Source organism: Mycobacterium sp. IDUB_9 (genome assembly GCF_055419505.1).
The window spans coordinates 1-56,585 of sequence record NZ_JBVAXU010000005.1; the positions used below are offsets into that span (position 1 = coordinate 1).

The window sequence follows — 56,585 nt, forward strand, 5'->3', positions numbered from 1 at the left end:
ACAGGCCTAAACCACAACACAAGAGTGTCAAGGATCAACCGACACAGATCCATCAAGCATCAGCCGAAGCCCGACAGCCCCACTCAACACTTGTCCGCCGAGGCCGCGAACTATTGCTTGTCGTTGGAAACGGCTTGCCGCCAGGCCTGGCGGACCGCGTCAAGTGCTTCAATCGCGGAGATGGTGAGTTTCGTCTGGCCGGCCAACTGCGTGTGCCATTCCGCTGGCGATGGCGGATGTTTAAACAGGTAGCTACCGGGAGCCTTATTGGTGGGGCCATACCGCCGAAAAAGCACTGCCGCAGTGTTGTCGATAGCGCCTAGCTCACTGAGAGCCCATAGGTCCCAAAGGTCGCGCGGCGCGTGTCGATCGGCCCACGTCGCTGTCTTGGACGCGGCGAATGCCGGCAGGGTTGGCACGTTGAGAGTGGCGGGCGGAGCGTCGGCATAACGCTGAACGAGTTCTCGGCGTTCGGTCGGCCATACGACTCGGTCTCGGGGCGACAACAGCTGCAGCCGCACAGGATTTCCGTCCAGCGGGCGCAGCACCACCGGGAGAGTATCCGCGGTACTGCTCAACGCAGGCTCGATGGCGATCCTGCCGTGGGTGCGTGCGACCGCGCGCGGAAGTGCAACGTCAAGGTCGCGCGCCACTTCCTTACGGCTGCCGACAGCAATCAGATCGATGTCCTCGCTGAGCCGGCCCTCCGGAAGATGTGTGCGGGCAAGGGCGGTGCCCCCGATGAAATGGATCCGGTCACCGAACCTACGGCTGAGGAATGCCAGAAGATGTGAGATGAGGTGGTCCCGTTCGACCTGTTCTGTGGAGACGCCGAACTGTGTTGCCACCGAGTCGCGTTCGTCTCGATTCATGACAACTCGCGTACCCAGTCTTCGGCCCGGTGGAGCGAGGCCAATCTGCGTTGCTCGGTCGCCAGCTCCCGGAGACGGTCCTTGTCGCTGCGCGCGAAGAGGTCGGCGACAGCCGATTGGACGTCTGCTTGAGCGTCGCCGAGGTCGGGACGATGGGCTAGATCGAGCACCGTTTGCTCAGGCGTAGTTGTCAACGTCGGCCCCAACTCTGTACGAACGCGCTCGGCGTCGAGGCTGGTGGTGTCGCGTTTGACGAACCGGACGGTCGCTGGGCGGTCCGACAACACGATCGCTCGATGCTGTCGGGGCACCGCGACGACAGCAGTTGCCAGAGCGCGCGGAATCACTCCGTGCAGCCGTGCGGCACTCACACCCATCACGACGACGTCCTCTACTCCGTAGATCGCCGATCCGATTCCGGCTGCGGCTGATTCCAGCCCGGGTATCCACTTGTGACCCACCATGTCCTGGGGGACGACGACGTAATAGCCGTCAGCGAGTCGGTGGAGCAGCCCACGTTCGGCAAGCCGCACCAGCTGGGCACGAGGATGGGCATAGATGCTCGCCGCGTCGCTGGGGCGAACTGTTCTCAGCGGTGCCTGAGTGAGGTCCACCGGAATGGGAGTACTTCGGGTCGGTGCCATCACTGGTCCTTGGGTATGCAAATCGTATTCCTCAACAGTACGAAATGCATACTAATGACGCAAGCGTCTCGGAGGCGAAAGTCGGCGCAACCGCCCCCTGGGTCGACGCTGGTGATGTTTCGGTAACGGTTCAGAAAAGTCTTCGGACGTTATCGGCAATGTCCTGCGTCTGCTACGCCTACGCTGTTTTCCTTGATTTATCGGCTACGGGTCGACATCCCCGTGACCAAAGAGTGCCGGCGCAGAAATGGGGGAACGACGAATGCGCATTGCGACCACCGCGATCATCATTACTGCTGTTTGCGCCCTTGTCGCCGGCTGCGGTCAATCAACAGAACAGTCAGCCGAGAAGACCTCGACCACACCGATGATCACGTCGTTTCCTCCTACGCCGCTACGGCAAAAAGCCCTGCCCCGATTACTCCTCTCAACCGAACAGGTCAATGCGGCGCTGGCGGCGGGGCAAATGGTTGTCACCGGTAGCGACTCTCAAATGTCCGACGACAGTGGGACGATGGAGCCCCGCGAGTGCCTGGCGGTGGACGGTGCCGCGCAGGCACCCGTGTACGCCGACAGTGGATTCACCGACGAGCAAGAGGTGACGTTAGGGGAGCCGGACGCTCTCGCTCATTACGCCAAGCAGGCCGTGGTTCGATTCGCCGATGCCGAACAGGCCAAGGCCTTTTATGACTCCTCGGCCGGACAGTGGCCGGCGTGCAAGCATTACACCCACACGCAATCCGGGACGCAGTGGGACGCAGGGCCCATTTCGGACAAAGACGGCGTGCTGAGCACAGTCGCCACCCAGTCCAACGCCCAGGCCGGCGGATGGGCATGTGGCCGCGCGTTGACCGCGAACAACAACATCGTGGTCGACGTCAACACCTGCAGTGCCAACCCGGCGGATTCGGCTGTCAAGATCGTCAGGCAGATCTCGGCACGGATCGACGCCCCGCCCATCGTTTCCTAGGGCTTGTCCGCCGCTCGCACGTAGGACAGACAAATGCTGTGGCGAGTGTGCGGGCACACTCGCCACAGCATCTCCAGTGGCGCGTCGAACTATGAAATCAATTGGTTCCCAGCAGAATTGTCACGCAGGTAGGCCGCTAGAACCACACTTTTCGCCCGCCGACGGGGCGGCCGACGGCCCCGAGGATCCACAGGATGATCCCGATCACCAGCAAAATGCCGCCGATCGTGTACAGGATCGAGATGCCGGCGAAGTAGCCGATCAACAGAAGAATGATGCCCAGCACAATCATGGTCGGTTCGATCCTCTCGGGTGCAACTGAAGTGTTGTCGGCCAGGAGAATTGCCCGATCCGTCGATTTTCAAACATGCCGGTGGGTTTGGCACCGGATTGCCGGCCCTGAACTGCGATTACGCAGGCGGTGGGGGCGGTGGTGGTGGCGGAGCTGGGGCCGGCAGGGTTATCGGCGGCAGGCCGGGGATCTCGATGACGTTGGGCGGCGGAGGTGGCCCCAGCTCGTTGAGCATTGGTGGCGGCGGAATCTCGGGACCGGGCACAAAGACCGGCGGCGGCGGTGGCACATAGCCCGTGCTGGTGTTGATGGTGATGATCGAGCCGGGAATGGTCCTGCCACTCGGGGTGGTTCCGACCACCGAACCCTTCGAAGCATTGCTGTTGACGGCAGTGGGTTTGTCGGCTACTCGGAAACCGGCTTCCGACAGCCGTTTACGCGCCTCTTCGACCTTCATCCCGCTGACGCTAGGCACCTCGCCGCCGGGGCCGCCGTCGACATAGCGCGGATCAGTGGGAGGCAGCGCGACGGTGCCGAAGTCGTCGGCGATGGGACTCATTGCGGCATACCAGGTCAACGCCGGCTCGGTACCGCCGAACAGGGTGCCGTTGCCGCATTTGCGCAGCGGGTATGAGCACAGCCCCGATGGTGACGACGAGTCGTCGAAGACGTAGTTGGCGGCGGCGTACTGGTTGGTGAAGCCGAGGAAACCCGATGACCGGTGGGCCTCGGTGGTGCCCGTCTTGCCCGACATCGGTAGCTTCCAGCCGACCGAACTCGCTGCGCCGGCGGCGGTTCCGCTCGAGTGATCCTTGGCCAGCGCATTGGCCAAGGTATTGGCAAGGCCCTCTGGTACTGCCTGGTCGCACGGAACGGTCTCCACACCGACTTCATGCCCGTTGCGATCGAAGATCTTGTCGATCGGACTCGGTGGGCACCACGTACCGCCGGAGGCCAGGGTCGCTCCGACATTCGCCAACTCCAGCGCGTTGAGTTCGAATGGGCCGAGTGTGAAGGATCCGATGTTCTGCCGCTTGACGTAGTCGGCGATGCTCTCGTTGGAATCGGGGTCGTAATCGCGGGCACTGGCGGGTTCGGCATATGACCGCAGTCCCAGGCGGACCGCCATGTCCACCGCGCGCGGTACCCCGATCTGTGAGATGAGTTTGGCGAACGCGGTATTGGGCGATTGTGCCAGGGCATCGGTGACATTCAGCGAGCCGGGGAAGCCGTGAGCGTTACGCACGCACCAGCTTTCCTTCGGACAACCGGGAGTGTCACTGCTACCCAGGCCCTTGCCCACGAAGGTTCCGGGGACATCGAGTTGAGTTTTGATGCCCATCCCCATCTCGAGAGCAGCGGCGGTGGTGAAAATCTTGAAGATCGACCCGGCTCCGTCACCGGCCAACGAGAAGGGCTGCGGTTGCACGGTCTGCCTGGCATCGAGATCGAGTCCGTAGGTGCGGCTGTCGCCCATCGCGACCAATCGATGTGTGTCCTTGCCGGGCGTGATCACGCTCATCACGCTCGCGACCCCGGCGGCGTTGGGGTCTGCGTACTTCTCGATCGCTGACTGGACGCTGTCCTGCACCTTGGGATCGAGCGTGGTGCGGATCAGGTACCCGCTGCGCGCGACGTCCTCCATCGTGAGCCCGGCACGTGCCAGGTATTGCAGGACGTACTCGCAGAAGAAAGCGCGATTCCCGGCGGCGATGCAGCCCTGCGGAAGCGGATCGGCCTGGGGGAGTATCCCCAGCGGTGCCGCCTTGGCGGCGCGCAACTCCTCGGCACGGTCGGGCAGATAGTCGATCAACGTGTCGAGCACGAGGTTGCGCCGAGCCAGGGCACCGTCGGGGTTGGTGTAGGGGTTCAGCGCGCTGGTGGACCGCACGACACCGGCCAACAACGCGGCTTGCGACCAGGTGAGGTCGGCGGCATCGACGCCGAAGTAGGTGCGGGCCGCGTCCTGGACTCCGAAGGATCCGTTGCCGAACGACACGAGATTCAGATATCGGGCCAGGATCTCGCTCTTGGGGAGGGTCTTGTCCATCGCCAGCGCAATCCGGATCTCACGCAGTTTGCGTGCTGGGCTGATCTCGACCGCAGCCCGGCGCTCGGCGTCGGTGTTCGCTTTCACCAGAAGGTTGTAGTTCTTGACGTACTGCTGCTCGATGGTCGACCCACCGCGGACCTCGTCGATGCCCCGCATATAACCGAAGAGACCGTTCAGAGTTCCCTGGACATCGACGCCGTTGTGTTCGACGAAGCGCTTGTCTTCCACCGAGACGATCGCCAGCTTCATGGTGTCGGCGATCCGATCGGCGGGAACGGCCCATCGACGCTGCTCGTACAGCCAGGCGATCGGTTTGCCCGTGGCGTCGACCATGGTGGTGACGATCGGTGCGTCACCTTTGAGCACCTCCGCGGAATCCTGTGCCACCGTGTCGGACAGCCGTGCCGTCATGAGGCCGACGCCACCGACGACGGGGAACATCAACACCGCCGCGAGTAATCCGGCCAGCACACAGTGCATGGCCAACTTGGCAACCGTAGACCGCGACCGCGGTGGCGGGCCGGACATGTCCTCAAGCGTAAAGGGGTGAAGGGTCGGCGATGGATATATCGCACGCAACACGTTGGCTACGTTGTGATTTCAGAGGCCCGGAATGTCGAATCTGAAGGTTTTCCCGAGACCGAAGTCCGCGGCCGACGGGGCTTCGGTGACCGGATGCGCAACTGGCCCCGAGGAGCGTCGCTAACGATCGCCGCGGCTGCAGTTCGGATTCGCCGGCTTGGCGGGCCAACTGCATACGTCGATGTAGGTGGTCTCGGCATACCCGCCGCCGTCGAACACCCCGTAGGCGTCGCCGTGGGTTCCGGTGTAGGTGGCGCCGCCTCCGCCTCCGCCGCTCGAGGTGATGATCGTCGTGACCGTCCAGCCCTTGCTCTGCAGCGCGTTCTTGTATGCGGTCATCACATCATTCGGCGATCCGTTGACCTGGTAGTGCAGGTGGATTCCGCCGTCGGCGATATCGTCGGGTCCTCTGCTCTGCTGCACGTCGGCCGGTGTCGGCAACAGCGACGCCACGGATGCGCCGTCCCCGGCTTCGGTGGTGGTCGCGTCGGCGCCGGCCGGCGCAGTCGTCGTGGTGGCCTGGGCCTTCTCGGTCACCGGGCTGCACGCCGTGGCGGCCAGGCCGATCGCCATCGCCCCGATGAGGCAGGTTGTGATGTGCTTCGTCATGGCCATCCCCGTTCGTCTCGCCGCACCGTACCAACGCGGGCAAAGGCGCTTGGACGATATTGACGCCTTAAATGGCCAGGTAGTTCCGATGGCAACAATGGGCCGAACCCCTTGCCGCAACCGCCGCCGCCGATAGACCGGCTATCTGTTTGATTGTCGTTACCCGGGCGTCGACTGTCGGGAAAGCACCGGTTCACCTGCGGCTTCGACCATGTGTGGGCTTGACGGAGATGACGACGATGACGATACGGAGACGTGGATGACGCGCAGGCGGTATGCGGTGACGGCGTTGGTGTGTACGGCGGCATTGGCCGCCGCCTGCGGTGGCAGCAAGAACGACGACGCGTCGCTGCCGGTGCTGGAGCCCGCCGCGAAAGGCGCCATCTCCGAGCACGGCGGCGCCACCCGAGCCGGCGATGACCGGGCCGCGCTGATCGCAGACTCCATCAAGAACACCGGCGCCAAAAACGTCATCCTGCTCATCGGCGACGGTATGGGTGACTCCGAGATCACGGTGGCCCGCAACTACGCCCACGGCGCCGGCGGCGCCTTCCCGGGTCTCGACGCCTTCCCGCTGACCGGCCAGTACACCCACTACTCCGTGGGCAAGGACGGCAAGCCCACCTACGTGACCGATTCGGCCGCCAGCGGATCGGCCTGGGCCACCGGCACCAAGACCTACAACGGCGCCATCTCGGTCGACATCCACGGCAAGGATCAGAAGACGCTGCTGCAGCTCGCCAAGGACGCGGGCAAGGCGACGGGTGACATCTCCACCGCCGAGATCCAGGACGCCACACCGGCGGTGCAATTCGCGCACGTCACCGGACGCAAGTGCTACGGACCGGATGAGACGACCGCGAAATGCCCGACCAATGCCCTGGAGAAGGGCGGCAACGGATCGATCACCGAGCAGCTGCTCAACACCCGCGCGGACGTCGTGATGGGCGGCGGTGCCGAAACCTTCCAGCAGACCGCCAAAGCCGGGGATTACCAAGGCAAGACGCTCGAAGTTCAGGCCAAGGAACGCGGCTTCACCATCGTGCGTAACGCCGACGAACTCGGCAAGGCGGACAAGGCCGACCCGGATGCCCCGTTGCTCGGCCTGTTCGCCGAGGGCAACATGCCGACCCGGTGGAGCGGCCCCGTGGCCGGCAAGGGCGGCTACCTGGAACCGGCCGTCGAGTGCAAGGACAATCCGGACCGCAGCGCATCGGTGCCCACGCTGGCTGCCATGACCGAGAAGTCCATCGACCTTCTCAAGGGCAACGAGAGAGGATTCTTCCTTCAGGTCGAGGGCGCCTCGATCGACAAGCAGGACCATGCCGCCAACCCGTGCGGTCAGATCGGCGAGACGGTCGACCTCGACGAGGCCGCAAAGGTGGCCCTCGACTTCGCGAAGGACAACAAGGACACCCTGGTCATCGTCACCGCCGACCACGCCCACAGCAGCCAGATCGTGGAGTCCATGAGCGCCGACGACGTCCGCGACGCCGCTGCCGAAGCCAAGCTGCCGTTCGAGGTCACCCGCGACGCGATCTACCCGGGTCTGACCCGCGTGCTCCACAGCAAGGATGGCCAGGACCTGACCGTCTCCTACGGCACCTCGGACAACCTCGACGCCATGGACCAGGGCCACACCGGATCCCAGTTGCGCATAGCGGCCTACGGTCCCGGCGCTGCCAACGTCGTCGGCCTGAGCGATCAAACCGACCTGTTCTTCACCATGACGCGAGCGTTGGGCCTGAAGGACAACTGACCTTGTCGAGCGGGGCACCTTTTCACAGCGGATTGCGGGCAAAGGCAAAGCCACGCCATAGCGTGCGATTTGTGATGGTGTCGTGGCCTGAATGTGACGATTGAGTACCAGTGTTGCCCGAGTGACACAAGTGCACTTATGCACGCCACGTCAGATCGGGGAGAACGCCATGACAGCGCACACCACCTTCGGCCGACTGTTCGGGTATACGGCGCTGAGCATCGCCGGCGCGCTGGCGACCCTGACGGTGAGCAACGGTTTGGCGGCCGCCGCGCCGCGAGCACCGCTGCCTTCCGATGACCAGGCGCCCGCGGTGCCGTTCGACCCCGGTGCGTTGGTCAATGCCATCGACGACTACGCGTCCCTGTTGTCGATACTGACCGGAGGCCGGCACGCTCAGCCGGGTCTCGGTGGGCCGGTCGGCACTGTCCAGCAACCGGTCGGCACCGTCGAGCAACCCACCGGGGCTTACCCGATGATCCCAGGGGTGCCGATGCTGCCCGGGGAGCCGTGAACCCAGTGTCTCCACGCATCGTGTATCCGGTACCAAGTCGAGAACGATCAATCAGCGGAACGGAGTGAACCGCCGTGTACATCAGTCGATCAGTTGACACACGCACCGCACGGATCGCCCTTTCGCTGATCCGTTGCCCCATCAAGAGTCGGCGGTATCCGGCCAAGCAGGAACGCTTGGTCACTCCGCAGGAAGCGGCACTGCTCATCCGGTGAATCAGGCGGCCCGGTCCGTGTTCTCGGCAACCCGCTCGGCGTCATAGGTGTTGATGGCGACGCTGTCGAGGATCGCATGCAATTGTTCGGCTTGTGCCTGTGGGGTGAGTTCGGTCGAGCGGTAGATGCGCCCGGCCTGCCGCGCCTGCCGGCGCACATGGCCCGTGCGATCCATCCGTAGGTCCTCGTACCGCCGCAGACGAGCACCGAGCTGATCCGGCTGCGCGCCGCGAAGAAGCACGGCCAACGTCATCGCATCTTCGATCGCCTGATTGGCGCCCTGCCCGAGATGCGGAGTGACCGCGTGGGCGCTGTCGCCCAGCAGGGTGATCCGGTCGGTCGACCACCGGTCCAGGGGCTCACGATCGTAGATGCCCCAGCGGAACGTGGAGTCCATCGCCTCGATGATCGCCGACACCCTCGGATCCCAGCCCTGGTAGGCGGCCGCGAGTTCGGCGACTTCACCAGGGGCGGTCCATGATTCGGCGACCGTGAGATTGGTGGGGACGAATGCCACGATGTTGAGGAGATCACCCGCCGATACCGGGTAGGCCAGGAAGCTCTGGCGGGGGCCCAGCCACATGGAGCTGGCATTCATGTCGACTGTGCCGCGCAGCCGCTCGGCGGGAATCAGCCCGCGGTACGCCATGATTCCCTCGCTGACCGGTTCGGCCGCGCGCGTCACCTTGCCCTGAAGGCGCGAGTGGATACCGTCGGCGCCAACGAGCAGATCCGCATCGACCGATGAGCCATCGGCGAATTCGACGTGTACCCCGTCGCTGTCTTCTCTGACTCCGACACATGAGCGGCCCAGCTGCAGGGCCTCGGCGGGTAGCGCGTCGGCGAGGGCCTTCTGGAACTCACCGCGGTGCAGGCACCAGGTCCTGGCCGGATCCCCGAAGCCGAGGTTCGACGGCTCACCGGCGATCGGATCGGCCTGCCAGGTGCGGAACTGGTAGTGCGTGACCGGTCCGGCGATCGCGCCCACCGCATCGCCCAGCCCGAGGCGGGACAGGATGCGCGATCCGTTCGTCGCTATCGAGACCCCCGCGCCGAGCGCCTTCAGCTCGTGCGCCTGTTCATACACGGTCGCGTCGATTCCGTTGGCACGCATGGCAATCGCGGCAGTCAACCCGCCGATGCCGGCACCCACGACGGCAACTCGAAGCCCGGTCATGAGTTCCTCCTCAATCCGCAATAAATGTACCGATCGATACATCTTTGACTATAAATGTACCGATCGGTACAGTCAAGGTATGGCCAGGACAGCGGATCCCGTCAAACGTGAAGAACTGTTGAACGGTGTCGTCGGCTACCTCGAGCAGCACGGGATCGGTGAGATGTCGCTGGCGCCGATGGCCGAAGCGCTGGGAACGAGCAAGCGCATGTTGCTGTACTACTTCGGCGACCGCGCCGAGTTGCTGGCGCAGGCGCTCGAAGCAAGCCGGCCGCAGCTGGGGGAGATGTTCAGCGCCGTCACCAGTGCGGACGAGTTCACGGATGCGGCAAGGTCTTTGTGGCGGGAGCTGACCCGCGGCGGCGAACGGCGCAACGTGCGCCTGCTGTTGCAGGTTCTCAGCCTGGCGGTCACCGACCCTCAAACGTACGGCGAGGCAGCCCGAAGCGCGGTCGAGGTCATGATCGCGCCGATCGCGCAGGCGCTGTCAGCAATCGGTTACCCCGCCGACAGTGCCTGCGCGCGTGCCACATTGGTGGTCTCCGGCCTGCGTGGGCTGTGCCAGGACGGTCTGGTCACCTCCGACCGCGCCCGGGTCGACGCCGCTGCCGACCTCCTGATCGCCGCGGCCGTCAGCAGACCCGTCAACTGAGGATCTATCCGTAGGCGGGATGCGGGTAGGCATCCTGACGATGCTGAAACTGCAGGATGTCGGGGTTCAGCGCGACGCCGTCTCGAATCTCGATGGCTCGCGAGATCGTGTTGTCCGCATCCCACGCTGCCGGGCCGTCGAGCACGGTCTCGATGTGCGGCATCAGCGCCTCGCTGATCTCCCAGGTCGCCGAGTTCCACAGGTAGGACGGGCTGTGGTCCACGGCGTAGTAGTAGACGCCGTTGGCCACCATGCAGACCGGGTCGGTGAACGAGCTCGGGCGCGCCCAGCTGAACCCCATTCCGGCATCGCAGGAGACATCGACGAGCAGGCTGCCCGGGTTGAACATGGCCAGATCGTCTTCGGTGACGAAGATGAGGGGAGCGTTGGGATCTTGCAGCACGCAGTTGACGATGATGTCGTTCTCGGCCAGGAAGCGAGCCACCGGCACCACGCCGTCGTCTGGTGTGTCGGCCCACGTCCGCTCGGGAGTTTCCTTGTCGCGTCCCATCTGCACGATCTGCGTCGAGGGGATCGGCGACCCGACGGCTGCCACCTCGCGGTTGGTCAGGACACGGACATCATCGACACCGTGGGCGTTGAGAGCGGTGACCGCGCCGCGAGCCGTCGCACCGAATCCGATGACGGCAGCGCGGAGTCGACGACCGTAGCTGCCGGTGATTCCGGCCAGCTGCATGGCGTGGAGCACCGAGCAGTAGCCGGCGAGCTCGTTGTTCTTATGGAAGACGTGCAGACCGAATCCACCATCGGCCTGCCAGTGGTTCATTGCCTCGAAGGCGATCAGCGTCAGCCGGCGGTCGATGGCGATCTGAGTGAGGGCCGCGTCCTGCACGCAGTGCGGCCATCCCCAGACGACCTGTCCGACCCTGAGCTCCGCCAGATCAGCCGCCTGCACCTTGGGCAGCAGGATGACATCGCAGTTCGCGATGATCTCCTCGCGTGTCCTGATGCCGCCGACCAGTTCGGCCAGTGCGTCATCGGTGGCGCCGAACTCCTCGCCGTAGCCGCGCTCGAGGAAGACCCGCTGCCGCATCGGTGGATCGATCCTGCTGAAGTGGGCTGGGTGAATCGGCAGCCTACGCTCGTTGGGTTTCCGCGAGTGGGCCAGAACGCCTAACGAAAGCTGCTTCACCTCAGCGCTTTTGGTCATGTTGGGACACCTCGATGGGGTGAACCATGGATCTTCGAGGAGATATGTCAGACATCGCTGGGCCCCTTGATTGTGAGGGCCTGAGTGGTCCCGATGCCCTTGACACTACGCGGAGCGGAGGGCCACCAGAACCAAACAGCCTGTCAGCGGCCGGTGCGCTCCATCGCCCGCGCCACCACGCCGCGCGCCGGACGCTGGCGCACCAGCTGCGGCCACCAGAACCAGCGGCCCATCAGTGCCGCGATCGACGGGGTCATGAAGGACCGGATCACCAGGGTGTCGAACAACAGACCAAGCCCGATCGTCGATCCCACCTGGGCGACCACGATCATCTCGCTGACCACCATCGACATCATGGTGAACGCGAACACCAGTCCCGCCGCGGTCACCACCGATCCGCTGCCGCCCATGGCGCGGATGATTCCGGTGTTGATTCCTGCGGGCAGCTCCTCTTTGAGTCGTGCCACCAACAGCAGGTTGTAGTCCGCGCCGACGGCCAACAGCACGATCACCGCCATCGCCATCACCATGAAATGCAATTCGATGCCCAGCAGGTGCTGCCACACCAGGACCGACAGGCCGAACGATGTCCCCAACGAGACCAACACGGTACCGACGATCACCGCGGCCGCCACCAAACTGCGCGTGATGATCAGCATGATGATGAAAATCAGGCACATGGCCGAGATTCCGGCGATGATCAGGTCGTAGTTGTTGCCCTCCTGCATATCCTTGAAGGCCGACGCCGTACCGCCCATGTAGACCTTGGAACCCTCGAACGGCGTGTTCTTCATGGCTTCCTTGGCGGCCAGCTTGATCCCGTCGATCAGCTTGATGCCTTCGGGCGTCAGCGGGTCACCCTCGTGAGAGATGATGAAACGCACCGCTTTTCCGTCGGGGGAGATGAAGCTCTTCATTCCACGCTTGAAGTCCGCGTTGTTGAAGATCTCCGGCGGCAGATAGAAGGTGTCGTCGTTCTTGGCGTCGTTGAACGCGGTGCCCATGGCGGTCTGGTTGTCCTGCATCGCGGCCATTTGATCCTGCAGACCCTTCTGGGTCTGGTACATCGTCAGCATCATCGTCTTCATCGTCCGCATGGTCTCGATCTGCGGCTGCATCATGGTGGCCATCTGCGGCATCAAGGCGTCGAGGCGGTGCATGTCGGGCATCATCTGCTGGATGCTGTCGGTCATGGTGTCGACACCGTCCAGACCGTCGAACACCGAACGCATCGACCAGCAGACCGGGATGTCGTAGCAGTGCGGTTCCCAGTACAGGTAGTTGCGCAGCGGACGCAGGAAGTCGTCGAAATCGGAGATGTGGTCCCGTAATTCGGCCACGTCGACGACCATCTGGTCCATCTTGCCGACCATGTTGTGCGTGATGGAGCTCATCTCCTCCATCAGCGTGATCATCTGATCCATCGTGTTGATGGTCTTCTGCATCTCGTCGGCCTGCAGCAACATGTCGTCGGCGCGGTCGGTGAGATATTTGCGGTTCATGGTCTGCATGACCCCGCCCATGCTCATCTGCGCGGGAATGGTGCTGAACTCCAGCGGTTCACCCTGCGGGCGGGTGATGGCCTGCACGCTCCCGACTCCGGGCACCTCGAAGATCTTCTTGGCGATCCTGTCGATCACCAGGAAGTCGGCCGAATTGCGGACGTCATGGTCGGTTTCGATGAGCACCAGCTCGGGGTTCATCTTCGCGGCCGAGAAATGCCGGTCGGCCGCGGCGTAGCCCTCCTGCGCCGGCAGATCGGTGGGCAGGTAGTTGCGGTCGTTGTAGTTGGTCCGGTAGCCCGGCAGGGTCAGTAGACCGACCAGCGACAGCAGGATGGTGCCCAGCAGCACCGGACCCGGCCAGCGGACCACGAAGGCTCCCAGCCGCCGCCAGAAACGGATGCGCATGGCGCGTTTGGGCTCGAGCACCTTGCCGAATCGGCTGGCCACCGTGATCACCGCGGGCCCCAGCGTCAGCGCGGCCAGCACCGTGACGGTCATACCGACGGCCATCGGGATACCGAGGGTCTGGAAATAGGGCAGCCGGGTGAAATGCAGACACAATGTCGCCCCGGCGATCGTCATGCCGGAGCCGAGCACCACATGCGCAGTGCCGTGGAACATCGTGTAATACGCCTGTTCTCGGTCCTCGCCCACACTGCGGGCTTCCTGATATCGCCCGATCAGGAAGATGGCGTAATCGGTGGCCGCGGCGATCGCGAGCGTGACCAGAAGCTGTGTCGCGAAGGTCGAGAGGCCGATCAGGTTGTGATAGCCCAGGAATGCGACGAAGCCGCGGGCCACCGACAGCTCGATCACCACCATCGCCAGCACCAGGAGCACCGTGATGATCGACCGGTACACCAGCAGCAGCATCGTGATGATGACGAGGAACGTGACGCCTTCGATGATCTTGACGCTGCGATCGCCGGAGATCTGCTGATCGGCTGCCAGGGCGGTGGGGCCGGTGACGTACACCTTGAGACCCGGCGGCGGGGACAGCTCGGCGATCAGCTTCTGGACGGCTTCCACCGATTCGTTGGCCAGCAACTCACCCATGTTGCCGGCCAGATATACCTGCACATAGGCGGCTTTACCGTCATTGCTCTGGGCGCCGGCCTCGGTCAGCGGGTCGCCCCAGAAATCCTGCACATGCTCGACGTGTTTCTTGTCGGCCTCGAGCCGGTCGACCATGTCGTTGTAGAACCGATGCGCGTCGTCGCCGAGTTTGTGGTCCCCCTGGGCCTCCAGCACGATCATCGCCGAGCTGTCGGAGTGGAACTCGTCGAACACCTTGCCGACACGCTTCATCGCGATCACCGACGGTGCCTCGTCGGGGCTCATCGACACCGAGCGCATCTGGCCGACCACCTCGAGCGGGGGAACGGTCACACTCAGAAAAGCGAGGAGGGCGATCCAGCCGACAATCACCGGAATGGCGAGTCGACGGATCCATCGAGCAACCCCGGTGTGGGGGGCTCTGGAATCGGCCATCAGAAACCCTTGGTGGTCGGTAGCGAGAACACGAGGCAGCGGTCGGGCATTGTGCGAAGGCTTACCTTACTACGTCGTGTCGTTCCCACTGTCCTACCAGACGGCGGCGGCAACGGGCGGGCCCGCCGTCGTGAGCAGGCATTACACGCCGACCGGTTCGATGTCGTCGACGCGGCCCAGCCGCCACTGTCCCTCGCCGAGCAGTTCCAGGTGGGTGTTGTGATGACGGTGGACCGTGGAGCGGTGGGTGACGCTGACCAGCACGGTGTCCGGTAGGTCGCGACGGATCAGGCTGTAGATCATGAACTCCAGCGGTTCGTCGAGCGCCGAGGTCGCCTCGTCGAGAAACGCCACCTTGGGTTTGGTCAGCAGCACGCGGGCGAATGCGACGCGTTGCTGTTCGCCGGGGGAGAGCACCTTGGCCCAGTCGGCATCCTCGTCGAGTCGGTCGACGTAGCGCGGCAGTGCGACCGCGAGCAGGGCATCCTGCAACGCCGTGTCGGGCAACGCCCCGGGCTGCTGCGGATAGGACACCACGGTCCGCAGATCACCCAACGGTATGTAGGGCACCTGCGACAGATAGAGCGTTTCGTTGTCGCCCTGCGGGCACCGCACGGAGCCTGAGGCGTAGGGCCAGAGTTGGGCGATGCTGCGGAGCAATGTGGTCTTGCCGGTGCCCGACTTGCCGGTGATGATCATCGCCTCGCCGGCGGTCAGGGTCAGGCTGAGAGCGTCGATCAACTGCTCGCCGGCCGGGTTGCGTACTTCGACATCGCCGAGTTCGACCAGGCTGTCGGCGTTGGCGGCCAGATCCGAGACGTCCAACTTGGGCAGCGCTCGGCTCTGCTCGTCGGCGGTGACCAGCCCGTGCAGACGCATGATCGAGGCGCGGTAGCCCGCGAAGGTGTCATAGGAATTGCGGAAGAACGACAACGCATCCTGAATCGCGCCGAATGCGGCCACCGACTGATTGACCGTACCGAGCTGGATCTGGCCGGTGAACAATCTCGGTGCCTGCAACATCCAGGGCAGCGGAATGATGATGTGGTTCATCGACAGATTCCAGCCGGTGAAGGCCATGGTCCGGTTGACGAAGTGCTTGTAGTTCGTGACGACCGCCGCAAAACGTTCCCGCAGCTGCGACCGTTCGACCTTCTCGCCGCGATAGAGCGCGACCGACTCGGCGGCGTCGCGCAGGCGCACCAACGCGTAACGGAATGCGGCATTGAACTTTTCGTTGTTGAACGAGAGCCGGATCAGCGGACGGCCGAGCGCGAACGCGACCACGGTGGCGAACGCGACATAAACGAACACCGACCAGAACATCGCGCGCGGTATCTCGATGCCGAACAGGGTGAGGTCACCCGAGAGGTTCCACAGGATCGAGGTGAACGAGATGACCGAGACGATCGACGAGATGGCGCCGAAGGGAAGAGTGCCGTTGCTGGTCTGATGCGGGGTGTTGGGCTGTGGGCCCGACAGTGCGGTGAACACGTCGATGTCGGACTGGATGCGCTGATCCGGGTTGTCGATGGTCTGGTCGATGAACCGGGACCGGTAGTAGGCACGACCGTCGAGCCAGTCGCCGGTCAGCCGATCGGTCAGCCAGGCACGCCAGGCCAGCATGAAACGCTGCGTCATGAACAGGTCGACCAGCACGCGGGTGACCAGGATCGCGGCCAGCACCATGAAGGTCGCCAGCGCGATCCAGAAACCCCTGATCCCTGAAGTTCTCACCTCGTCGTTGCCGGTGGCCAAGCCCTCGACGGCGACCTGGGCGGAGGTGAACAGGTCGTTGCCCTGGTAGCTGAACAACACCGACAGGCGCACGTTGATGATCACCGACAACAAGATCGCCGCCAGCGTCAGCCATGGCCTGAGGCTGTGGCTCCCGGTGAAATAGGCGCCGGTGACGGCCCAGAACTGTCGGCCCCAGCTGGTGAAACGGGCGATGAGGATCAGGACGGCCAGGGTGCAGACCGCGGTGATGGTCCAGGCCTGGACCAGCCACCACAGGGAGTGCAGCAGCTCGTTGCTCCAGTCGATCGAAGGCGTGAACGGCTTCAGATCAGTCACCGGGGCCCTCCTGATGTGCCGACTGGAGTACCAGACGTGTCTGCGTGGAAGCTACCGCAGCGGGTCAGGGCCCGAGTCCATCCACGCCGCACCCGCTTACGTAGTTGGGCGGTGGATTGCTGCTCAATAGTGACCGCAATCCGCCGCATTGACGGCTACGCGGCGCGGTCGAGCAGTTCGAACCCGCACGCTGGCCCGCACGGGCGGCCCACTACGGCGATCCCGTGCCGTTGCAGCACCGCAGCGATCTTGCCGGCGGTCTGACATGGCCGGTCGAAAACCTGCGCGTAGGACAGCCTGACGGTGGACCGGCCGTCTACTGCGGCGTCGAGATCCCGCTCGAAATCCTGGTTCCGCGCGGCCACCGAGTCGTGATAGACGCGTCCGTCGAGCTCAACGACGAGCCGCTCGTCGTACTCTGAATCGCGATAGCAGACACCCACCGATGAGGCGGACCGCTTCTGTCGCGTGGCCCGCGGTAAACCATGCGCTCGCTCGACACGAACGAGATAGCCGTGCTCAAGCACCGAGCAGGTGCCGTCGGCGATATCGAGCAGTACTGCCCGCAGCCATCGGCGACGCCGGAGCCGCCCCCGAGAATCGAGCACTTGCAGCAGCCGCCGTGCGGTCGTTCGTCGCGATTGGCACGCATTGGCCAGGACCGCAATGGCATCGAGTTCGGAGCCGGCCCGGCAGGAGACGTCGAGTGTGGCTTCCTCGTAGCGCATCCTGGGTGGGCCGACGTTCCACAGCACACGCTCTCGGAGGTGTGCGACGCGGTGAATGCGGACGCCGGCCGGCTCAGCCAATGTCGACCGTTGTCGCTCGATGGCGACATGGATGAGAGGCGTTTCAGTGCCCAAGGCCGATTCGAGGCACAGTGCCGCCGGGGCCGCGTAAAGCACTGCACCCCAGGTACGTTGCAGCCAGGTCAGCGGTCCGGTGTGATCGACGTACACGCCGGCGTGGACCCGCGCCCACTCGTTGCGCCTGAGCAACCGCCGGATCTCATGCTCGGGCAATCCCGCATCCAGCGCCTGCCGACGCGATATCACCCCGTCTTGCTGCCGAAGCACATCCTCGACTCCCACCGCTTCGATCCTTGTCGAGCGGCGCGACGGCCACCAGAGCACTTCGGTGATCTGTGGATAACCGCTTACGCGGCGGATCGCTGCCACATAGTGACTGCAAACCGCCGCGTTGAGCCGGACTACTCGAGTAGCGTCGCATAGGTCCGCCCTCGGACCGTTAGGAAATCTGTTGGTGCTCTATGTGTTTCGCTGCGAGTCCGGCTGTTCGTCCACCGAGCAGCAATTTTCGATGAATGCTCGGCCCGACGTGATCGAATGCCCGAGTTGCGGCGCGGCCGCCCGCCGAATGATCTCTTCGCCGAGCCTCGGCCGTGGCGGCTCGACCGCCATGGCGCTGCAGGACGCGACGCGCGCGTCGGCCGACCGTCCCGCAGTGGTGGCCGGACCGCGGTCGGGCGGCCGGCGGCAGAAAGTCACCACCAATCCGCTTCACCAAAAATTGCCCCGTCCCTGAAGGAGGATCAATGCCCGAGCTTGTCTTCCCGCTCGACTCGACCAAGAAGTTCACCGATCAGGAGAAGCTGGGCCACAACCGGTGGCATCCGGACATCCCGGCCGCGGTGACGGTCAAGCAGGGGGATTCGTTCCGGGTGCACTGTCGCGAATGGTTCGACGGCGCGATCGTCAACGACGATTCGGCCGACGACATCCTCAACGCACCGTTGACGACAGTGCACGTGCTCTCCGGCCCGATCGCCGTCGAGGGCGCCAAGCCCGGCGATCTGCTGATCGTCGACATCCTCGACGTAGGCCCCATCCCGCAGGAGGATTCCGGGCCACTGGCCGGCCAGGGTTGGGGCTACACGGGCATCTTTCCCAAGCTCAACGGCGGCGGGTTCCTGACCGATCAATTCCCCGACGCCTACAAGGCGATCTGGGACTTCTCGGGTCAGAAGGCCACCTCACGCCATGTCCCGCACGTGGAGTTCACCGGCATCGTGCACCCGGGATTGATGGGCACCGCGCCCTCGACCGGACTGCTGGCGAAGTGGAACACCCGCGAGGCCGCGCTGATCGCCACCGACCCCGACCGGGTACCGCCGCTGGCCCTGCCGCCCGAACCGCGCGACGCCATCCTCGGCGGGCTGACGGGGGAGGCTTTCACCAAGGCCGCCGGCGAGGCGGCCCGCACCGCGCCGCCGCGGGAGAACGGTGGCAACCAGGACATCAAGAACCTCACCAAAGGCAGCCGGGTGTTCTATCCGGTGTACGTCGACGGGGCGAACCTCTCGGTCGGCGACCTACACTTCTCGCAGGGCGACGGCGAGATCACGTTCTGCGGTGCCATCGAGATGGGCGGCTTCATCGACTTACGCGTCGATGTCATCCCCGGCGGCATGGAGACCTACGGCGTGAGTGAGAACGCCATATTCATGCCCGGCAACACCGATCCGCAGTACTCCGAGTGGCTCGCCTTCTCCGGCACCTCGGTGACCCTGGACGGTGAGCAGCGCTACCTGGACTCACACCTGTCCTACCAGCGCGCGTGCCTGCACGCGATCGACTACCTGACGAAATTCGGCTACAGCCCCGAGCAGGCCTACCTGCTGTTGGGTGCCGCGCCCATCGAGGGACGCCTGTCCGGTGTGGTCGACATTCCGAATGCCTGTGCGACGGTGTACATCCCGACTGCGATCTTCGATTTCCCGATCGCGCCGTCGGCCTCGGGGCCGACGAAGATCGACCCTGGTATGGGGGCCCCGCACTCGTCGTTCGGCTGACGGCACACGTATATCCTCGTCACCGGACCCCGATGCGCCGCGCCGGTGCCGGCACGGTCGGCGGACCGTTGACAGTCGGGGAGGGCTGAAAGGAACGTGCAATGACGCCGCCTCCCGGTGCCTCGCGCCTCGGCACCCGGTTCGGGCCGTATGAGCTGAAATCGCTGATCGGTGTCGGTGGAATGGGTGAGGTGTACCGCGCCTACGACACCGTCAAAGAGCGGATGGTGGCGGTCAAACTGCTGCGCACCGAGATCGCCGCCGACGCGAGCTTTCAGGCGCGGTTCCGGCGTGAATCCCGGGTGGCGGCGCGGCTGCAGGAACCCCACGTCATCCCGGTGCACGATTTCGGCGAGATCGACGGCGTTCTGTACATCGACATGCGTCTGGTCGACGGCGCCAGCGTCAAGGAACTGCTGCGGACCCACGGACCGCTCACTCCGGGACGCGCCACCGCGATCGTCACCCAGGTGGCCGCGGCGCTCGACGCCGCGCACGCCGACGGCCTGGTACACCGCGACATCAAGCCGGAGAACGTACTGCTCACCCCGGACGACTTCGCCTACCTGGTGGATTTCGGTATCGCCCACGTCGGGGGTGAGGCCAGCGTCACGATGACGGGCGTGCTGATCGGATCGAGCGCCTACATGGCGCCCGAGCGGTTCTCCGGTGGCCCGGTCGGACCGGCCGCCGACGTCTATGCGTTGACCTGCCTGCTCTACGAGATGATGATCGGCCGGCCACCGTTCGAGACCGGTGATCTGCGCCAGCTGATGAGTGCGCACATGTTCTCCCCGGCGCCGCGGCCCAGCATCATGCGTCGCGGCATACCGCGCGCATTCGACGAGGTCGTCGCCAAGGGCATGGCCAAGGACGCCGTCGATCGCTATACCAGTGCCGGCGAGCTGGCCAAGGCAGCCCGCGCCGCGGCCGGCGCCGCGACCTCCGCTGCGGCACCAGCACCAGCACCAACACCAACACCTGCATCTGCACCTGAGCCGACAGCGGCATCACCTGTTGTGCCGCCCGAAACGGCGCCCGCACCGGCCCCGACGCCACTGCCGCGACCGGCACCGCCGCATACGCCGGGCACCCGCGAGTTCTCCTCGATCTACCCGAACCCGGATCACACCGGGTTCACCCCGTATCCGCCGGCACCGCCCCCACCTCAGTTGCCGCAGGCGCCGGCGCGCAAACCGCGGTTGAGCCGGACCCAGCTCATCCTGATGATGGTGTCGGTGGGGTTCTTCGGGATCGCTGCCGTGCTGGCCGCGGTCCTGGCCAGTGGCGGCGACGGCGCCTCCACACGCGAGACGCCGGCCGTGCCGTCCCAGCCGAGCTCGGCTTCCGAGGCGCCGACGAGCACCACGAAGGCCGGTTCGGCGACGGCCGACGTGAGCGGCACCGACGAGCAGGGCTTCATCGACCACACCGCGCGCTGCCTCGAGGGAACCACCCCCGCCGCCGTCATCCGGACCGCGTCCTCGCTGGCGGTGATCTGCCAGAGCGGGCCCGATTCCTTCTCTTACCGCGGCGAGCGCCTCAGCGACGGTGCCAATCTCCAGATTCCCACCGCCGAGCGTTCCGGCAATGGCTTCGTGGCGACCAATCCCGCCGACGGTGCACGCTATGAGGTCGGCCCCGACGGTCTCACCATCAGCAGCTACGGCCATGTCGATTCGTCGGAACCGCCCCTGGAGTACGGCCAGCGCTGACGCCCTCTCAGGACGCAGTTTTCACTGCGGTGGTTCTTGCCGGAACCGGGGCATACAGGGCCACCGGATTGGTCTTGCCCTTGAGAGTCAGCCCTGGGCGGGCCTCGAAAACACCTTGGTCCCTGGTGAGTTGACTCAAGGTGGCAGCCGTGAAAAGCACGGTGTCGCCGGTCTGGCGGGTCGCGGATTCAACCCGGGAGGCGATGTTCACCGCGTCGCCGATCACGGAGAACTCCAAACGTCCTGCGCCACCGACATTTCCGGCCACCACCGGCCCGGAGTTCAGCCCGACGCCCACCGACAGTGTGCCGCTGAACTCGTCGTGCACGGCGGCCGCGATCTGCAACGCTGCGCCCAAGGCGTCGTCAGCGTGACGGTCCTGGCGCCGGGGTGCGCCGAAGACGGCCATCAGGCCGTCGCCCGCGTACTTGTCGACGTGGCCGCCGTGGGCGTGCACGATCGGGACGATCCGCTCGAAAAGCCGGTTGAGCGTGGTGACCACCTCGGTCGGCTGCAACCGCTCGGCGAGCGCGGTGAATCCACGGACGTCGACGAACATGAGCGTGACGTCCACCTCCTGCGCCTGCACTGACCCGACGGCGCACAGGATGTGTTCGGCCACATCGCGATCCACGTAGGTGCCGAAGGTGTCGCGGATGCGCTCCCGTTCGGCCAGACCCGCCGTCATCGTGTTGAAACCTGCTTGCAGGCGCCCGATCTCGCTGGCGTCATCGACCTCGACCCGCGCAGTGAAGTCACCTGCCTGCACCTGCCCCAGTGCCCGGCGCAGCGCGGTGACACGTTCGGTGACCGACCGGATGGCGATCAGGATCGCGAACAGCCCGACCACGATCGCCACGGCCACCAGGATCAGGATGGCCGCGAAGGTGCGTTGGGCCCGGAAGCCGATGTCGCCGAGGTAGCCGACCGCCAGTACCGCGATGCCGAACAGCGGAACCCCGGTGGCCAATAGCCAGGCCATCACCAGCCTGCGCCCGATCGTCGGCCCGACTCGCCGGTCCGGGGTGGTGCCGTCGAGGGCACGAGCCGACACCGGCCGCATGACCCGCTCGACGATCAGGTACCAGACCGCGCTCGTCGAGATACCGCCCAGCGCCACCACGCTGAAGATGTACACCGCGGTGGACACCTCCTGACTGAGCGCCAGCGAGCCGAAGATCACCGCGCCGACACCCCACACCGCGGCCGACAACCGCACCGCTTCCCCGGAGGCGCCGAGCGTCAGCCGCTGTTCCCGCGGCGTGGGCCGGCGACCCTCACTGAGCCACGCGGTGCCGGCGGCGAACCGGTGGCGCCGTACCCGCATCATCACCGGGACCGCGACTGCCAGGAACACGACGAGTACGGTGCCGCCGCGCAAAATCAGGCGCTGGGTGTCCGCCGGGCTCAACACGATGGGGGCGGCGAAGGCCAGGAACGCGCCGACTATCCCGCCGCCACCGGCGCCGACGACGGCCGCACTGCGCACCCAGCGCTTGAATGTCAGATCACGAAGTTGGGCCCCGGCGTCGCGGGCGATGACGGCGGGGGCGACAGCGACGGGCGTCCTGAGGTGGGACAAACCGTTGACGGTGACGTCCATGAGCTGAGCTTGCGCGCGTAACCCGAACGGCCGATAGGGTAGTCGGCTACCTGTTTCGGGTCGGTGTGCGGAGTCAATCTGAAGTCGATCCGAAGTCGATGTGCACTGCCACCGGCCCTTTAGTCTGGAGTGGGACGCACGAACTCCGGCGGCACGAACGGACTAGAGGACGCAGATGAAGATAGTGCTCGGGTATGACGGATCGCTGGCGGCCAACGCGGCGATCAACAACGGTGCTGCACTGTTTCCGGCCGCCGATGCGGTAGTCGTCTATCTGTGCACGCCACCGTTCGGTAGCAAGGGGCTGCGCGCCCGGTTACGGCACTCCGCGCGCAATGTCGACGAGTTGATCGACCTCGTGGACAGCGAAAGCGAGGGTGAGGCCGCGCGTCTGGTCGACATCGGCGTGATCCTGGCCCGGGCCGCCGGCTGGAATCCCGAGGCGCTGGTCAAGCGCACCTGGGCGGGGGAAGGACTGGGGCTGGCCCAGGTGGCCGAACACCTGGAACCCGACGTGCTGATCGTCGGCGCCCGTGGTGCGGGCGCGAGCGACTCGAAGTTGGGCAGTGTCTCGGATCTGGTGGTGCACCATGCACCGCGTGCCGTGCTCGTGGTGTCCCAGAACATGATCTCGGCCGAATACGACGCGGTGGCCGACGGGCCGGTCGTGGTCGGTGTCGACGGCTCCAAGGGTTCCGACCGGGCGCTGGCTGCGGCCGGTGCCCTGTTCCCCGATCGTGAGGTGGTCTCGGTCGGGGTGGACGACGGTAGTGCGGTCGACGTCGCCTCCGCCCAGGCTGCACATCTCGTACCCAGGTTCCGCGGATCCGGCGCCGGCGCAACCGCTGATGCGCTGGTGGCGTTTGCCGAAGATCAACGGGCCGGCGTCATCGTGGTGGGCTCGCGCGGGCGGTCGGCGCTGAAGAAGGTGCTGTTGGGCAGTGTGGCGAGTGCGACGCTGCAGCGCACCTACCGACCGGTCCTGGTGGTACCGGGCGAGTAGCGCGTCTACATGTGCACGTTGCGCAGACCGCGTGCGTTGCGCAGCCCGGAGCAGTTGTAGCAACCCACGCATCCGACGCAGTCACGGCAGCGGGCACACCCGAGGCAGCCCACACACCGCAGACATGCGAAGCAGCCGACACAGGCCAGGCAGCCGAGCATCGCGAACGACAGTACGGTGAGCGCACTTCCGACCACGGCGGCGCTACTGGCCGTTGCTGCCGATCCGGCCACCCCGGCGCTGGAGGCGGTGGCAGCCGATCCGGCCACCCCGGCGCTGGAGACGGTCGCGGCCGACCCGGCCACCGCGGCGCTGACCGCGGTGGCCGCCGAACCGGCGACCGCCACACTGCGATGTGTCGCGCGCGAGCGGACGGCCGTGTTCATCCAGCTGTCTTACCGGCGTCGACGATGTAGACGGCGCCATGCACGGCGGCCGCGTCGTCACTGGCCAGGAACGCGATGGTCTTGGCGACATCGGCCACGTCCATCATCCCGCGGGGTGCGGCGATCCTCAGGATCAGATTCCAGTCGGCATCCTCCGGTGCGGCGAACTCGGTGGTCTGCGGGGTCAGCATGCCGCCCGGGCACACCGCATTGACGCGGAGGCGCTCCGAGGTGAACTCGATGGCCAGGGCGCGGGTCAGCCCCACGAGCCCGTGCTTGGCCGCGCAGTAGCCCGCCGAGTACACCTCGCCCTCGATGCCGGCGATCGACGCGACATTGACGATGTTGCCGCCGGCCTCCAGCAGGTGCGGCAGCGCTGCCCGGCACAGGAAGAACGGCCCGTTGAGGTTGACGGCGAGATCCTTGTCCCACTCCTCGTCGGTCACCGAGACGGTGTGGCGCATCTGGTGAAAGCCCGCGACATTGATCAGTGCGTCGAGGCGGCCGAAACTCTCGACGCACTGCGCCACGGCGTCCCGGCAGGCCTCCGAGGAGGAGACGTCCACCGAGGCGTAGGCGCCCCCGGGCACATCCTCGAACACCGTGGCCATCCGTTCGGCGTCTCGGGCCACACCGAACACCTTCGCGCCACGCGCGGCGAACAATTGGGCCACCGCCGCGCCGAGTCCCGATGAGGCACCGGTGACCAACGCGACCTTTCCATCCAGAGCAGTCATGGCTCACACCTTCTCACGTGGCCTGGCCGGCGGAACTGCGGCCAGCAGCGTGCGGGTGTACTCGTGACGCGGCGCGGCGAACAACTCGGCGGCGGAGCCGTATTCGACCACCTCGCCGGCCCACATCACCAGCACGTCGTGGCACATGCGGTGCACCACCGCCAGGTCGTGCGCGATGAACAGATAGGTCAGGCCCAGCTCACGCTGTAGCTCCGAGAGCAGGTCCAGCACCCGCGACTGCACGGACACGTCCAGCGATGCCGTGGACTCGTCGAGGATCAACACATCAGGTTCGGTGGCCAGCGCCCGGGCGATGCTGACGCGCTGACGTTGCCCTCCGGACAGCTCGTGCGGATAGCGGGAGGCGAAATCTGTTGGTAGGCCGACGAGCTCGAGCAGCTGAGCCACTCGTTCGGCGCGGCCGCGCCGGCCTGTGGCCAAGCGGTGCACGCGCAGCGGCTCACTGATCGCGGAGTTGACCCGCGCCCGCGGATCGAGCGAGGCGAACGGGTCCTGGAACACCAGGCTGATCCGTCGGCGCAGATCGCGCCCGCCGGCGAATACGTTGTCCCCGGCCAGCGTCGCGGTACCGGCCGACGGTGTCGCCAGTCCGGTCAGAGCTGCGGCCACCGTCGACTTGCCCGAGCCGGATTCACCGACGATCCCCAGCGTCGTTGCCCGGCGGATCTCGAACGACACGTCCTTGACCGCCCGCACCGAGCCGTAGCGCACGTCAAGGCTGCTGGCCTGCAACAGAACCGGTGCATCGTCGGGGGCGGGGTCAGGCCCGGGACCGTCTACCAGTGGACGGGCCGCGAGCAACTCCCGGGTGTACGCGTGCTGCGGATGGTCGAACACGTCGAGGATCGGTGCCTGCTCGACGACCTCGCCCTCGCGCAGCACCGTGACCTCGTCGGCCACCTGACCGATGACTCCGAGGTCGTGGCTGATCCACACCACGGCAGTGCCGAAATCCCGTTGCAGATCGCCGACCAGATCGATGATCTGCGCCTGGGTGGTGACATCGAGTGCGGTGGTCGGTTCGTCGGCGATGAGTAGTTCCGGATCGCAGGCCAGGGCTATTGCGATCATCACGCGCTGGCGTTGGCCACCGGACAATTGGTGCGGATAGGTATCGAGCCGCTCCTGGGGGAGCCCGACGGCTTCGAGCAGCTCGCCGGCCCGGGTGCGCGCCTGACGCCGGCTCATCTTGCGATGTGTCTCAAGGGTTTCGGTGACCTGACGTTCCAGCGTCAGCAGTGGGTTCAGTGATGTCCCCGGATCTTGGAAGACGAATCCGATCCGGCTACCGTGCACGGTCCGCAGGGCCCGGGCCGACGCCCCGATCAGTTGGGTACCGCCGGTCAGTGTGCTGGCACCGGAGGCCACGGCACCCGGCGCGTCCAACAATCCGGTGGCGGCCAGCACCGTCATCGACTTGCCCGACCCGGATTCGCCGACGATGCCGACCGTCTGCTCCCGGTGCACCTCGAACGACACACCCCGCACGATCTCGCGGCGGCCGATCGCCACCCTCAGATCATCGACCTTCAGCACCGGTCCTGATGTTGTCTGTGCTCCTCGCGTGGGCATCATCGCCGGCCCGCCCTTCTCGCCTCGATCGAGGTGCGTTGCCTGGGATCGAGCACATCGCGCAATCCGTCCCCGAACAGGTTGAACGCCAACACCATCACAAAGATCGCCGCGCCCGGGAACACCGCCATCCACCACGCCAGCGTGACGAATCCCTGGGCGTCGAAGATCATCCGGCCCAGCGATGGCTGCGGCGGCTGGATGCCCAAGCCGAGAAACGACAGCGCGGCTTCGGCCAGGATCGCGAAAGCCAGTGACAGGGACAGCTGAACGATCAACGGCCCGGCGATATTCGGCAGGATGTGCCGGATCAGGATGTAGCCGTCACCGGTGCCCATGCTTCGCGACACGGCGACGAACGGTTCCACCCGTACCCCCAGCGCCGAAGCGCGGGCCACCCGGGCGAAGATCGGGATGTAGACGATCCCGATGGCCAGCATGGTGGTGGTGATGCCGGGCCCGAGGACCGCGACGATCGCGAGTGCGAGCAGCAACACCGGGAACGCGAACATCACGTCGACGATGCGCATCACCACGGTGTCGATCCATCCGCCCCGGTAACCGGCGAGCACACCGATCATCACGCCGGTCACGGCCGCCAGCGCCACCGAGACCACCGCGACCCGGAGCGACGCGGCGATCGCCACCAGCACCCGCGAGAACACGTCGCGGCCTAGCTCATCGGTGCCGAACCAGTGGGCGGTGCCGGGGCCCTGCAGCGCGCTGGGCACGTCGATGTCGTTGATGCCGTACGGCGCGATCCAGGTGGCAGCGACCGCGACGACCAGCACGGCCAGCAGCACCGCGGCGCTGATCGCCGTCACCGGATTGGACACCAACAGCCGCCATGACGCGACGCGGGAATCCTGGGGAGTGGTCATGACAGCCGGATCCTCGGGTCGACGATCGCATACAGCGCATCCACGAGCAGGTTGATCAGCAGGAACAGCACCGCGATCAACAGCACCGCACCCTGGATCACCGGATAATCGCGTGCGGCAACGGAATTGAACACCAGTCGGCCCAAACCTGGCCAGGCGAACACCACTTCGACCACGATCACGCCGCCGAGGATCGTGGCCAGCTGGATTCCGGTGATGGTCAACACCGGAAGCAGAGCGTTGCGCACGATGTGGCGGAAGGTGACCACCGGTGGGGTCAGACCCTTCGACCGTGCGGTGCGGACATAGCCCATGGCGGCGACCTCCAGCACCGCCGAGCGCACATAGCGCGTCATGATCGCGCCGGCCACCAGACCGACTGTCAGGCCGGGCAGGATGATGTGGCGTAGCCAGCCGCCCGGATCCGCAAGCAGGGGGCGGTATCCCGAGGTCGGCAACCAGCCCAGGGTCGAGGCGAACAGGCCGATCAGCAGAATGCCCAGCCAGAAATCGGGGACCGACACGCCGAACTGGCTGGCGACCCGGACGATCGCGTCGGAGGCCCGTCCTTCCCGCAGCGCCGAGAAGATGCCGGCCGGCAGCGCGATCACCAGGGCGATGAGGATGCCGACCACCCCGAGGGACAACGTCGCCGGCAGCCGGTCGAGCAGGGTCAGAGTGACCGGGTCGCCGTTGCGGAAACTGACCCCGAGATCGCCGGTGAGCGCCGACCCCAGATAGGAGAAGAACTGCTCGACGATGGGCCGGTCCATGCCGCTGGCCGCACGCAGTGCCTCGTAGGCCTGAGGGGTGTAGCGGGTACCCAGCGCGATCCGGACCGGGTCGCCGGGCACCAGGTGTACCAGGGCGAATACCACGATCAGCACCCCGATGAGCACCACGGCCGAATACAGCAGGCGCCGGGCCAGGAACTCCGCGATGGGATGATTGGCGCGAAACACACCGAAGTTCACCGGGTTTCACCTCCGTCAAGGTCGGCGGTGCGGAACCGGACGGCGCCGTCGCGGCGCACCTGATACCCCGATAGCTTGTTGGCCCACGCCTGGATCACCGATGGGTTGTACAGGTAGATGTAGCCGGCCTCATCTGCGATCCGGGTTGCGGCCTTGGTGTAGAGGTCTTTTCGCTTGACGACATCGGTTTCGGTGCGGCCCGCGTCCAGTAGACGATCGACCTCGGGATCGGAGAACTTCTGCGCGTTGCTGGTGCCGTTCGTGTGGTGCTGGGCGTAGTAGAAGTCATCGGGGTCGATGTTCCCCAACCAGCCCATCATCAGCATGTCGAAGTGTCCGGTGTTCTGTTCGTCGAGCCAGGTGGCGAAGTCCACGGTGCGGATGTTCACCGTGATGCCAAGGGGCGTAAGGTTGTCGGCGATTATCTGGGCCGCCGTGACCGTCTCGGGATACTCGCTGGTGACCAGCATGTCCAAAGTGTGTGGTGCGGCGCCGGCCGCCTGGAGGAGTCTCCGCGCCTCGTCTACGTCGTAGCGGTAGCGGTGGTAATCGGTGAACCACGGACTGCCCCGCGGGATCGCCAGTTGGTTGGTCGCGGCGGTGCGGTAACTGGTGGCCGCAGCGATCGCGTCACGGTCGATGCCGTATGCGATGGCCTGGCGCACCCGTGGATCGTTCCACGGTGGGCGGGCTTCGTTGAGAGCCAGATACCAGTAGTCGTTGCCGGGGGTGACTGCCAGTGTGAGCGAGTCGTCGTCGCGCAACTGGGCGACGCGCTGCGGCGGTACCGAATCCGTCCAGTCGATCTCGCCGGCCTGCAGCGCCGACAACGCCGTCGTCGGCTCGGAGATGAACCGGAACGTCACCCCCGAAATCGGAGGCGGGCCTCCCCAGTAGTGCGGGTTGGCCTTGAGCGTGATCGAGTCGCCGCTACGTCGTGCGGCGAACGAGAACGGGCCGGTGCCGATGGGATGGGTTGCGATCTGCCCGCTCTCGACATTTGCCCGCTGCACGATCGCCATGCCCTTGAACCCGCCGAGGTTGGTCATCAGGTTCGGGGTGGGCCGGCGGACAGTTATCCGGACGGTCGCCGGATCGAGCGCGGTGACACTGCTGACGGCACTGAACTTGTCGACGTTGGTCAGCTGTTCGTCGATGATGCGACGGTACGAATACACGACGTCGTCGGCGGTCAGCGGCGTGCCGTCATGCCAGCGCACACCGTCGCGCAGATGAAAGGTCCAGACCAGTTGGTCGTCGCTGACCTCCCAGGACTGCGCCAGCGCGGGCCGCATCTGCAGATTCTCGTCGGGCTCGACCAGGGTGTCGAACACGTTCTCCAGTACTTCGAAGGAGAAGTAGGCACTGGTCCGGTGCGGGTCGAGTTGGTCGGGTTCGCCGGCGATGGCCGCGATGAGGTTGCCCGACGCTTCGTCGCCGAGGTCCACCCGGCTGCCGGTGGAACAGGCCGTCGAGCAGGCAGCCAGCATGAGTACCAGGACTGCTGCCAACGCTTTCACCGCTGGTCGTGTGGTCACGATTTCTCCAGGATCACCGCGGGCGATCCGTCCGTACGCTCACCCGCTGGGGCCGTCAGGCGGGTCCGTTTTGACGCGTATGGACCCATACCGGTGACGACGCTGATGAAGACTGCGATACTCACCCATTGTGACCTTCAAGCGCACGGCGGCCGCGACCGCCCTGATGTCGGCCCTGGGAATCGGACTCAGCCTGGGGGTTGCAGCTCCTGCGCAGGCCGATCCGCTCATGCAGGGCATCTACTCCTACAACCAGGAGGGCGTCGCGCACGAGAGTTGGTCGGTGTGGCCGTCCTGTGTCCCGACCGTCGGAGATCTGCGTGAGCCGCTGGAGTTGGCGGTGGCATGCCGACTGCACGTGGAAACGACCCGCGGCACCAAGGGCGGAGATGCCCGGCTGGCCGGCGGGCAGTGGGTCTATTCAACTTCGGTGCTCGAGGGAATCCAGTGTGAGAACGGAGACTGGGCGCCGATCAACGAGACCTACAAGTTCGATGATGTGGCGCTGACCGGCACCCGCAGCGTTTCCAACAACGAGGCGTGTGGCGGCACCTTGGCACCGGCGATCCACAACTTCCCGTTCACCTTGAAGTTCGAGCGGCCGCTGCAGATTCCGGTCGACACCTATCCGCTGGACTGCGAGCCGGGCGGCTTGCGGTGGTGCACCTGAGTTCGAAGGCTGAGGAACATTGCTGCCGCTGATCGACGGCAAGGTCGTCGACATCACCGGCCCGGGACGTACCGAACGGTTCGGGGTCACGAGCACTGATCTCGGGGCGTCGGTCGTCGCGCCGAACGGCAAGCTGGTGTCGGTCTTCGGGGACACGTTCTCCGGTCGCCGGGTGGGGCAGGGAGACTGGCGTTCGCCCGTGGTGCTGATCGGCACCGGCGACGCCAACCACGAGATCGTCTACGAGTCCGCCGGGGGAGCAGACCCCGGCTACGCGCGGCAACTCTGGGACTACATCCACGACGACGCGGCATCGGGGTGGCGCCGCGGCGGTATCAGCACCGTGATCCCCTCGGATCTGCTGCGCGTCGGCGACTCGCTGTACCTGCACGCGATCGTCAACCACGGTTTCGGCACGGTCATCTGGACCGAGATCTGGCGCTCCGACGACAGCGGGGTGTCCTGGACCCACATGGGCGAGCAGGCGAAGTTCCCAGCGGACCTGCATGACGGCTACGCGCAATGCTGGTCGTGGGACTTCGACCCCCACGACGGCTGGGTGTACGTGGTCGCGACCGGATTTCAGCGTGACAAGGGCATCATCCTGATGCGGGTCCGGCCCGATGAGATCGGCCGACGGTCGCAGTACTCCAGCTGGGGGTTCGTCGACGGGCGCTGGCAGTGGGGAACCCAGGCCACCCCGATCACCCCACCCGACGAACACTGGGGGGAGCTGACCTTCCGCCGCACCGCCCCCGGCCGATGGGTCCTCGGCGGATTCCTGGCGTCCTCATATGCGTTGGGCTACCGGGTGGTGTCCTCGCCGGTGGCCAACATGTACACCACCCCCGTCCAGGCGCCGATCACCGGATCGTCTTGGGACGCCGAAGATCACGCGGACAGCACGGTCGCTCAGCTGTACGGCGGCTACCTGCTGCCGGGCTCACGCTTCGGCGTCACCGGCGGTGTCGGGCTGGTGGTCTCACAGTGGCGCACTGACACCGGGTGGCCTTACCGGGCAATGCAATTCAAGTCCACGCTCAAGGACACGTCCAAGAAGGCGCAGCGGCCTGATCCGATCAACCTGTGAGCGATCAGGCGGTGAAACCGCCGTCGACGTTCCAGTTCGCCCCGGTGACGAAGCCCGACTCCGGGCCGGCCAGGAAGCTCACCACAGCCGCGATGTCGCTCGTGTGCCCGTAGCGTCCCAGCGCGACGACTCCCTTTGCCGCCTCGGCGAATTCGCCCTGATCGGGGTTCATGTCGGTATTGATCGGACCGGGCTGCACGTTGTTGACCGTGATCCCGCGCGGGCCGAGCTCACGGGCCAGGCCGCGGGTGAGCGACGCGACCGCACCCTTGGTCATCGCATAGGCGGACAACCCCGGCTCGGGCACCCGGTCGGCGTTGATGCTGCCGATGTTGATGATCCGGGATCCCTCGCCGAGGTGGGCCACGGCACTGCGGATCGCGGCGAATACGCCACCGATATTGACCGCCACAAGCCGGTCGAACTGTTCCTGGGGGAAGTCGTCGATCGGTGAAATCACCGCCACTCCAGCGTTGTTGACGAGGACATCCAGGCCACCGAGATCCGCCACGGCCTGCTGGACGGCCGCGGCGACCTGGGCCGGATCGGCACTGTCGGCCTGAATCGCCACGGCCTTCGCGCCGTCGGCGGTCAGCTCGGCCACCAGCTTGTCGGCCTCTGCCGCAGACGAACCGTACGTGAACGCGACAGCGGCGCCGTCGGAGGCCAGACGGCGGACGATCGCTGAGCCGATCCCGCGCGAACCTCCGGTCACCAGTGCGCGTCGCCCGGCCAAAGTCGGAGATGTCATTTCGATTCCTTCCCAAAGCGTTCAAGGCTTTCCGGTCTCACCGACCGCGGGCCATGCTTGGTAAAGGTAGATGTCGGAGCGCAGATTCCCGGTGTGACTGGCCTCACTCTGTGCCAGGGTGTTCGGATGGTCAAGCGTGTAGTGGTGTGGGGTACCGGGTTCGTCGGGCAGATGGTGATCGCCGAGATCCTCAAACACCCGTTGTTCGAACTCGTCGGTGTCGGTGTCAGCAATCCGGAGAAGGTGGGCCGCGATGTCGGCGAGATCTGTGGAGTAGGTGCGCCGATCGGCATCACGGCCACCGACGACATCGACGCGCTGATCGCGCTGAAGCCCGACGCGCTGGTCCACTACGGGCCGACAGCCGCCCACGCCGACGCCAACATCGACGTCATCACCCGGTTCCTGCGGGCCGGCATCGATGTCTGTTCCACGGCGATGACCCCGTGGGTGTGGCCCAAGATGCACCTCAACCCACCCAACTGGATCGAGCCCATCACCGAGGCGTGCGAGGCCGGCGGGGCATCGTGCTTCACCACCGGAATCGACCCCGGCTTCGCCAACGACCTGTTCCCGATGACCCTGATGGGCCTGTGCTCGGAGGTGCGCCGGGTGCGGGCGTCCGAGCTCCTCGACTACACCAACTACACCGGGGACTACGAATTCGAGATGGGCATCGGCAAACCGCCAGAACACCGCGCGCTGCTCGAAAACCCGGACATTCTCATCTTCGCCTGGGGCGCAACGGTTCCGATGATCGCGCACGCCGCGGGGATCGAACTCGACGAGATCACCACCACGTGGGACAAGTGGATCACCCCGGACGAACGCAAATCGGCCAAAGGCATCATCCCGGCCGGCAACGTCGCGGCGGTTCGCTTCACGATCAACGGTGTCTACCGTGGCGAGACCCGGATCCAGCTCGAGCACGTCAACCGCATCGGCCTGGACGCCGCACCGGACTGGCCGTCCGGAATCGACAACGACGTCTACCGCGTCGACATCGAAGGCACGCCGAGCATCTCTCAGGAGACCGCGTTCCGGTTCACCGACGGTTCCGGTCGTGATGCCGCCGCTGCGGGCTGCCTGGCCACCGGACTGCGCGCGCTCAACGCCGTGCCCGCGGTCAATGAACATTTGCCTGGCTGGGTGACACCCCTGGATCTACCACTGATTCCTGGGTTCGGCACCATTCGCTAGGTAACGCCGGCCCCGGCAAAAGAGATGGATTACCGGATAGGGTTCCTTCTCGAAACGGGGTGACATGTCAGACGGGATCGGGTTGTCGATTGGTTCGACCAACCTCACAGCAGTGGTGGTGGGCCGCGCCGCGGTGACGCGTTCGCCGGTGCTGACGCTCTACCCGCATCGGGCCCCGGAAGTGGGTGTACCCAGCGAAAACCCCAACCTGAACGAACGCGGGCTGATTCTCACCGACTTCGTCGAGCGGGTGGGGGATCCGGTCGGGATGCTGGCCCCTGACGGCTCGTCGCACCGGGGCGAGGTCGTGCTGGCCGACGCACTGGCGGCGCTGCTGCGCACGCTCACCGGTGGACGTCCACCGGCCGATCCGATCGCCGTCACGCACCCCGCGCATTGGCGGCCCAACCAAGTCGAGGCGCTGCGCACCGAGCTGGCTGCTCTCGGTGGTTTCGGTGATCCGGTGCTGATACCCGACGCGGTGTCGACGCTGGTCGCACTGCAGGACAACCCCGGGGTGCCGACGCGCGGTGTGATCGCCGTGTGCGACTTCGGAGGCAGCGGCACCAGCATCACTCTGGCGGACGCCGACCGCGGCTTTCAGCCGATCGCACCGACGATCCGACATCCTGACCTGTCGGGTGACCTGATCGACCAGGGGCTGCTCACCCACGTGGTGAACGACCTGTCCGCCGCCGGGACGATCGATCTGGCGAGCACCTCGGCCATCGGCTCGCTCGGTCGTCTGCGTGCCGAATGCCGGCGCGCCAAGGAACGTCTTTCCACCGAGTCCGTCACGGCCCTGGTCGCCGAACTTCCGGGGCATCGCAGCGACGTGCGACTGAACCGCAACGAACTCGATGACGTGATCGCCGAACCGCTGCGTGAGTTCATGTCTGTCCTTCAGGGTGCGATAGAACGCAGCGGGTTGCGCCCCGGCGAGCTGGTGGCGGTGGCTTCCACCGGCGGGGGCGCCCGGATCCCCGCGATCACGACGACGCTGTCCGAACACCTCCGCCTGCCGGTGATCACCGCGCCTCGACCCGAGCTGACACCGGCCATCGGCGGTGGTCTGGTCGCGGTGCGCGGAACGGCAGTGGACGGGATGACCGCGATGGCCCCGGCCTCTGCGGCTGCCCCGCCGACGCAAGCCGCGGCGCTGGTGGCGCCCGAGCCTCCGGCCGCGCCCCAGGCGCTGGCATGGTCCGATGCCGAGAACGTGCCCGACGTCGCGCCGGTCGATGACTACCGGGCCGAGGATTACGGCGACGATTACGGGGCCGACTTCGACACCGGATTGGACCCCGCGGGAGGACGGACCACGGCACGACCTCAACTCGCGTTCGGTGAGCGTGAGCTGACCGAACGCGACGAGATCGCCGCCCGGCCCTGGTATCTCCGGCCGCCGGTGATGCTGGGTGCCGGCGCCGCCGTTGTGCTGGTTGCCGTCCTGGTGGCGTTGGTGACCGTCATGGGAAGCGACGAGCCCACCCGCCCGGCGTCCACCTCCAAGGCGGTCACATCGTCCACTGCGGCCCCGGACGAACCGGCGCCTGCCGCGCCGGTCGACGAGCCCGCCACCGACCAGGCGCCGCAGACCGTCACGCACGAGGCGCCGGTCCCGCACACCGTGACGCAGACAGTGGAGCAGCCCGCTCCGGAGGCTCCGCCGGTGACGGAGAACCCGCCGCCCGCCGAGACGCCGCCGCCCCCGACGACGACGGAAGCTCCGCCTACGACCACGCAGGCGCCCACGACCACGCAGGTGCCCACGACGACGCAGGTGCCGACGACCACCCAGGCGCCATGGAGTCCCACCGCCCCGTATCCGACGATCCCCGGGCTCCCGTGGGTGCCCGCGCCCGGAGGCGGTCACACCGGGGGCTGAAGTTCAGCGCCGCGCCGACTCGGTGTCGCCGTTGCACGGCGGACCCCACAACCCGCGATGCGCTTGTCTCGCTTCGTTTTCGGCAGCAGCGACGGCGTCGTAACGGGCGACGGGGCGACCATCGTAGACGTATGCGTGGGCCATCCCGGCCCTGGCAGCCTCCACTGAATAATCCCAGCCGTCGGCTCGGACCAGGTACGCCAGGGTGCGCCCATAGCGGTCGGTCCGGTCTTGAGTCGGATCGGGCTGGAGCGCTACCCGCTGTCCGGCCATGTTCGATCTGGCGAACTCCGTAGCCTCCGGACCCCAGCAACCGATGGTGTAACCCGGCTTCTTCGTCTCAGGTGTGTCGATCCCCAGAATTCGCACGCGGAGTCGGCCGCGGACATCGTCGCGGATGTCGATGGTGTCGCCGTCGACCACTCGCAGTACTTCTGCCGTCGTCGCGATGGGGTCGGCCCGGACCGCCGGAGAGGTGATGAAGGCGATCAGAAACATCACGAAACCGATAATGCGGGTCGCCGATGCCGAAGGCGATGTCGATGTCGATGTCACGAAGGGTTACGACTGCTTCTCGCAGGCGACGCCGTCTCCGTCTCTGTCGAGATGGTCGGCATAGCCGGGATCGTCTTTGGTCATGTTGGACCTGCCATCGGCGTACGCGTCTTTGCAGTACCGATAGGGCGGGTCCGCCTGTGCCATAGGGGCTGCACCGATGGCGCCGCCGACCATGGCCGCTGCGACGAGGAAGGCACGAAACATGGGAACCCCCTTGTGATCTTGAATTGACGTGATCGTAAGTAAGCGCATGGTAGTACGCGCAGCCCGCCAGGGGGATCGTTTGCTGAGGAATCTTCTCGGTTGCTCCCGGCAAGACCTGTGGCCGGGCGTCCGTCGAGGGCTCAGCCGGCCGCCATCGTTTCCAGCGCATCGACGGCATCGGCGGTGTAGGTGAGGGTCGGGTCGAGTGTGGCTGCGGTGCGCAACGTAGCGGCCAACGCGGCCGCGGCGAGGTCGACCAGGGCATCGATGTCCACATCGCGATGGGTGATGCGGTCGATCATCATCTCGTCGAGGAAGCCGATCCAGCCATGCATGGCGGTGCGCAAAGTGGGAGGTATGGGGTCAACGATGCCCAGTGCCAACAGAATTCGCTGAGCGCCCAGCCAGCGGAGGTGTTCGATGGCCGATTGGTGTTCGGGATCGGCGCCCAGCGCACCGCGCATCAGCGCGACGAAACTGTCCGAGTACGAATCGATGTGGGCGATATGGCTGCGCAGGGCATGGCGTAGCAGATCTGCCAGGCTCGACCCCGGCGGTGCGGCGACGGTCTGCGCAGCGGCGATCTCTTCGGCGATCTCGTTCATCACGGCCAGATACAGGCCACGCTTGTTGGCGAAGTGGTGGGCGATCAAGCCGTATGCCACACCCGCGTCCTTGGCGACCTGTGCCGTGGTGACCTGATCGTACGGCCGTGTCGCGAACTGCCTTCGGGCCGCATCGACGATGAGCTGACGCCGATCGGTCGGCCTGGGACGAGTGCTCATCGGCCTGGCTGGGCCAGCGCGCTGTCGGTGTCGACCCGTCGTCCGCCGAGTGCGGCGATCGCTCGTCCGATCACCGGAACTTCCAGGGGCAGAAGTGAATAGCGCGGGTGGACGACGCGTCTCGCGCCGTGCTCCAGCCCGCGGACGATGGCCGCGGCGGTGGAGGCGGGTGCCACCGGGGGAAACGTCGGTGGCGGGGACGTCTTCCACGGCAGTTCATCGATGTCGCGCAGTGCCGTATCGGTGGCTCCGGGGACCACCTCCAGCACCCTGATGCCGGTTCCGGCCAGCTCCAGCCGCAACGATCTCGTTGCCTGGGCCAGTGCGGCTTTGGAGGCAGAGTAATAGCCGAGCAGGGGGAGCGGCACGGCCTGCACGGTGGAGGTGACGTTGACGATCACGCCGGAATCGGCCGCCCGCATGGCCGGCAGCAGCGCGGAGGTGAGCGCCAGCGGGGACCAGACGTTGACCTCGAAGACGGCGCGGGCCGCTGAAGAATCGGCCATTAGCGATTGTGCTCCGGTGAGGTTGGCGCCGGCATTGTTGATCGCGATGTCCACTCCGCCGAGCGACTCAAGGGCCCGGCGGCCGAGCTCGGCTGCCGCTCCGGGTGCGGCGAGGTCGACGGGAAGTACGACGGGTCGGCGCGCTCGAGGACCGGCTATCTGGTCGGCCAGGTCGTCGAGCAGGTCCTTGCGGCGTGCCGCCAATGCCAGCGTCGCTCCTCGCTGTGCCAGGGCCAGCGCCAGGTCGCGCCCGATCCCGCTCGATGCGCCGGTGATCAGTGCCTTCTTGCCGGCGAGGTCGGTTCTGCGGTGTCGCATGTCTGGCTCCGCTCGGCCATTGGGTTGGAGACCTCACCCTGACAGACTGACTGATAATCAGTCAAGTGGCACCCGCTGGGCGATTCGAGCCGACGCAATATGAAAATGTGAGCTGCATCACAACCTGTTACGTGCGTGGCCGATCCGGTGTCTTGTGCCTGACCCCCGAATCGAAGGAGGGAAAGGTCATGAGTGAACTACTAGGGGACATGTTCGAATCGGCCTACCGCGGCGAAGTTTCGGCGATGAGTGTTGGAGCCATCGCCGCAGGGGCGAAACCGCCGTGGAGTATCGGTGAACCGCAGCCGGAGCTCGCCGAGTTGGTCGAGCAGGGCAGATTCCACGGCGACGTACTCGACGTCGGCTGCGGGGAAGCCGCCCTCTCGCTGCACCTTGCCGAACGGGGATTCACGACCGTCGGGCTCGACCTGGCGCCTACGGCCATCAAATTGGCCAAGGCCGAGGCCGCCCGACGAGGTCTGGACAACGCCAGCTTCGAGGTCGCCGACATCAGCCGATTCTCCGGATACGACAGCAGGTTCGGCACGATCGTTGACAGCTCGGTGTTCGACGCCATTCCCGTCGAGGGTCGCGACGCTTACCACCGGTCCATCGTGCAGTCCGCCGCGCCTGGTGCTTCGTACTTCGCGCTGGTGTTCGACAAGGCCCGCCTGCCCGACGGCATTCCCGCCTACGCGGTCACCGAACACGAACTACGGGAAATCGTGGCCAGACACTGGGTGATCGAAGACATCAAGCCGGCGCGTATCCACGCCGTATTTCCCGCCGGCGCCGAGAACCTGTTCCCGATATCCGACTTCGAGGACGAGCCCAACGGCCGCAAGTCCATCCCGGCCCTCCTACTCACCGCGCACCTGGGCTGAGCACCAGCTGCGCATTGACCTATGTAACCGATTGGAGCGAATCATGCAGCACCGCATCGTCATCCTCGGGGCCGGATACGCCGGGGCATTCTCGGCCGGATACCTGGCCCGCCAACTTCACCGTGACGACTTCGAGATCACCGTCGTCAATGCCGAGCCCGATTTCGTCGAGCGGCTGCGGCTACATCAACTCGCCGCCGGGCAGGATCTGCGTCACCGCCCGCTGGCGGAGGTGTTCAGTGGCACCGCCATTCAGCTACGGGTGGCGCTGGTGACCAAGGTCGACGTCGAGCACCGGACCGTCACAGTGGCCGACGCCGAGGGGATCGAGAGGCTCGAATATGACACCCTGCTCTACGCCCTCGGCAGCACAGCGGCCGACCACGGCGTTCCGGGCGTCGGCGAGCACGCCTTCCATGTCGCGGCGCGGCCTGCGGCACGGCGACTGCGTGCACGCCTCGATGAGTTGGGCCGGGACGGGGAGGTGTTGGTGGTCGGCGGCAACCTGACCGCGATCGAGGCCGCCACCGAGTTCGCCGAATCCCGTCCGGGACTTCGGGTCAACCTCGTCACCAGCGGAGCGCTGGGGGGCTGGCTGGGCGCGAGGGCCCGCCGTCACCTGATACGTGCCTTCGACCGATTCGGTATCGCGGTACACGAGCACACCACAGTCACGCGCGTCGAGGAGTCGGCGGTAATCGCTGCCGACGGAACTGCTTTCGCCTCCGACGCGACGGTGTGGGCGGCGGGGTTCGCCGTCCACCCGATTGCCGCCGCCAGCGGCCTCACGGTGGAGCCCAACGGCCAGATCACGGTTGACCGTCAGATGCGGTCGGTCTCGCACCCGGATGTCTACGTTGCCGGTGACAGTGTCTTCGTCATCGGCGAGAACGGTTTGCCGTACCCGATGTCGTGTGCGTCCGCGGGCCCGACCAGCAAGCAGGCGACGGCAGCCATCATCGGGGACCTGACCGGGCGTGACATCCCGACCGCTTCGTTGAGCTATGTCGGCAACCACATCAGCCTCGGACGTAGGGACGGGATCTTCCAGCTGGTCGACGATGATGCGCGGGCGAAGCCGTGGGCACTTCGCGGCCGTGCGGCCGCACGCGTCAAGTCGGTGATCCTCGACGGTGCCGTGTGGGCGCTGAGTCACCCGACCCTGGGAAAGCCGAATCACAATTACCGGTTGGCGAGCGCTGGAGAGCATTCGCCTGCCGCACAACAGGTCTGACCGACGAAAGGAGATGTCGTGGCTGGGAACACGCACGGCTCAACCCAGCCAACCGAGGCGTTCCTCGCTCACCGCAACCTGCTGTTCACCATCGCCTACGAGATGCTCGGCTCGGCGGCCGACGCCGAAGACGTCCTGCAGGAAACCTGGTTGCGGTGGGTGAAGGTCGATCTGGCGCAGGTGATCGACCAGCGCGCCTACCTCGTCCGGATCACGACTCGCCAATCGCTCAACCGGTTACGGACGATGAAACGCCGCAGAGAGGCGTACGTCGGTCCTTGGCTGCCGGAGCCGCTTCTCACCACCCCGGATGTAGCCGAGGACGTCGAACTCGCCGAGAGCATGTCCATGGCCCTCATGCTCGTCCTCGAGACGTTGTCACCGACCGAGCGCGCCGTGTTCGTACTGCGCGAAGCTTTCGACATCGGTTACGACGAGATTGCCGCAGCCGTCGACAAGAGCCCGGCCGCGGTCCGCCAGATCGCGTACCGGGCCCGCCGGCACGTCGACGCCCGCCGCCCGCGCAACGTCGCCACCCCGAGTCAAGCCCAGGCCGCCGTGCACGCGTTCCAGCGCGCACTCGAAACCCGGGACCTGCAGGGCTTACTCGAGGTCCTCTCCCCGGAGGTCGTCGCCATCAGCGACGGTGGTGGCGTCAAGCAAGCCGCACCACGTCCGATCATCGGCGCCGCAAAGGTGGGTCGCTTCATCACCGGGGGCCTCGGCAGGTTCGGTGCCGCGCTGACCGTTGGGCGGACGGTGGTGAACGGCAATCCGGCACTCATTCTGCGTATGGATGGCGAACTCGACGGCGTCATGGCGGTTCGTGTCGAGGGCTCCCGCATCTCCGGCCTCTACTACGTCCGCAACCCGGACAAGCTCACCCACATCGAATCGGAGATCCCACACTCCGTTCGATGAGAACCCGCCACAGTCGGGGCGGCCAGAACCAAGCACCCCGCACTGGCATCCCGAGCGTCGGCCGATCACTATGGACGGGTGCAGAATCGCCGGCTGAAACATGACCACAGCTTCGTAACGACCAGGACCGTACGGTGCGGGTGCCGATGAGCACCGGCGCTGAAGTAGTGGTGAACCGTCTGCTCGCCGAAGGTGTCGACGTGTGCTTCGCCAACCCGGGCACGTCCGAGATGCACTTCGTCGCCGCGCTGGATGCGGCCCCGGCCATGCGCCCGGTGCTGTGCCTGTTCGAAGGCGTCGCAACCGGAGCCGCCGACGGGTACGCCCGCATCGCCGGCACCCCGGCCGCGACTCTGCTGCATCTCGGCCCGGGAATGGCCAACGGTCTGGCCAATCTGCACAACGCCCGGCGCGCTTTCACCCCGGTGGTCAATGTCGTCGGTGATCATGCGACCTACCACCAACCGCTCGACGCGCCGCTGGAATCCGACATCGACGCGCTCGGACGCTGGACACACGGTTCGGTGCACCGGCCCGAATCGGCCGCCGACCTGGACGCCGCCGTCCACAGCGCCGTGCAAAGTGCGACCGGTGTGCCCGGGCGGGTGGCCACGGTGATCCTTTCTGCCGACTATTCCTGGGGAAGCACACCGCAGAACCCCTTGCCGGACAAAGGTATTGCGGGTCCGGAAACCGGCGATGCCGACACCTTCCTGGACGTGACGGGCGCCGCCGAACTGTTGCGCACCGAGGGGGCGCGTGCGGTGCTGTTGCTCGGCGGTGCCGCCACCCACGCCGACGGCCTGAGGGCGGCAGCGCGAATCAACGCGGCCACCGGGGCGCGCGTCCTGGTCGAGACCTTTCCGGCCCGGCTGGCTCGCGGGAAAGGGGTGCCTGCCATCGAGCGCCTCGGCTACCTGGCCGAGCAGGCCACGCAGCAGCTCTCGGGGGCAACGCATCTGGTGTTGGTCGGCACGAAGTCGCCGGTGTCGTTCTTCGCCTACCCGGGCAAACCGAGCGTGCTGGTGCCCGACGGCGCCGAAGTCGGCGCCCTGCCCATCGATGAATTGACCGGCCTCGCAGATGAATTGGGCGGGGTGGTGCCGACGCCACCGCAACCCGGCCCCGCCGAATTGCCGACGGGCCCACTCAATCCGCAGAACCTGGCGCAGGTGATCGCCGCGCTGCTGCCCGAGAACGCCATCATTTCCGACGAGGCCAACACCAGCGGCGTTTTCCTGCCGGCCGCCACCGCAGGGGCGGCGGTGCACGACGTACTCACGCTCACCGGTGGTGCGATCGGACAGGGCCTGCCCGTGGCGGTGGGGGCAGCGGTTGCCGCACCGGAGCGCCCGGTGATCGCCCTGCAGTCCGACGGCAGTGCCGCATACACCATTTCGGCGCTGTGGACGATGGCCCGCGAAAACCTCGATGTCACCGTGGTGATCCTGAACAACCATGCCTACGCAATCTTGCAGCTCGAGTTGTTACGGGTCGGCACCGAAGCCAATGGAGAACGGTCGCGCTCGCTGCTCGACCTGAGCCGGCCCGACATCGACTTCGCCTCGATAGCACAGGGTTTCGGGGTGCCGGCCACCCGGGCTGCCACCGCGGAAGAGCTCGCCGATCAGTTCCGGACAGCGCTGGCGCAGCCGGGACCGCACCTGATCGACGCGGCGCTGCCGGCCTGGTCGCCAGGTTGATCACTGGCTCGGACGGCGCTTCTCCAACACCACCGCTGCGATCGGAATACGCATCTCCTCGGGCTCTGCGGACAGCCGCGCCGCGATGCCCGCATGCAGCCGGTCGTAGAACACCGGCAACCGGTCCGGGGCGCCCTCGATCACCGCGCCCAGATCGGCGAATGCGGTGAACCGGAGAAAATCCGCCCAGCGGGTGCCGAAAGCGCTTGCGTCCCTGTCGCTGCGGTAGGCGTTGAAGATCCGGTCCTCCGCATCGACCACCTCCACGTGCTGGATCTCCAGCCGCTCGAACCGTCCCGACGGGGCGAACGGTGCGGTGAAATCCGCGGCACGCCGTCCGGCGATCGGAATCGACATTCGGGCCGCCTCATCGGCGCTCACCACGCCATTGGCGATCAGCTCGGTCAGCGCGCCGACAATGGAGCGGAACAACGGCCGATAGCCCAAGTCGCCGTCATCGCTCAAAGCGGTCGTCAACACCACCAGGCGGCCGCCCGGATGCAGCTCGCGGCCGCGAAAAGCGATGAACTCGTGCCAATCGTGAGCCGCTTGCCTGGCATAGGCCGCACGCACCCGGTCGTCGTTGCTGTAGGCCGCGACGACGTGGTCGGCTACCGGCATCGGCACCTTGCTCAGTCTCGCCACTGCCCATGCCGACCAGCCCAGGTGAACACTGTTCGACGGGAGGATCTGGCCGTAGAACGACCGGCCGATCGCCGAACTGAAGGTGGCCGAATCCCGGTGCCGATAGGACTCCGGATCCTCCTCAAGGATCCGGAACATCGTGGAGAAGTCATTGTCGGCGACATCGGTGTGCGTCACCAGAACCGAGTGCTCGGGACGGGTGCGGCCGCGCACGGCTGCGATTGCGGCGTTGATCGGTTGCATCGAATTCTGCGCGGTGCCTGCCCCGTAGTCGGCGATGACGACGGGTTGTGGCGGTGTCGGGATCGGCACCGTGTGCGCCGCCAGCTCAAGAAGCTTGATCGCCGAACTGATTCCGGCGGTGTGCGGGCGGGGTGTGGTCCGGCGCGGCCTGGCCATGGCTAAGGTCGCCGCCGCCGTCGCAGCAACAGTCCGATGAGTACGCCCATGACGAAAATGATGACCAAGATGAACCACATCGGCGACTCGACGGTCACCCACAGCACGTGTACACCCACCCGGTCACGGTTCTGCGCGACGAAGATCGCAGCCAGGGCGACCAAGATCAGGGCCACCCAGTAGCGCAGAGCCAACCGGCGTGCCGGTCGGGCGGTCTCGGTACTCTCCATCTCGTCGCGAGGCATATCCCGACGGTAACCCGCACCCGACCGGCTATGACACACTTCGGCGATGAGTAACAGAGGGGGCGGCCCGCGGACGGCGACCGAGGCGGAGTTCGAAGCGGAGAAGCGCCGGATCTTGGAGGGCTGAGGTCAAGCGGCCCGCGTTGCCAAGCCGGACCGTTGGAATGATCCGGCCGGGACGAACCGTTCCAGTAGTGCATCGGCAGGCTCGCCGGAGAACTCGGTGATCAGCGCCTTGGCGGCGGCCACAGAGCGAAGCGATTCGATGGGCCGTGGATCGTCCAGCAGCCCATAGAGTTTCGAGGCAAAGCGGGGGCTGCCCTGCGCCGCCGCGAAGAACAGGTTGCCGTACTCGGACAGCTCCGGATCGGACAGGAACAACCGGGTCACCAGTTGCGCGGCCCGCGCCCGGTCTGCATAGAAATCCTCGAACGTGCGGCGCAGCCAGGCCTCGTCGAACGGCCCATCGTGTGCGGCCGCCTTGCGGATCAGCGCCGCGGCCTGCACCAGCCCACCCTGGGCGCCCTGGCCGGCGATCGGATCGTAGGTGATCGCGGTGTCACCGAGGGCGGCCACCGGATGACCGTTCGCGGTGTGGCCCACTCCGGTCCGTACCACCTGGGTGACCCCGCCTTTGAGCCATGAGTGTGGATCCGCCTCGATGATCCTGAGCTCACCGACCTCCGGCAGATCCCAGTCGATGTAGTCACGGTGCAATGCGGTGACGACATCGAGCGCGGATTGCGCGTCCTCGGCGCCGGCGAAGCGATGCTCCCACTCGCTGCCGGGGCGGGCCCAGCCCAGAAAAGCCCATGTAGGCCCGGCGTCCTTGTGCAGGTACCCGCCCCACCACGCCTCGCCCTGATCGGAGACCACCGTCAAGGCGCTGTGGCGGCCACCGGCGCTGCTGCGATGGGCGAAAACCTCAGGCCCGTAAGGTAACCCGGCCAAGGTCACGGTCAACAGGCTGCGCTGGGGCCGATCGTATGCAGATCGCTCGGTGTCGACAGGAAAGAGCGAGGACAATCCGCCGCGCCCGGTGGCAACCAAGGTCAGGTCGGCACCCGCGGCGATCCCGTCCAGTCGCTCCGGATCGACGGCCTCGACCACGAACCGCCCACCCCGCTGCTGGAACAGGGTGAGACGGTCGTCGGCCTTGAGCCGGGTATCCACCGCGACCCCGACGAACCCGTCGAAATCGACGTCGAAGGCGATCTCCTCCGACCGGTCCGGGCCTGAACCGTCGACCACCCGCACACTTTCGCCGGTCGACGTCGGGGCGGTGGCCAGGTAGGTGTTGAGGCCCAGCGACTCCTCGGCCCGCTGGGTTTCCCCGAAGATCAGGGCGGTGCCGGTGGCGGGAACGTCGTCACGCAAGCTGCGCTGATCCCGGGCGCTGTAGAGGGTGACCTCAAACCCGTTGTCCAACAGCCCGAGAGCTGCGGTCACCCCGGTCTGCCCGGCGCCGATCACTGCTGCGGTACGCCCATCCGAACTCGTCATGGTGCCACTATGGGCGCGCTGTTGCCTGCCGGTAAGGAACTGGCTCAGCGTGATCGCAAACGGCGTCAGTGCCCGCGTGCCACCCATTCGTCGTAGTGGACGATCTCGTCGCCGATGGTGGTCGTGTCGCCGTGGCCGGTGTAGACGACGGTCTCGCCGGGCAGCAGGCCCAGCCGCTTCGAGATCGAGTCCAGGATGGTCGGGAAGTCGGAGAACGACCGTCCGGTCGCACCCGGCCCGCCCTGGAACAGGGTGTCGCCCGAGACCACCGCGTTGAGCTCGGGGATCGACCAGCAGACCGACCCGGGAGAGTGCCCGGGGGTGTGCAGGGCATGCAGTTCGATGCCACCGGCCCGCAACACGAGACCGTCCTCGACAGTACGAAACTCACTGTCGGGGTGGACGACTCGCCACAACATCTCGTCGGCCGGGTGCAACAGCACCGGGGCATCCAGCGCCTTGCCCAGTTCGGGTGCGACGGTGATGTGGTCGTTGTGGCCGTGTGTGCAGACCACCGCGACGACGTTGCGCCCGCCTACGGCCTCGATGATCGGGGCAGCGGTGTGGGCCGCGTCGAACACCACGACATCTTTGTCGTCGCCGACGACCCAGATGTTGTTGTCGACGTCCCAGCTGCCGCCGTCGAGTTCGAAGGTGCCGCTGGTGACTACTCGCTGGATCTGAGCCGGCCCGGTCACTTCAGCACCACCACGGACCGCAGCACCTCACCCGAGTGCATCTTGTGGAACGCATCCTCGATCGCGTCGAGGCCGATGCGCTCGGAGACGAACTTCTCCAATGGCAGCCTGCCCTGCAGGTACAGGGAGATCAGGGTGGGGAAGTCGCGCTCGGGCAGGCAGTCGCCGTACCAGGAGGACTTCAAAGATCCGCCGCGGGAGAAGAAGTCGACCAACGGCATCTCCAGCGTCATGTCCGGGGTCGGGACGCCGACCAGCACGACGGTGCCGGCCAGGTCGCGTGCGTAGAAGGCTTGCTTCCAGGTTTCGGGGCGGCCGACCGCGTCGATCACGACATCGGCGCCGAAGCCGTCGGTGAGGTCCTGGATGGTCGCGACGGCATCGAGCTCACGGGCGTTGATGGTGTGGGTGGCCCCGAAATCGCGGGCCCAGTTCAGCTTCTTGTTGTCGGTGTCGACGGCGATGATCTTCTTCGCTCCGACCAGGGCGGCACCGGCGATCGCGGCATCGCCCACGCCGCCACAGCCGATGACCGCGACGGTGTCGTCACGCGTCACCGCACCGGTGTTGATCGCCGCGCCGAGGCCGGCCATCACGCCACAGCCGAGCAGGCCGGCCACCGCCGGGTCGGCCGCCGAATCCACCTTGGTGCACTGACCTTCGTGAACCAGGGTCTTGTCGGCGAACGCGCCGATACCCAGCGCCGGGGTCAGCTCGGTGCCGTCGGTCAGAGTCATCTTCTGGGCGGCGTTGTGGGTGTCGAAGCACAGGTGCGGGCGACCGCGCTTGCAGGCGCGGCACTCACCACACACCGCGCGCCAGTTGAGGATCACGAAGTCACCGGGTTCGACGTGGGTGACGCCCTCGCCGACCGATTCGACAGTGCCGGCGGCCTCATGCCCCAGCAGGAACGGGTATTCGTCGTTGATGCCGCCCTCGCGGTAGGTCAGGTCGGTATGGCACACGCCGCAGGCGATGATGTCGACCACCACCTCGCCGGGACCCGGATCGGGGATGACAATGTCGACCAGTTCGACGGGCTGCTTCTTGCTCCGGGAGATCACACCACGCACTGTCTGAGGCATGCTTATAACTTAATGCAAACCGGACAGGTGTCCAATTGCCGGCCGGATGTTGTCGTCGACCGAATCTCGGGCCGGCGGAGCGTCCTCGCGTTACCGTGGGTTGTGGTCGACGATCGAACCCAACTGCTGGTAGTCGCACGCTCGGCGTATCGGCGAAATGACTGGCGTACCAGCTACGAATCCTTCAGCCGCGTCGACGGAGTGCAGGCCCTCGACACCGACGATCTTGCCGTGTTCGCCTCCGCGGCCTGGCGGCAGGGGCACGGCCGCGAATCCGTGCGGATCAACGAACAGGTGCACACGCGACTGCTGCGCACCGACCCGGTGCAGGCTGCGATGAAGGCAGCAGAACTCGGCCTGGCCTGGCTGGCCCGTGGGCATGTCGCGCTGGCCGGAAGTTGGGGCCAACGGGCGCAGGTGCTGCTCGACGGTGTTCCGGAGACCACCGCGCACGGCTACCTGACATACCTGCTCGCAGCGACGGCGGCCGATACCGGAGATGACGAGCGATCCGTCACTGCGACAGCACGGTTGGCTGCCATCGCCGAGCATCTCGATGATGCGGCACTGGGCACGTTGGCGCGGGCGCTGGGCGGCATGGCGGCCGTCGCGGCCGGCGACTCGACCGGGTACCGCGCCCTGGATCAGGTGCTGCTGCCGGTGCTCGACGAACCGGTCCCGGTGGAGTGGGCGGCAGACGTGTACCGCCGAGCGTTGAACCTGGTGCACGGGCGGGGTGCCGGTGAGCGGGTGTCGTCCTGGACGCAGTCGATGCAGCGGTGGTGTGAGGCCACCGAACCGGAATCGACCCAGTCGGCCTACCGTGCGGTCTGCGATGTGCACCGGCTCTCGGCGGTCGCCGACGGCGATCCGGGGGAGTTGGTTCGGCGGGCGGTCGGCCTGCGTCGCCTGGTCGTCGACGTGGACGCGGTGGCAGCGAGCATGGTCGAGGAATTGCTTTCCCGGAATCTGGGTCGGGCCCGATAGATTTTGCGGGTGATGAGCCCGATGAACGCTGCCGATGTTCTCGACGTGATCGATACCTGGCCGGTCGACTCGGCGGCCGCGGCCGTGGTCGGCCCGTCCGGGGTACTGGCCAGCCGTGGCGACGCGAGCAAGGCCTTCACGTTGGCCTCGGTGACCAAACCGCTCGTGGCCCGGGCCGTGCAGATCGCGATCGAAGAGGGCGCCGTCGAACTCGACACCCCGGCCGGCCCGCCCGGTTCGACGATCCGCCACCTGTTGGCGCACGCGTCGGGGGTGTCCATGCGTTCGGCCGAGGTGCTGGCGCGTCCGGGGCAGCGTCGGATCTATTCGAACTACGGTTTCGAACTGTTGGCCCGCGCCGTCGAGGAAGCCGCCGACATCGAGTTCGCCGGCTATCTGACCGAAGCGGTGTTCGAGCCGCTGCAAATGTCCACATCCACGTTGTTGGGCGGGACGCAGGCAGCCGGGTTCGGCGGCGTGTCGACTGTTGCCGACCTGGCGATGTTCGCCGCTGAGTTGCTTCGTCCGGCACTGGTGTCACAGCAATTGCACGACGATGCGGTGACGGTGCAGTTTCCCGGGCTCGATGGGGTGTTGCCGGGGTTCGGGGTGCAACGCCCCAATGACTGGGGACTGGGGTTCGAGCTCCGGGACGCCAAATCTCCGCACTGGACCGGCTCGGCAAACTCTCCGCGCACGTTCGGGCATTTCGGCCAATCGGGCACGTTTCTTTGGGTGGATCCGGCCGCTGACCTGGCCTTGGTGGTGCTCACCGACCGCGACTTCGGGGACTGGACCTACTCGCTGTGGCCGGCAATATCTGATGGTGTCCTGAGAGAAAGCGGGACAGACTAGCGCAACACTGGCCACACAAGGCACAATAGACACGCGCGGCACACACAACTGCATGCTCGATCGGAATACCAGGCCGTTGGGGAAGACGTCCCTCGTATCCGAAGGAGTAGCAGATGCGTGCGTCGAACCAGTTCGCCGACGCGGCGACGGGCGTGGTGTATGTCCATGCCTCACCCGCGGCGGTATGCCCGCATGTTGAGTGGGCGTTGTCGTCGACCCTGTCGGCGCGGGCCAACCTAAAGTGGACTCCGCAAGCGGCCATGCCCGGCCAGTTGCGCGCGGTCACCAACTGGGTTGGGCCCGTCGGCACCGGGGCGCAGTTGGCCAATGCCCTGCGCTCCTGGTCTGTGCTGCGCTTCGAGGTGACCGAGGACCCCAGCGCCGGAGTGGACGGGCACCGCTGGTGCCACACCCCCCACCTCGGTCTGTGGAGCGGCGCGATGAGTGCCAACGGGGACGTGATGGTCGGCGAGATGCGGCTGCGGTCCCTGATGGCCGGCGGCGCCGACATGTTGGCCGCCGAACTCGACACCGTGCTGGGTACCGCGTGGGACGAGTCACTCGAGCCCTACCGCAACGGAGGTGACGGCGCCGAGGTGTCGTGGCTGAACCGGGGCGTCGGATAGCTCGTCAGCTGCGCGCCCAGAGGCAGTAGCCGCTGAGCTTCGCTGTGAACATGTGGTCGCTGATCTCGATGGTCAGCGGTTGGCCCGGTTCGGCGCTGAAAGTCTCGGGCTCCGACGTCTCGCCGGCGCCCAGGACATCGACAACATCGGCACTGCAATGGGCCTCGGCGGTCTGCGGGGTCGCCGTCCAGGTGCCTGCTGCGGCTTCCGGATTCCGTCGGCCCTGCCCGTGCAGGATCATCGGCGCCGGGCCGGTCGTCAGCCAGCGGTCCGACGACGGGTACGGACCACCGAACACCTGCCAGGTCCCGGTAGTGCATTGCAGCAGGCGCCGGTTGTTGCCGAGTTGTCCGGGCTCGGCCAGAGTCAGTGCACCGGCCAGGTTTTCGGTGCATGACGAGTCCGGTTGCGGCGCGGTGGTGTCGGGTGGACCGGGAGGCGCCGGCTCCGGATCGGCGTGAGCACACGCGCTCGTGCTGAGTGCGGCAGCCACGATGATCACCGCCCCGCCCGACGCAAACACCCGGTACATGGCCCTACACCGAGACCGTCTTCATCGATGCCAGGTCGGTCTGCATCAACCGGACGTTGTAGTCACCCCAGTAGGACAGGTTGTAGTACAGGTACTGCGAGTTGTCCTCGACCACATTGCCGTTGGCATCGACGGTGTTGAAGTAGTCGGTGCCCGACATCGGGTGGACCATCGGCGCGTACATGCCGGTGTCGCTCGTCAGGTTGTTCTTCACCAGCGTCGTGGTATCCGACCATTCACCCTGCGGCGAGTCCGACACCCGCATCACCACGTTGTTACCGCCATCGGTGTAGAGCACGACGTACTTGCCCAGATACTCGTTGTACTGCACCGACATCTCGCTGACATTTCCGTTCGTGGGCAGACCGCCGACCCAGATACCGTTCGCGACCTTGGTGAACAACCCGAAGGTGAAGAAGTCCGCGACCCGGTAGACGGTCGGCAGGAAATCGGTTCGGCTGGAGCCGAACACCGGGGCTGCCGCCGACGGGTCACCGGTCACCCATTGCCCGGCACCGCTGGAATCCTCACCGGCGAAGTACTCATAGGCGTCCAGGTTGGTGATCTGATCCTTTTGTACCCGTGCCACGTAGGCCGAGCCCTGCCTGCCCGATGGCGTTCCGTACACATAGACGTACGGATCGGTCGGGTCGTCCGACATCACCAGCGCGTTCTGCTGGAAATGCTCGTCGCCGGGGACGTAGGCCGGCCCTGCGCGGAACCAGCCCGAGGAACGCACGGTGTCGCGGTCGACGGTCCAGGTCTTGCCGCCGTCGTCGGAGTAGGCGATCGCGGAGTAGTTCGTGGTCCAGCTGCCCGGGTTGTCCCAGGTGCGGATCGACATCACGGTGGCGTACTGCCGGTAACCGCCTTCGGCGCCAGGCTTTTCGATCGCGATCGCCGACGTCGGGATCATCGTGTAGGTCTGGCCGAACAGCCCGTTGAGGCCGCCTGGGTCGTAGATGATCTGTGAGGCGCCGGCGGCCGAGCCCCCGGTGCCGTACCACTGATGAACCCCGGCGGGGTCGCCGGGATACTGCGCCCCGGCATTGATCACGGCATCGCTGAATTGGAGACCGTTGGACAGATTGGTGTCGGCGGTGCGGAACAACACGTTGTTGCGCCAGTCGCCGGCCATGCCCGGCTCGCTATAGGTATCGCCGAACAAGGCGTAGACGATCGGTTTTCCGGTCACCGGGTCGGTGTAACCGCTGTTCCACATGATGCCGAGGTCTGTGCCCGCGACGTACCAGTGGTCGGTGACGCCGGGGCCGGTGACCCACCCGAGCTTGGTGGTGTAATCGGCCAAAGACGACGGGACCTGAGGTTTGGGCGTCAGGTCATCGGTCTGCACCGCCGCATTGGGAGTGGCTGCCATCGGCTGGATCTCGCCCTCGGCCACCACCGACGCGGCGTCGTCGGCCGAGACCACGCGTGACCCGATCGGATTGATCGACCGCTCGAATTCCCTTCGCGTCCACGCCATCATGGCCCAGAGCGCGGGGGACTGGCCGGGGGCGACCGGGCTGGTTCCCGCACCGAACGGTGACAGCCCCGCGACGCCCAGCAATGCTGAGATCACCGGCGTGGCGGTGACTTTGGGGGCTGTGGTCGGCGCGGCCGGGACGACGGACTTCTCCGGCACGACGTCGGGGATGTCGAACGTGGTGACCTCGGTGCGCAGCGTGGAGACGACGTCGCGGCCGCGTTGGGCGACGTTTTCGGTGGCGTCGTCGAGGCGTACCACCACGGTGTTGGGACGTTGTGCGCGCCGCAGAGCGGGTGCAGAGGTCGCCGCTTCCGGGACGATCCGGGCGGTATCGACCTTGTCGGGCTTCTGGCCGGTGCCGGCCTTTGTCCCGGCATCAAGGGCATCGGTGAGGGTGCCCTGAATCTTGCTCCGGGGCTTGGACGTCTGGTTCCGCAGCGGCGTGCGGGCGGAGGCCAGGCGGCTCTGCGTCTGCTTGATCGCGTCACCGACGTCGTTCAGGCCGGACTCGACGTCCTTGCGGATCCGCTCGCCGATCTTCGACACCGCGCCGGACGGAGTGGTCGCCGGCTTCTTGATGCTCGACGGTTTGCCCGGGTTCTGCTTCGTTCCTGAGTTCGAGGTGGAGCCGTCGGAGCTTCCCGCCGTCGAATTGCCGGTACCGCTGGGTCCGCTTTCGGCCCAGGCGATTCCGGTCCCGGAAGTCAAGGCCGTGCCGATGCCGAGAGCAACGGCCAGCGCGCCGACGCGGCCGATGTATTTCGTCGATTCCATGACGCTCCGTACCAGTCCACTCAGTCACAACCCCGGCCCGAACGAAACGTACCGTGTGCCGTTCACGGTGTCGGGCAAACACGCCGAATCGCAGGAAGAGGGCTTGATGCGTGGCTCGCCGTCACCGGATCCGGTAGTGGGCGGGGTCCGGTTCGGACAGCATGCGGGTGAGGGTGGCCCGGTCGAACGGCCACAGGTCGATGGTTCCGGCGTCGGTGAAGTACCACGAATTGCACCCGGTGTTCCACACCGTCGGACCGAGCCCGTCGGCGACCGCGGTGTTGAACTCGTCGGTGGCCTCCTCGGTGACCTCGACCTCGGACAGTTCCGCGTTTTCAAATCGCTTGAGCCAGGCCACGATGTAGCCGGCGGTGCGCTCGGCCGAGTACTGCAAAGGGATGGACCCGGTCGGTGAGTTCGGGCCCAGCACGGTGAACAGGTTCGGAAAGCCGGGGATCGCTGTCATGCGGTAGGCCCGTGGGCCCTTGACCCACGCATCGTCGAGGGTGAGGCCGTCGCGGCCCACGATATTCATCGGCCGCATGTAGTTGTGCGCCTGGAAACCCGTGGCCAGCACCGCGACATCGACTTCGTGGTGCGTGCCGTCAGCGGTGCGGATTCCCGTCGGGGTGAATTCCTGGATGGGTTCGTCGACCAGTTTGGCGTTGGGGCGTTTGATGGCGCGGTAGTACGTGCCCGAGACCACCTGTCGTTTACACAGCGGTTCATAGTCCGGAGTGAGTTTTGCCCGCAGTGCGGGGTCACGGACCTGGACGGCCAGACTCCATCGGGCATAGGACTGCACCAACGTGCGTCGCCACGACGGGGTGGTGACGACGTCGGCAAGGATGTTGGCTCCCCACTGCAGTCGCCGGAACAGAAAGTCATGCCATCCCGGCCGCCGGCGGAGCACCCTGGCGATCACCGACGACTGCCGCAGCGACATCGGCGCCCACAGGATCCACTGCGGCGATCTGGCGAAGTGCAAGAGAGTGCGTGCGTTGGGCTGCAAGGCCGAAACAACCTGCACGCCAGTGGATCCCGTGCCGATCACGGCGATACGCCGGCCGTCGGTCTTTACCGTCGGGTCCCACCGCGCGGTGTGCACGATCGGTCCGCCGAAGGTGTCCATACCGGGAATGTCGGGTATCGACGGGTGGTGCAGCACCCCGGTGGCGCAGATGACGAAATCGGCTGTCAGGGTGTCGCCGTCACTGGTGGTGAGCGTCCACGACGTGGTGCTGCTGTCGTAGCGGGCCTCGACGACTTCGGTGTTGCACCGCAGATGGGCGTCGAGTCCGAATCGTTCCATGACGTCGCGGTGATAGCGCTGGATGTCCTGCCCGCCGGCCCAGATGTGGCTCCAGTCCGGTTTGGGCGCGAACGAGAACTGGTAGATCTGCGACGGGACGTCACAGGTGAGGCCCGGGTAGCGGTTCCAGTGCCAGACTCCGCCGACATCCGAACCCTTTTCCAGGATGGTGAAATTCGTGAACCCGGCTTGCTTGAGCGTGTATGCGGTGGCGATGCCGGCCATCCCCGCTCCGATGATGACGATGCGGACCTCGCGGCTCACCGAGCGTCCTCACTGACTGCGAGCGCACGTCGGACTGTGAAAGGTGTGGTGCGCATCGATGCCTCGAACGCCGACTGTCGTCGGCTACGCCGCATGAAGTGTGAACCCAGGCCCGCGAGGTCGTCAGCGTCGGGCCGGATGACGACGACCTGCGCGCCGCGCGCCCGCACCGCCGCCACTTCGCGGTCCAGCCCGACCGACATCGGCCGGCGCAACAGTCGATGCTCCAGCCTTCCACCGAGTCCCGGTGCACGCGTACCTGGTTCGGAGGCCATTGGGGTGATCACGTAGATGGTCTCGGCATCATCGGAGGCGATCAGATCGACCGATGCGGTCGATGCGGCGCCGCCGTCTACGAACTGGCGGCCGCCGATCGTGACCGGGGGCATCCAGCCCGGCACCGCCCAGGACGCGCGTAGCGCTTCGCCCGCGGTGGCCTCCGGTGCGCCGGGCGCCCCGAACACGACACGCTCGCCACGCTGGTAGTCGAAGGCGACCATCCGGATGCCAGGGTGTGTCAGCCACCCCGCTGGATCGGAGAACCCGTCGGCGAGACGCTGCAACCAGTCCGCGTTGCCGCGCCCAGCGGGAGCGATGCCGGTGGCGGCGGCCAGGCCCCGTTGACTCCCGAGCAGGCGCGGGTTGAGCAGTCGGGGCGCCGGGATCGGCGGCATGCTGGACGGCGTGTCCGCGACATGCCGGCGCAGGCGCTCGTCGGTGGAGGTGCCGCGGTGCATCGCGACGAGATCGTCCACTGTGGCGCCGCCGCCCAGCATCGTGACGAGCTCGGCGCCCGCCGAAGTGCCTTGCAGCACGGCGGTGTCACGCGGATCCCACCCGGTCTGTTCGGCCAGGGCGTGCAGCGCCGCGACCGTCCACGCGCCTCCGATGGTGCCACCGCAACCGATCACCACTGCCCTCGTCATGGAGTCACCCCGGAATCGGGCTGCACGGCATGGGCTTTCGACTGCCGGTCGATGCGCTGCAGGTACGTGGACCGGCCCTTCTCGTCGAGGGCGGTCAGGGCACGGCGGTCGTCGATCCTGTCTCGCACCGCGCGCTGGATCGCCTCGGGTACCAGGGCGTCGACAAGGGCCCACCCGGGGGCGACCCAACCTGGGACCGACGTGCGGGCGGCCCGGCTCCGCAGGGTCTTGAGGATCGCTCGCGCGACGTCGTCGGGATCCACGGTGGGGAGACCATTTCCGAGCCGCACACCCGAGGTGAGCTCGGTGCGAACCGCCGACGGCAGCACGGCCGACACGGAGACCCCGGTGCCTGCGTACTCGCGACGTGCCGCCAGCGAGGCGCCGAGTGCGGCGAACTTGCTGGCGTTGTAGGTCACCATGCCCGGGATCGGGATCATGCCCGCCATCGACGCCACATTCACGACGTGACCACAACCACGGTCCACCATCGACGGGACGACGGCGCGCATGCCGTTCAAGACGCCACGCACGTTGACGTCGAGGATCAGGTCAGTGGTGGCCTCGGGTTCGGCAGCGAACGCGCCGAGCGGCATGACCCCGGCGTTGTTGACCAGGATGTCGATGCCGCCTGATTCGCGGACGGCGTCCGCGACGAATCGATCCCACGACGACCGCTGCGTGACATCGAGATATGCCGCCCGGCAGCGGGGGATACCGGCCGCGGTCGTCGCGGCCACATCGGCATCGACATCGCCGATCCACACGGTGGCGCCGCGGGCGGAGAACAGCTCCGCCGTCTTGGCGCCGATGCCACGCGCCCCGCCGGTGACGATGACCACCGCCCCGTCCGCCAACCCCTGCCGCTGTGAAAACCGCACGTCATTCCTCCCCTTGAGTCGCCTCACGACCGTTCGCATACTGACGGTATCCGAATACTTTGAGTTAATTCAATACCCAAAGTCCGCTCCGAACTATCATCAGCGAATGCCGCGGCTGACCAGGGCTCAACGCCAGGAACAGACGCGAGCCGAACTGTTGGAGGCCGCCAAACAGCGCTTCCTGCGCCACGGGTACGCCGCCACCAGCCTCGAAGACATCGCCGATGACGCGGGCTACTCAAAAGGCGCGGTGTACTCCAACTTCGGCGGCAAGACCAACCTGTGCCGTGATGTGCTCGAGCTGATCCACCGCGAGAAGTTCGCCGAGATGGCCGAGCTCGCGATATCCGACGCGGAGCTCGACAATCGCGTGGAGGCGTTGAGCGCCTGGCTCGAGCGCACCGCAGGCGATGTCGGCTGGACCATGCTCGAACTCGAATTCGCAGTGCTGTCTCGGAACAATCCCGAGCTTGCCGAGATGATCACGGCCCTGCGCGACGAGGCCGCGCAGATGGTGATCGACGTGCTGCAGTCGATGTCGGCAGAGCTGGGCCTCACCGAAGCGCAGATGGCGAACAACGACGTCGCGGCGAGCCTGGCGGATCTCGGCAACCTACTGCTCAGTGCCGGCATCGGCCTCGGCATCCAGCGGGCCATCGACCCGACGGTGCCTGCTCGGCCGTTCACCGACGCTTTCGGCCATCTGATGAAACTGCTTGCCGCCCTTGGGGCGCCGAGGTAAACCGAAGGAGTTGGGATGGCATTACCCGCCGCCGCACTGTCAACACGACGGCCCAGCCGCAGATCCCGCGCGTGCTATGCGATCGC

At 66.2% G+C, this 56,585-nt stretch carries 53 protein-coding genes; 20 read left to right on the forward strand and 33 right to left on the reverse strand.

The features are described 5' to 3' along the window. Nucleotides 1–110 precede the first annotated feature (110 nt). Complete coding sequence (locus ACZY08_RS21175; RefSeq protein WP_463746597.1) at nt 111–872, reverse strand: nucleotidyl transferase AbiEii/AbiGii toxin family protein; 762 nt, start codon at nt 870–872, stop codon at nt 111–113. Next, the gene (locus tag ACZY08_RS21180) at nt 869–1,516 is read right to left on the reverse strand and encodes a type IV toxin-antitoxin system AbiEi family antitoxin domain-containing protein (RefSeq protein WP_463746598.1); all 648 of its coding nucleotides are present in this window, start codon (nt 1,514–1,516) and stop codon (nt 869–871) included. Before ACZY08_RS21180 ends, ACZY08_RS21175 begins: the two co-directional genes overlap by 4 nt. Before the next feature lie 367 nt (nt 1,517–1,883). On the opposite strand from ACZY08_RS21180, the gene ACZY08_RS21185 reads away from it, so the two are divergent. After that, nucleotides 1,884–2,486 (forward strand): sensor domain-containing protein, encoded by a 603-nt coding sequence (locus ACZY08_RS21185; RefSeq protein WP_463746906.1) that lies wholly within the window; start codon nt 1,884–1,886, stop codon nt 2,484–2,486. A 136-nt stretch (nt 2,487–2,622) separates the two neighbouring features. On the opposite strand, the gene ACZY08_RS21190 is transcribed toward ACZY08_RS21185, so the two are convergent. From ACZY08_RS21190 to ACZY08_RS21200, 3 genes are all read right to left on the reverse strand, one after another. Next, complete coding sequence (locus ACZY08_RS21190; protein WP_090431476.1) at nt 2,623–2,778, reverse strand: hypothetical protein; 156 nt, start codon at nt 2,776–2,778, stop codon at nt 2,623–2,625. Between the two features lie 118 nt (nt 2,779–2,896). Next, on the reverse strand, nt 2,897–5,359 hold the full coding sequence (gene ponA2 / locus ACZY08_RS21195; RefSeq protein WP_463746599.1) for a transglycosylase/D,D-transpeptidase PonA2: 2,463 nt from the start codon (nt 5,357–5,359) through the stop codon (nt 2,897–2,899). A 174-nt stretch (nt 5,360–5,533) separates the two neighbouring features. Further along, complete coding sequence (locus tag ACZY08_RS21200) at nt 5,534–6,022, reverse strand: hypothetical protein (protein ID WP_463746600.1); 489 nt, start codon at nt 6,020–6,022, stop codon at nt 5,534–5,536. Nucleotides 6,023–6,281: 259 nt separating this feature from the next. Here ACZY08_RS21200 and phoA point away from each other — a divergent pair, with 259 nt between their 5' ends. Together phoA and ACZY08_RS21210 are read left to right on the forward strand one after the other, a co-directional pair. Then, entirely contained in the window at nt 6,282–7,781 is a 1,500-nt protein-coding gene (gene phoA / locus ACZY08_RS21205) for an alkaline phosphatase (protein WP_463746601.1), read from the forward strand. A gap of 169 nt (nt 7,782–7,950) precedes the next feature. Next, a complete protein-coding gene (locus ACZY08_RS21210; RefSeq protein WP_463746602.1) occupies nt 7,951–8,295 on the forward strand; it encodes a hypothetical protein in 345 nt (114 codons plus the stop codon). Nucleotides 8,296–8,511: 216 nt separating this feature from the next. On the opposite strand, the gene ACZY08_RS21215 is transcribed toward ACZY08_RS21210, so the two are convergent. Beyond that, nucleotides 8,512–9,687 (reverse strand): FAD-dependent monooxygenase, encoded by a 1,176-nt coding sequence (locus tag ACZY08_RS21215; protein WP_463746603.1) that lies wholly within the window; start codon nt 9,685–9,687, stop codon nt 8,512–8,514. Nucleotides 9,688–9,766: 79 nt separating this feature from the next. Between ACZY08_RS21215 and ACZY08_RS21220 the strand changes: the two genes are divergently transcribed. Further along, nucleotides 9,767–10,339 carry a TetR/AcrR family transcriptional regulator gene (locus ACZY08_RS21220; protein ID WP_463746604.1) on the forward strand — a complete coding sequence of 191 codons (573 nt, stop codon included), beginning with the start codon at nt 9,767–9,769 and terminating at the stop codon, nt 10,337–10,339. Nucleotides 10,340–10,343: 4 nt separating this feature from the next. Here the strand turns inward: ACZY08_RS21220 and ACZY08_RS21225 are convergent, their stop codons facing one another. The 4 genes from ACZY08_RS21225 to ACZY08_RS21240 form a co-directional block, all read right to left on the reverse strand. Beyond that, nucleotides 10,344–11,510 carry a N(5)-(carboxyethyl)ornithine synthase gene (locus ACZY08_RS21225; protein WP_463746605.1) on the reverse strand — a complete coding sequence of 389 codons (1,167 nt, stop codon included), beginning with the start codon at nt 11,508–11,510 and terminating at the stop codon, nt 10,344–10,346. Nucleotides 11,511–11,653: 143 nt separating this feature from the next. Then, nucleotides 11,654–14,506, reverse strand: a complete 2,853-nt coding sequence (locus ACZY08_RS21230) for an MMPL/RND family transporter (RefSeq protein ID WP_463746606.1) — start codon at nt 14,504–14,506, stop codon at nt 11,654–11,656. A gap of 141 nt (nt 14,507–14,647) precedes the next feature. Next, nucleotides 14,648–16,582: an ABC transporter ATP-binding protein/permease gene (locus ACZY08_RS21235; protein ID WP_463746607.1), complete on the reverse strand. Its 1,935-nt coding sequence runs from the start codon at nt 16,580–16,582 to the stop codon at nt 14,648–14,650. 155 nt (nt 16,583–16,737) lie between these two features. Beyond that, entirely contained in the window at nt 16,738–17,673 is a 936-nt protein-coding gene (locus ACZY08_RS21240) for a type IV toxin-antitoxin system AbiEi family antitoxin domain-containing protein (RefSeq protein WP_463746608.1), read from the reverse strand. Nucleotides 17,674–17,845: 172 nt separating this feature from the next. Between ACZY08_RS21240 and ACZY08_RS21245 the strand changes: the two genes are divergently transcribed. The 3 genes from ACZY08_RS21245 to ACZY08_RS21255 all read left to right on the forward strand — a co-directional run bounded on the left by ACZY08_RS21245 (nt 17,846) and on the right by ACZY08_RS21255 (nt 21,109). Next, on the forward strand, nt 17,846–18,127 hold the full coding sequence (locus ACZY08_RS21245; RefSeq protein WP_463746907.1) for an FmdB family zinc ribbon protein: 282 nt from the start codon (nt 17,846–17,848) through the stop codon (nt 18,125–18,127). Nucleotides 18,128–18,137: 10 nt separating this feature from the next. Beyond that, nucleotides 18,138–19,394: a formamidase gene (gene fmdA / locus ACZY08_RS21250; protein ID WP_463746609.1), complete on the forward strand. Its 1,257-nt coding sequence runs from the start codon at nt 18,138–18,140 to the stop codon at nt 19,392–19,394. Between the two features lie 101 nt (nt 19,395–19,495). After that, nucleotides 19,496–21,109 (forward strand): serine/threonine-protein kinase, encoded by a 1,614-nt coding sequence (locus ACZY08_RS21255; protein WP_463746610.1) that lies wholly within the window; start codon nt 19,496–19,498, stop codon nt 21,107–21,109. 7 nt (nt 21,110–21,116) lie between these two features. Here ACZY08_RS21255 and ACZY08_RS21260 read toward each other — a convergent pair whose 3' ends face one another. Then, nucleotides 21,117–22,712: an adenylate/guanylate cyclase domain-containing protein gene (locus ACZY08_RS21260; protein WP_463746611.1), complete on the reverse strand. Its 1,596-nt coding sequence runs from the start codon at nt 22,710–22,712 to the stop codon at nt 21,117–21,119. Between the two features lie 175 nt (nt 22,713–22,887). Here ACZY08_RS21260 and ACZY08_RS21265 point away from each other — a divergent pair, with 175 nt between their 5' ends. Next, nucleotides 22,888–23,715, forward strand: coding sequence for a universal stress protein (locus ACZY08_RS21265; RefSeq protein ID WP_463746612.1), 828 nt, complete (start codon nt 22,888–22,890; stop codon nt 23,713–23,715). A 5-nt stretch (nt 23,716–23,720) separates the two neighbouring features. Here ACZY08_RS21265 and ACZY08_RS21270 read toward each other — a convergent pair whose 3' ends face one another. From ACZY08_RS21270 to ACZY08_RS21300, 7 genes are read right to left on the reverse strand one after another with little or no spacing between them, the layout of a single operon-like run. Beyond that, nucleotides 23,721–24,101, reverse strand: coding sequence for a hypothetical protein (locus ACZY08_RS21270; RefSeq protein WP_463746613.1), 381 nt, complete (start codon nt 24,099–24,101; stop codon nt 23,721–23,723). Further along, a complete protein-coding gene (locus ACZY08_RS21275; protein WP_463746614.1) occupies nt 24,098–24,838 on the reverse strand; it encodes an SDR family NAD(P)-dependent oxidoreductase in 741 nt (246 codons plus the stop codon). The genes ACZY08_RS21270 and ACZY08_RS21275 overlap by 4 nt, the downstream gene beginning before the upstream one ends. Nucleotides 24,839–24,841: 3 nt before the next feature. After that, nucleotides 24,842–26,431, reverse strand: a complete 1,590-nt coding sequence (locus ACZY08_RS21280) for an ABC transporter ATP-binding protein (protein WP_463746615.1) — start codon at nt 26,429–26,431, stop codon at nt 24,842–24,844. Continuing rightward, nucleotides 26,431–27,312: an ABC transporter permease gene (locus ACZY08_RS21285; protein WP_463746616.1), complete on the reverse strand. Its 882-nt coding sequence runs from the start codon at nt 27,310–27,312 to the stop codon at nt 26,431–26,433. Before ACZY08_RS21285 ends, ACZY08_RS21280 begins: the two co-directional genes overlap by 1 nt. Then, nucleotides 27,309–28,286, reverse strand: a complete 978-nt coding sequence (locus ACZY08_RS21290; protein WP_463746617.1) for an ABC transporter permease — start codon at nt 28,284–28,286, stop codon at nt 27,309–27,311. The genes ACZY08_RS21285 and ACZY08_RS21290 overlap by 4 nt, the downstream gene beginning before the upstream one ends. Further along, a complete protein-coding gene (locus ACZY08_RS21295; RefSeq protein WP_463746908.1) occupies nt 28,283–29,776 on the reverse strand; it encodes an ABC transporter substrate-binding protein in 1,494 nt (497 codons plus the stop codon). Before ACZY08_RS21295 ends, ACZY08_RS21290 begins: the two co-directional genes overlap by 4 nt. Nucleotides 29,777–29,820: 44 nt before the next feature. Next, on the reverse strand, nt 29,821–29,949 hold the full coding sequence (locus ACZY08_RS21300) for a hypothetical protein (RefSeq protein ID WP_463781845.1): 129 nt from the start codon (nt 29,947–29,949) through the stop codon (nt 29,821–29,823). A 5-nt stretch (nt 29,950–29,954) separates the two neighbouring features. On the opposite strand from ACZY08_RS21300, the gene ACZY08_RS21305 reads away from it, so the two are divergent. After that, nucleotides 29,955–30,494 carry a hypothetical protein gene (locus tag ACZY08_RS21305; RefSeq protein ID WP_463746618.1) on the forward strand — a complete coding sequence of 180 codons (540 nt, stop codon included), beginning with the start codon at nt 29,955–29,957 and terminating at the stop codon, nt 30,492–30,494. Between the two features lie 19 nt (nt 30,495–30,513). After that, nucleotides 30,514–31,584: a DUF4185 domain-containing protein gene (locus ACZY08_RS21310; RefSeq protein WP_463746619.1), complete on the forward strand. Its 1,071-nt coding sequence runs from the start codon at nt 30,514–30,516 to the stop codon at nt 31,582–31,584. 4 nt (nt 31,585–31,588) lie between these two features. Here the strand turns inward: ACZY08_RS21310 and ACZY08_RS21315 are convergent, their stop codons facing one another. Beyond that, nucleotides 31,589–32,335: an SDR family oxidoreductase gene (locus tag ACZY08_RS21315; protein ID WP_463746620.1), complete on the reverse strand. Its 747-nt coding sequence runs from the start codon at nt 32,333–32,335 to the stop codon at nt 31,589–31,591. 126 nt (nt 32,336–32,461) lie between these two features. Between ACZY08_RS21315 and ACZY08_RS21320 the strand changes: the two genes are divergently transcribed. Both ACZY08_RS21320 and ACZY08_RS21325 read left to right on the forward strand, forming a co-directional pair. Further along, nucleotides 32,462–33,535 carry an NAD(P)H-dependent amine dehydrogenase family protein gene (locus ACZY08_RS21320; protein WP_463746621.1) on the forward strand — a complete coding sequence of 358 codons (1,074 nt, stop codon included), beginning with the start codon at nt 32,462–32,464 and terminating at the stop codon, nt 33,533–33,535. Nucleotides 33,536–33,599: 64 nt separating this feature from the next. Then, nucleotides 33,600–35,423, forward strand: coding sequence for an Hsp70 family protein (locus tag ACZY08_RS21325; protein WP_463746622.1), 1,824 nt, complete (start codon nt 33,600–33,602; stop codon nt 35,421–35,423). A gap of 3 nt (nt 35,424–35,426) precedes the next feature. Here the strand turns inward: ACZY08_RS21325 and ACZY08_RS21330 are convergent, their stop codons facing one another. The 4 genes from ACZY08_RS21330 to ACZY08_RS21345 form a co-directional block, all read right to left on the reverse strand. Then, the gene (locus tag ACZY08_RS21330; RefSeq protein ID WP_463746909.1) at nt 35,427–35,921 is read right to left on the reverse strand and encodes a thermonuclease family protein; all 495 of its coding nucleotides are present in this window, start codon (nt 35,919–35,921) and stop codon (nt 35,427–35,429) included. Nucleotides 35,922–35,984: 63 nt separating this feature from the next. Next, nucleotides 35,985–36,185, reverse strand: a complete 201-nt coding sequence (locus ACZY08_RS21335) for an excalibur calcium-binding domain-containing protein (RefSeq protein WP_463746623.1) — start codon at nt 36,183–36,185, stop codon at nt 35,985–35,987. Between the two features lie 140 nt (nt 36,186–36,325). After that, nucleotides 36,326–36,970, reverse strand: coding sequence for a TetR/AcrR family transcriptional regulator (locus ACZY08_RS21340; protein ID WP_463746624.1), 645 nt, complete (start codon nt 36,968–36,970; stop codon nt 36,326–36,328). Next, nucleotides 36,967–37,794: an SDR family NAD(P)-dependent oxidoreductase gene (locus ACZY08_RS21345; protein WP_463746625.1), complete on the reverse strand. Its 828-nt coding sequence runs from the start codon at nt 37,792–37,794 to the stop codon at nt 36,967–36,969. Before ACZY08_RS21345 ends, ACZY08_RS21340 begins: the two co-directional genes overlap by 4 nt. Nucleotides 37,795–37,982: 188 nt before the next feature. Here ACZY08_RS21345 and ACZY08_RS21350 point away from each other — a divergent pair, with 188 nt between their 5' ends. From ACZY08_RS21350 to ACZY08_RS21365, 4 genes are all read left to right on the forward strand, one after another. Continuing rightward, a complete protein-coding gene (locus tag ACZY08_RS21350) occupies nt 37,983–38,678 on the forward strand; it encodes a class I SAM-dependent methyltransferase (protein ID WP_463746626.1) in 696 nt (231 codons plus the stop codon). A 43-nt stretch (nt 38,679–38,721) separates the two neighbouring features. After that, nucleotides 38,722–39,912, forward strand: coding sequence for an NAD(P)/FAD-dependent oxidoreductase (locus ACZY08_RS21355; RefSeq protein WP_463746627.1), 1,191 nt, complete (start codon nt 38,722–38,724; stop codon nt 39,910–39,912). Between the two features lie 18 nt (nt 39,913–39,930). Beyond that, nucleotides 39,931–40,833 carry an RNA polymerase sigma-70 factor gene (locus ACZY08_RS21360; protein WP_463746628.1) on the forward strand — a complete coding sequence of 301 codons (903 nt, stop codon included), beginning with the start codon at nt 39,931–39,933 and terminating at the stop codon, nt 40,831–40,833. 146 nt (nt 40,834–40,979) lie between these two features. Further along, on the forward strand, nt 40,980–42,536 hold the full coding sequence (locus ACZY08_RS21365) for an acetolactate synthase large subunit (protein WP_463746629.1): 1,557 nt from the start codon (nt 40,980–40,982) through the stop codon (nt 42,534–42,536). On the opposite strand, the gene ACZY08_RS21370 is transcribed toward ACZY08_RS21365, so the two are convergent. The 5 genes from ACZY08_RS21370 to ACZY08_RS21390 all read right to left on the reverse strand — a co-directional run bounded on the left by ACZY08_RS21370 (nt 42,537) and on the right by ACZY08_RS21390 (nt 47,111). After that, nucleotides 42,537–43,580 (reverse strand): class I SAM-dependent methyltransferase, encoded by a 1,044-nt coding sequence (locus ACZY08_RS21370; RefSeq protein ID WP_463746630.1) that lies wholly within the window; start codon nt 43,578–43,580, stop codon nt 42,537–42,539. Between the two features lie 2 nt (nt 43,581–43,582). Beyond that, nucleotides 43,583–43,825, reverse strand: a complete 243-nt coding sequence (locus ACZY08_RS21375) for a LapA family protein (RefSeq protein WP_463746631.1) — start codon at nt 43,823–43,825, stop codon at nt 43,583–43,585. A gap of 129 nt (nt 43,826–43,954) precedes the next feature. Then, entirely contained in the window at nt 43,955–45,328 is a 1,374-nt protein-coding gene (locus ACZY08_RS21380) for a styrene monooxygenase/indole monooxygenase family protein (RefSeq protein WP_463746632.1), read from the reverse strand. A 65-nt stretch (nt 45,329–45,393) separates the two neighbouring features. Then, nucleotides 45,394–46,026, reverse strand: a complete 633-nt coding sequence (locus tag ACZY08_RS21385) for an MBL fold metallo-hydrolase (RefSeq protein ID WP_463746633.1) — start codon at nt 46,024–46,026, stop codon at nt 45,394–45,396. Continuing rightward, nucleotides 46,023–47,111, reverse strand: coding sequence for an S-(hydroxymethyl)mycothiol dehydrogenase (locus ACZY08_RS21390; protein ID WP_463746634.1), 1,089 nt, complete (start codon nt 47,109–47,111; stop codon nt 46,023–46,025). Before ACZY08_RS21390 ends, ACZY08_RS21385 begins: the two co-directional genes overlap by 4 nt. Before the next feature lie 102 nt (nt 47,112–47,213). On the opposite strand from ACZY08_RS21390, the gene ACZY08_RS21395 reads away from it, so the two are divergent. The 3 genes from ACZY08_RS21395 to ACZY08_RS21405 all read left to right on the forward strand — a co-directional run bounded on the left by ACZY08_RS21395 (nt 47,214) and on the right by ACZY08_RS21405 (nt 49,579). Continuing rightward, complete coding sequence (locus tag ACZY08_RS21395; protein WP_463746635.1) at nt 47,214–48,098, forward strand: chemotaxis protein CheY; 885 nt, start codon at nt 47,214–47,216, stop codon at nt 48,096–48,098. A gap of 21 nt (nt 48,099–48,119) precedes the next feature. Beyond that, a complete protein-coding gene (locus ACZY08_RS21400; RefSeq protein ID WP_463746910.1) occupies nt 48,120–48,953 on the forward strand; it encodes a serine hydrolase domain-containing protein in 834 nt (277 codons plus the stop codon). 113 nt (nt 48,954–49,066) lie between these two features. Continuing rightward, nucleotides 49,067–49,579 (forward strand): DUF3145 domain-containing protein, encoded by a 513-nt coding sequence (locus ACZY08_RS21405; protein ID WP_166905287.1) that lies wholly within the window; start codon nt 49,067–49,069, stop codon nt 49,577–49,579. 4 nt (nt 49,580–49,583) lie between these two features. On the opposite strand, the gene ACZY08_RS21410 is transcribed toward ACZY08_RS21405, so the two are convergent. From ACZY08_RS21410 to ACZY08_RS21430, 5 genes are all read right to left on the reverse strand, one after another. Further along, nucleotides 49,584–50,111, reverse strand: coding sequence for a hypothetical protein (locus tag ACZY08_RS21410; protein ID WP_463746636.1), 528 nt, complete (start codon nt 50,109–50,111; stop codon nt 49,584–49,586). A gap of 4 nt (nt 50,112–50,115) precedes the next feature. Beyond that, on the reverse strand, nt 50,116–52,374 hold the full coding sequence (locus ACZY08_RS21415) for a DUF4185 domain-containing protein (protein ID WP_463746637.1): 2,259 nt from the start codon (nt 52,372–52,374) through the stop codon (nt 50,116–50,118). A 121-nt stretch (nt 52,375–52,495) separates the two neighbouring features. Then, the gene (locus ACZY08_RS21420) at nt 52,496–53,950 is read right to left on the reverse strand and encodes a flavin-containing monooxygenase (RefSeq protein ID WP_463746638.1); all 1,455 of its coding nucleotides are present in this window, start codon (nt 53,948–53,950) and stop codon (nt 52,496–52,498) included. Next, nucleotides 53,947–54,876 carry a patatin-like phospholipase family protein gene (locus tag ACZY08_RS21425; protein ID WP_463746639.1) on the reverse strand — a complete coding sequence of 310 codons (930 nt, stop codon included), beginning with the start codon at nt 54,874–54,876 and terminating at the stop codon, nt 53,947–53,949. The genes ACZY08_RS21420 and ACZY08_RS21425 overlap by 4 nt, the downstream gene beginning before the upstream one ends. Then, nucleotides 54,873–55,757 (reverse strand): SDR family oxidoreductase, encoded by an 885-nt coding sequence (locus tag ACZY08_RS21430; RefSeq protein ID WP_463746640.1) that lies wholly within the window; start codon nt 55,755–55,757, stop codon nt 54,873–54,875. The genes ACZY08_RS21425 and ACZY08_RS21430 overlap by 4 nt, the downstream gene beginning before the upstream one ends. A gap of 106 nt (nt 55,758–55,863) precedes the next feature. Here ACZY08_RS21430 and ACZY08_RS21435 point away from each other — a divergent pair, with 106 nt between their 5' ends. Next, entirely contained in the window at nt 55,864–56,499 is a 636-nt protein-coding gene (locus ACZY08_RS21435) for a TetR/AcrR family transcriptional regulator (RefSeq protein ID WP_463746641.1), read from the forward strand. Nucleotides 56,500–56,585: the final 86 nt, after the last annotated feature.

What these genes read in the sequence shown, in the direction of transcription:
- ACZY08_RS21175 (WP_463746597.1), bottom strand. Translation starts at nt 872, where the DNA reads ATGAATCGAGACGAACGCGACTCGGTGGCAACACAGTTCGGCGTCTCC.
- ACZY08_RS21180 (WP_463746598.1), bottom strand. Translation starts at nt 1,516, where the DNA reads ATGGCACCGACCCGAAGTACTCCCATTCCGGTGGACCTCACTCAGGCA.
- ACZY08_RS21185 (WP_463746906.1), top strand. Translation starts at nt 1,884, where the DNA reads ATGATCACGTCGTTTCCTCCTACGCCGCTACGGCAAAAAGCCCTGCCC.
- ACZY08_RS21190 (WP_090431476.1), bottom strand. Translation starts at nt 2,778, where the DNA reads ATGATTGTGCTGGGCATCATTCTTCTGTTGATCGGCTACTTCGCCGGC.
- ponA2 (WP_463746599.1), bottom strand. Translation starts at nt 5,359, where the DNA reads ATGTCCGGCCCGCCACCGCGGTCGCGGTCTACGGTTGCCAAGTTGGCC.
- ACZY08_RS21200 (WP_463746600.1), bottom strand. Translation starts at nt 6,022, where the DNA reads ATGACGAAGCACATCACAACCTGCCTCATCGGGGCGATGGCGATCGGC.
- phoA (WP_463746601.1), top strand. Translation starts at nt 6,282, where the DNA reads ATGACGCGCAGGCGGTATGCGGTGACGGCGTTGGTGTGTACGGCGGCA.
- ACZY08_RS21210 (WP_463746602.1), top strand. Translation starts at nt 7,951, where the DNA reads ATGACAGCGCACACCACCTTCGGCCGACTGTTCGGGTATACGGCGCTG.
- ACZY08_RS21215 (WP_463746603.1), bottom strand. Translation starts at nt 9,687, where the DNA reads ATGACCGGGCTTCGAGTTGCCGTCGTGGGTGCCGGCATCGGCGGGTTG.
- ACZY08_RS21220 (WP_463746604.1), top strand. Translation starts at nt 9,767, where the DNA reads ATGGCCAGGACAGCGGATCCCGTCAAACGTGAAGAACTGTTGAACGGT.
- ACZY08_RS21225 (WP_463746605.1), bottom strand. Translation starts at nt 11,510, where the DNA reads ATGACCAAAAGCGCTGAGGTGAAGCAGCTTTCGTTAGGCGTTCTGGCC.
- ACZY08_RS21230 (WP_463746606.1), bottom strand. Translation starts at nt 14,506, where the DNA reads ATGGCCGATTCCAGAGCCCCCCACACCGGGGTTGCTCGATGGATCCGT.
- fmdA (WP_463746609.1), top strand. Translation starts at nt 18,138, where the DNA reads ATGCCCGAGCTTGTCTTCCCGCTCGACTCGACCAAGAAGTTCACCGAT.
- ACZY08_RS21255 (WP_463746610.1), top strand. Translation starts at nt 19,496, where the DNA reads ATGACGCCGCCTCCCGGTGCCTCGCGCCTCGGCACCCGGTTCGGGCCG.
- ACZY08_RS21260 (WP_463746611.1), bottom strand. Translation starts at nt 22,712, where the DNA reads ATGGACGTCACCGTCAACGGTTTGTCCCACCTCAGGACGCCCGTCGCT.
- ACZY08_RS21265 (WP_463746612.1), top strand. Translation starts at nt 22,888, where the DNA reads ATGAAGATAGTGCTCGGGTATGACGGATCGCTGGCGGCCAACGCGGCG.
- ACZY08_RS21270 (WP_463746613.1), bottom strand. Translation starts at nt 24,101, where the DNA reads ATGAACACGGCCGTCCGCTCGCGCGCGACACATCGCAGTGTGGCGGTC.
- ACZY08_RS21275 (WP_463746614.1), bottom strand. Translation starts at nt 24,838, where the DNA reads ATGACTGCTCTGGATGGAAAGGTCGCGTTGGTCACCGGTGCCTCATCG.
- ACZY08_RS21280 (WP_463746615.1), bottom strand. Translation starts at nt 26,431, where the DNA reads ATGCCCACGCGAGGAGCACAGACAACATCAGGACCGGTGCTGAAGGTC.
- ACZY08_RS21285 (WP_463746616.1), bottom strand. Translation starts at nt 27,312, where the DNA reads ATGACCACTCCCCAGGATTCCCGCGTCGCGTCATGGCGGCTGTTGGTG.
- ACZY08_RS21295 (WP_463746908.1), bottom strand. Translation starts at nt 29,776, where the DNA reads ATGCTGGCTGCCTGCTCGACGGCCTGTTCCACCGGCAGCCGGGTGGAC.
- ACZY08_RS21315 (WP_463746620.1), bottom strand. Translation starts at nt 32,335, where the DNA reads ATGACATCTCCGACTTTGGCCGGGCGACGCGCACTGGTGACCGGAGGT.
- ACZY08_RS21320 (WP_463746621.1), top strand. Translation starts at nt 32,462, where the DNA reads ATGGTCAAGCGTGTAGTGGTGTGGGGTACCGGGTTCGTCGGGCAGATG.
- ACZY08_RS21325 (WP_463746622.1), top strand. Translation starts at nt 33,600, where the DNA reads ATGTCAGACGGGATCGGGTTGTCGATTGGTTCGACCAACCTCACAGCA.
- ACZY08_RS21330 (WP_463746909.1), bottom strand. Translation starts at nt 35,921, where the DNA reads ATGTTTCTGATCGCCTTCATCACCTCTCCGGCGGTCCGGGCCGACCCC.
- ACZY08_RS21335 (WP_463746623.1), bottom strand. Translation starts at nt 36,185, where the DNA reads ATGTTTCGTGCCTTCCTCGTCGCAGCGGCCATGGTCGGCGGCGCCATC.
- ACZY08_RS21340 (WP_463746624.1), bottom strand. Translation starts at nt 36,970, where the DNA reads ATGAGCACTCGTCCCAGGCCGACCGATCGGCGTCAGCTCATCGTCGAT.
- ACZY08_RS21345 (WP_463746625.1), bottom strand. Translation starts at nt 37,794, where the DNA reads ATGCGACACCGCAGAACCGACCTCGCCGGCAAGAAGGCACTGATCACC.
- ACZY08_RS21350 (WP_463746626.1), top strand. Translation starts at nt 37,983, where the DNA reads ATGAGTGAACTACTAGGGGACATGTTCGAATCGGCCTACCGCGGCGAA.
- ACZY08_RS21355 (WP_463746627.1), top strand. Translation starts at nt 38,722, where the DNA reads ATGCAGCACCGCATCGTCATCCTCGGGGCCGGATACGCCGGGGCATTC.
- ACZY08_RS21365 (WP_463746629.1), top strand. Translation starts at nt 40,980, where the DNA reads ATGAGCACCGGCGCTGAAGTAGTGGTGAACCGTCTGCTCGCCGAAGGT.
- ACZY08_RS21370 (WP_463746630.1), bottom strand. Translation starts at nt 43,580, where the DNA reads ATGGCCAGGCCGCGCCGGACCACACCCCGCCCGCACACCGCCGGAATC.
- ACZY08_RS21375 (WP_463746631.1), bottom strand. Translation starts at nt 43,825, where the DNA reads ATGCCTCGCGACGAGATGGAGAGTACCGAGACCGCCCGACCGGCACGC.
- ACZY08_RS21380 (WP_463746632.1), bottom strand. Translation starts at nt 45,328, where the DNA reads ATGACGAGTTCGGATGGGCGTACCGCAGCAGTGATCGGCGCCGGGCAG.
- ACZY08_RS21390 (WP_463746634.1), bottom strand. Translation starts at nt 47,111, where the DNA reads ATGCCTCAGACAGTGCGTGGTGTGATCTCCCGGAGCAAGAAGCAGCCC.
- ACZY08_RS21400 (WP_463746910.1), top strand. Translation starts at nt 48,120, where the DNA reads ATGAACGCTGCCGATGTTCTCGACGTGATCGATACCTGGCCGGTCGAC.
- ACZY08_RS21405 (WP_166905287.1), top strand. Translation starts at nt 49,067, where the DNA reads ATGCGTGCGTCGAACCAGTTCGCCGACGCGGCGACGGGCGTGGTGTAT.
- ACZY08_RS21410 (WP_463746636.1), bottom strand. Translation starts at nt 50,111, where the DNA reads ATGTACCGGGTGTTTGCGTCGGGCGGGGCGGTGATCATCGTGGCTGCC.
- ACZY08_RS21415 (WP_463746637.1), bottom strand. Translation starts at nt 52,374, where the DNA reads ATGGAATCGACGAAATACATCGGCCGCGTCGGCGCGCTGGCCGTTGCT.
- ACZY08_RS21425 (WP_463746639.1), bottom strand. Translation starts at nt 54,876, where the DNA reads ATGACGAGGGCAGTGGTGATCGGTTGCGGTGGCACCATCGGAGGCGCG.
- ACZY08_RS21435 (WP_463746641.1), top strand. Translation starts at nt 55,864, where the DNA reads ATGCCGCGGCTGACCAGGGCTCAACGCCAGGAACAGACGCGAGCCGAA.